The organism is Paludisphaera sp. (assembly GCF_037189885.1).
Classification (GTDB): Bacteria; Planctomycetota; Planctomycetia; order Isosphaerales; family Isosphaeraceae; genus Paludisphaera.
In genome coordinates this window covers 1-48,377 of record NZ_JBBCIR010000076.1, presented here as the reverse complement: position 1 = coordinate 48,377, position 48,377 = coordinate 1, and the positions used below count along the sequence as shown (strand labels likewise).

Annotated in this window: 37 protein-coding genes and 1 pseudogene; 26 read left to right on the top strand and 12 right to left on the bottom strand. The window is 70.3% G+C overall.

Features of this window, described 5'->3' with window-relative positions; genetic code table 11:
• The first annotated feature begins 94 nt into the window (after positions 1-94).
• The 18 genes from WG209_RS20525 (at position 95) to WG209_RS20440 (ending at position 19,969) form a co-directional block, all read left to right on the top strand.
• Positions 95-1,591, top strand: a complete 1,497-nt coding sequence (locus tag WG209_RS20525) for a hypothetical protein (RefSeq protein WP_337176961.1) — start codon at positions 95-97, stop codon at positions 1,589-1,591.
• Positions 1,592-1,601: 10 nt separating this feature from the next.
• A complete protein-coding gene (locus WG209_RS20520; protein WP_337176960.1) occupies positions 1,602-3,239 on the top strand; it encodes a fibronectin type III domain-containing protein in 1,638 nt (545 codons plus the stop codon).
• Between the two features lie 86 nt (positions 3,240-3,325).
• Positions 3,326-7,393 (top strand): hypothetical protein, encoded by a 4,068-nt coding sequence (locus WG209_RS20515; protein ID WP_337176959.1) that lies wholly within the window; start codon positions 3,326-3,328, stop codon positions 7,391-7,393.
• A 68-nt stretch (positions 7,394-7,461) separates the two neighbouring features.
• On the top strand, positions 7,462-7,917 hold the full coding sequence (locus WG209_RS20510) for a hypothetical protein (protein WP_337176958.1): 456 nt from the start codon (positions 7,462-7,464) through the stop codon (positions 7,915-7,917).
• Positions 7,918-7,963: 46 nt separating this feature from the next.
• Positions 7,964-8,380, top strand: coding sequence for a hypothetical protein (locus WG209_RS20505; protein WP_337176957.1), 417 nt, complete (start codon positions 7,964-7,966; stop codon positions 8,378-8,380).
• A gap of 45 nt (positions 8,381-8,425) precedes the next feature.
• A complete protein-coding gene (locus tag WG209_RS20500) occupies positions 8,426-8,734 on the top strand; it encodes a hypothetical protein (RefSeq protein ID WP_337176956.1) in 309 nt (102 codons plus the stop codon).
• Positions 8,724-9,137, top strand: coding sequence for a hypothetical protein (locus tag WG209_RS20495; RefSeq protein ID WP_337176955.1), 414 nt, complete (start codon positions 8,724-8,726; stop codon positions 9,135-9,137). Before WG209_RS20500 ends, WG209_RS20495 begins: the two co-directional genes overlap by 11 nt.
• Before the next feature lie 171 nt (positions 9,138-9,308).
• Positions 9,309-10,112 (top strand): hypothetical protein, encoded by an 804-nt coding sequence (locus WG209_RS20490; protein WP_337176954.1) that lies wholly within the window; start codon positions 9,309-9,311, stop codon positions 10,110-10,112.
• A gap of 18 nt (positions 10,113-10,130) precedes the next feature.
• Positions 10,131-10,502, top strand: a complete 372-nt coding sequence (locus WG209_RS20485; RefSeq protein ID WP_337176953.1) for a hypothetical protein — start codon at positions 10,131-10,133, stop codon at positions 10,500-10,502.
• Positions 10,503-10,533: 31 nt separating this feature from the next.
• On the top strand, positions 10,534-11,229 hold the full coding sequence (locus tag WG209_RS20480; RefSeq protein ID WP_337176952.1) for a hypothetical protein: 696 nt from the start codon (positions 10,534-10,536) through the stop codon (positions 11,227-11,229).
• 19 nt (positions 11,230-11,248) lie between these two features.
• A complete protein-coding gene (locus WG209_RS20475) occupies positions 11,249-12,040 on the top strand; it encodes a hypothetical protein (protein ID WP_337176951.1) in 792 nt (263 codons plus the stop codon).
• Between the two features lie 145 nt (positions 12,041-12,185).
• Positions 12,186-14,183 (top strand): hypothetical protein, encoded by a 1,998-nt coding sequence (locus WG209_RS20470; protein WP_337176950.1) that lies wholly within the window; start codon positions 12,186-12,188, stop codon positions 14,181-14,183.
• A 27-nt stretch (positions 14,184-14,210) separates the two neighbouring features.
• Positions 14,211-14,537, top strand: a complete 327-nt coding sequence (locus tag WG209_RS20465) for a hypothetical protein (protein ID WP_337176949.1) — start codon at positions 14,211-14,213, stop codon at positions 14,535-14,537.
• Between the two features lie 912 nt (positions 14,538-15,449).
• Positions 15,450-16,397, top strand: coding sequence for a glycosyltransferase family 2 protein (locus tag WG209_RS20460; protein WP_337176948.1), 948 nt, complete (start codon positions 15,450-15,452; stop codon positions 16,395-16,397).
• Between the two features lie 897 nt (positions 16,398-17,294).
• Entirely contained in the window at positions 17,295-17,576 is a 282-nt protein-coding gene (locus tag WG209_RS20455; RefSeq protein WP_337176947.1) for a hypothetical protein, read from the top strand.
• A 122-nt stretch (positions 17,577-17,698) separates the two neighbouring features.
• Positions 17,699-18,457 carry a pentapeptide repeat-containing protein gene (locus WG209_RS20450; protein ID WP_337176946.1) on the top strand — a complete coding sequence of 253 codons (759 nt, stop codon included), beginning with the start codon at positions 17,699-17,701 and terminating at the stop codon, positions 18,455-18,457.
• 53 nt (positions 18,458-18,510) lie between these two features.
• Complete coding sequence (locus WG209_RS20445) at positions 18,511-18,936, top strand: hypothetical protein (RefSeq protein ID WP_337176945.1); 426 nt, start codon at positions 18,511-18,513, stop codon at positions 18,934-18,936.
• Between the two features lie 40 nt (positions 18,937-18,976).
• Positions 18,977-19,969 carry a sigma-70 family RNA polymerase sigma factor gene (locus WG209_RS20440; RefSeq protein WP_337176944.1) on the top strand — a complete coding sequence of 331 codons (993 nt, stop codon included), beginning with the start codon at positions 18,977-18,979 and terminating at the stop codon, positions 19,967-19,969.
• 275 nt (positions 19,970-20,244) lie between these two features.
• Here the strand turns inward: WG209_RS20440 and WG209_RS20435 are convergent, their stop codons facing one another.
• Entirely contained in the window at positions 20,245-21,519 is a 1,275-nt protein-coding gene (locus WG209_RS20435; protein ID WP_337176943.1) for an MFS transporter, read from the bottom strand.
• Positions 21,520-21,536: 17 nt separating this feature from the next.
• Complete coding sequence (locus WG209_RS20430; RefSeq protein WP_337176942.1) at positions 21,537-22,082, bottom strand: hypothetical protein; 546 nt, start codon at positions 22,080-22,082, stop codon at positions 21,537-21,539.
• A 156-nt stretch (positions 22,083-22,238) separates the two neighbouring features.
• On the opposite strand from WG209_RS20430, the gene WG209_RS20425 reads away from it, so the two are divergent.
• The gene (locus WG209_RS20425; RefSeq protein WP_337176941.1) at positions 22,239-23,357 is read left to right on the top strand and encodes a hypothetical protein; all 1,119 of its coding nucleotides are present in this window, start codon (positions 22,239-22,241) and stop codon (positions 23,355-23,357) included.
• An 86-nt stretch (positions 23,358-23,443) separates the two neighbouring features.
• Here the strand turns inward: WG209_RS20425 and WG209_RS20420 are convergent, their stop codons facing one another.
• The 5 genes from WG209_RS20420 to WG209_RS20400 form a co-directional block, all read right to left on the bottom strand.
• Positions 23,444-26,326, bottom strand: a complete 2,883-nt coding sequence (locus WG209_RS20420; protein ID WP_337176940.1) for a POTRA domain-containing protein — start codon at positions 26,324-26,326, stop codon at positions 23,444-23,446.
• A 362-nt stretch (positions 26,327-26,688) separates the two neighbouring features.
• Entirely contained in the window at positions 26,689-29,646 is a 2,958-nt protein-coding gene (locus WG209_RS20415; RefSeq protein WP_337176939.1) for an FAD-linked oxidase C-terminal domain-containing protein, read from the bottom strand.
• 42 nt (positions 29,647-29,688) lie between these two features.
• Positions 29,689-30,207, bottom strand: coding sequence for a hypothetical protein (locus WG209_RS20410; RefSeq protein WP_337176938.1), 519 nt, complete (start codon positions 30,205-30,207; stop codon positions 29,689-29,691).
• A gap of 144 nt (positions 30,208-30,351) precedes the next feature.
• The gene (gene folE, locus WG209_RS20405) at positions 30,352-30,951 is read right to left on the bottom strand and encodes a GTP cyclohydrolase I FolE (RefSeq protein ID WP_337176937.1); all 600 of its coding nucleotides are present in this window, start codon (positions 30,949-30,951) and stop codon (positions 30,352-30,354) included.
• A gap of 136 nt (positions 30,952-31,087) precedes the next feature.
• Complete coding sequence (locus WG209_RS20400) at positions 31,088-31,753, bottom strand: LON peptidase substrate-binding domain-containing protein (RefSeq protein ID WP_337176936.1); 666 nt, start codon at positions 31,751-31,753, stop codon at positions 31,088-31,090.
• 75 nt (positions 31,754-31,828) lie between these two features.
• On the opposite strand from WG209_RS20400, the gene nth reads away from it, so the two are divergent.
• The 3 genes from nth to queG all read left to right on the top strand — a co-directional run bounded on the left by nth (position 31,829) and on the right by queG (position 34,611).
• Positions 31,829-32,497, top strand: coding sequence for an endonuclease III (gene nth / locus WG209_RS20395; RefSeq protein ID WP_337176935.1), 669 nt, complete (start codon positions 31,829-31,831; stop codon positions 32,495-32,497).
• Positions 32,498-32,596: 99 nt separating this feature from the next.
• Positions 32,597-33,511: a methylenetetrahydrofolate reductase [NAD(P)H] gene (gene metF / locus WG209_RS20390; RefSeq protein ID WP_337176934.1), complete on the top strand. Its 915-nt coding sequence runs from the start codon at positions 32,597-32,599 to the stop codon at positions 33,509-33,511.
• Between the two features lie 23 nt (positions 33,512-33,534).
• Positions 33,535-34,611: a tRNA epoxyqueuosine(34) reductase QueG gene (queG, locus tag WG209_RS20385; protein ID WP_337176933.1), complete on the top strand. Its 1,077-nt coding sequence runs from the start codon at positions 33,535-33,537 to the stop codon at positions 34,609-34,611.
• A gap of 31 nt (positions 34,612-34,642) precedes the next feature.
• Here the strand turns inward: queG and WG209_RS20380 are convergent, their stop codons facing one another.
• The 3 genes from WG209_RS20380 to WG209_RS20370 all read right to left on the bottom strand — a co-directional run bounded on the left by WG209_RS20380 (position 34,643) and on the right by WG209_RS20370 (position 39,449).
• The gene (locus WG209_RS20380) at positions 34,643-35,632 is read right to left on the bottom strand and encodes an Ig-like domain-containing protein (protein WP_337176932.1); all 990 of its coding nucleotides are present in this window, start codon (positions 35,630-35,632) and stop codon (positions 34,643-34,645) included.
• A 312-nt stretch (positions 35,633-35,944) separates the two neighbouring features.
• Positions 35,945-37,315 carry a glycosyltransferase family 87 protein gene (locus tag WG209_RS20375; RefSeq protein WP_337176931.1) on the bottom strand — a complete coding sequence of 457 codons (1,371 nt, stop codon included), beginning with the start codon at positions 37,313-37,315 and terminating at the stop codon, positions 35,945-35,947.
• A gap of 100 nt (positions 37,316-37,415) precedes the next feature.
• On the bottom strand, positions 37,416-39,449 hold the full coding sequence (locus WG209_RS20370) for a hypothetical protein (protein WP_337176930.1): 2,034 nt from the start codon (positions 39,447-39,449) through the stop codon (positions 37,416-37,418).
• A 1,005-nt stretch (positions 39,450-40,454) separates the two neighbouring features.
• Between WG209_RS20370 and WG209_RS20365 the strand changes: the two genes are divergently transcribed.
• From WG209_RS20365 to WG209_RS20350, 4 genes are all read left to right on the top strand, one after another.
• Positions 40,455-40,883, top strand: a complete 429-nt coding sequence (locus WG209_RS20365; protein WP_337176929.1) for a BlaI/MecI/CopY family transcriptional regulator — start codon at positions 40,455-40,457, stop codon at positions 40,881-40,883.
• Positions 40,880-44,785 carry a carboxypeptidase regulatory-like domain-containing protein gene (locus WG209_RS20360; protein WP_337176928.1) on the top strand — a complete coding sequence of 1,302 codons (3,906 nt, stop codon included), beginning with the start codon at positions 40,880-40,882 and terminating at the stop codon, positions 44,783-44,785. Before WG209_RS20365 ends, WG209_RS20360 begins: the two co-directional genes overlap by 4 nt.
• A gap of 193 nt (positions 44,786-44,978) precedes the next feature.
• The gene (locus WG209_RS20355; protein ID WP_337176927.1) at positions 44,979-46,313 is read left to right on the top strand and encodes a Gfo/Idh/MocA family oxidoreductase; all 1,335 of its coding nucleotides are present in this window, start codon (positions 44,979-44,981) and stop codon (positions 46,311-46,313) included.
• A 22-nt stretch (positions 46,314-46,335) separates the two neighbouring features.
• Complete coding sequence (locus tag WG209_RS20350) at positions 46,336-47,025, top strand: HEAT repeat domain-containing protein (RefSeq protein ID WP_337176926.1); 690 nt, start codon at positions 46,336-46,338, stop codon at positions 47,023-47,025.
• Positions 47,026-47,092: 67 nt separating this feature from the next.
• Here the strand turns inward: WG209_RS20350 and WG209_RS20345 are convergent, their stop codons facing one another.
• Positions 47,093-47,905, bottom strand: a complete 813-nt coding sequence (locus tag WG209_RS20345; protein ID WP_337176925.1) for a carbon-nitrogen hydrolase family protein — start codon at positions 47,903-47,905, stop codon at positions 47,093-47,095.
• Between the two features lie 26 nt (positions 47,906-47,931).
• A pseudogene (locus WG209_RS20340) lies at positions 47,932-48,377 on the bottom strand (lipoate--protein ligase); the annotation flags it as partial.

Below are 48,377 nucleotides of genomic sequence, written 5' to 3'. Positions count from 1 at the left end.
GGCCGGCCGCGCGGCCGGCCCCGCGAACGACGCGGCCATGGTCGAATATCGCCGACCGCCTCCGCGGTCTTCCCGAGGGAGCCAAGGGCATCTCATGAATCACTACTACATTTCCGCCGCGCGGGGCAGCGATTCGGCCGGGGACGGCTCCGCGACGAGCCCGTGGAAGACGATCGGCAAGGCGATCGGGCCGGGGCCGGCCGCCGCGCTGGGGGCCGACGGCGCCCGAGTCTTCATCGAGCCGGGGACCTACCGCGAGGCCGTCGCCCTCGCGCTGACGCCCACGGCCGGGGCCCCGCTTGAGATCGTCGGCGACTGCGACGGGGCGGGATTCCTCGCGGGGGGCCGCGCGGAGCCGATGACGGGGGTGGTCGACTGGTCCGCGTGGGCCGACGACTTCACCCCGTCGACGACGACGCCGTGCCTGAACGTCTCCGGCAAGGGTCACGTCACGCTGCGGGGGCTCAAGATGCACGGCGGGAACTACACCGCCTCGTGCCTGTACCTGAACGGGGCCTGCCCCTCCTGGATCCTCCGCGACGTGATCTTTGTCGCCTACCCGAACAAGTACGCCGTGCTGGCGACCCCGCCGGGGGGTGCCCCCGTGCCGCTACTCGTCGACGGCTGCGACTTCCATAGCCCCGGCTCGACCGGCGTCCAGGTCAACGTGGACCGGAGCGCCTCCGAGTATCCGCTGGGCCACGTCTACCGGAACTGCCGCTTCAACGGCGTCAACGGCGTCGTCTTCTCGCTCAGCGGGACCGGGTTGAACATCGCGACGGGCATCACGATCGAGCACTGCTCGTTCCTGGCGACCACGACGGCGATCACCGTCTACAACAACGCCGGCGGCATGGCGACCGTCGAGCCGCTCGTCGTCCGGGGGTGCCTGTTCGTCTCGACGTATGGGATCCTGGCCGGGAACGTCGCGAACGTAGCCGAGGACTGGAACGACTTCTGTTGCACGGTCCCCCGGACGAACACGGCGGCGGGGGCGAACTCGCGATCGCCGGTGCGCCCCGCGGTGGAGCGGGAGGACGGCCGGCTCGTCGGCGTCCCGCTTCGGCCGATGGGGACGCCGACGCCCGGTTCGCCCCTGGCCGGCCGCGTCGGCTCGGGTCCGTACCCGGCGCGGGACTTCACGGGCCGCGCCCGGCCCGAGGGCCTGGGCTCCGCGCTCCCGGCGACGGGGGCGCTGGAACGCCACGACACCGGCGAACCCGACGTGGCCCACGCCGATGCGGGATCGTCGGGATGCCTCGCGCTCAGGGGGCCGGCTTCCCTGGAGCGGCCGATCCTGGTCGACGCGACTACGACGACGATCTCGGTCAAGGTCCGGTGGGACGGCAATCACGGCGACACGAAGAAGCCCCGGGCGGTCCTCCTTGCCAACCCGGAGATCGGCGTGGCCGCCGACCAGATGCTGATCGCGACCTCGACGGGCGGCTCGGGCTCGACGCCCAACGCCTACGAGACCCTGACGTTCGCCCCCGTGACGCCGACGAGGGCCGGGGCGCTGATGCTGAGGCTGGCGTCGCGATCGACGACGGGCCACGGCGTGGCCTACTTCGATTCGATCGTCGTCTCATGAGGCCTCTCGCATGCCGCGACACTTCGACCACTGGTTCCGGGGCGCGTCGGTCGAGGCGGCCTCCCGGGCCTCCACCTCGACGCCGTGGGGGCCTCGAGGCGCGTTGACCATGCCCGTGATCCGGGGGAACCCGACCCCAGCCGCCGCGATGGGCGGCCGCCTCGAGACCGGGGGGTCCTATCCGTCCGGGGTCTCCGCCCTCGGCGAAGCCCGTGGGGGGACGGCCCTGGGCGGCGTGGCCTCCGACAGCATGGGGATCGCTCCCATCGCCACGGTCACCGTCGAACTGGTCGCGGCGGCCGACCTCTCGGCTTCGGTCGCGTTCAGCGCCCAGGGCGGATTCTCGGCCTCCGGCGACCACGAGCTCTCCGTGACGGTCGACGCCGCCGTCGAAGGTGGGATCGAACTCGCGGCGTCCGCCGACCTCCGGCGGACGCTGGAGCCGACGACGAGTATCGCCTGGTCGTCGGAGGGCAGTACCCTGGTTACGTCCGGCGTCGCCGAGAGATCCTCCGGCGGCGTCTCGGCCCTCCTTGGAGCGGCCACGGTCCAGGTCGTCGACCGCGTGGGTTCGGGAGGATTGTCGACGGGCGGCACCACCTCGATCCTCTCGGCCCCGCCCGGCGGCTCGTTCAAATACTGGAGACGCGGCGGGGTGATCGGTGAAATCGGCCCCCGCCGAGGCGACTTCGCGCACCGCTATCGCGGTTGGTCCGGAGTCGAGTCGTCGGGCCGGCCGGGAGGGCAGGATTCCGTGGTGCCCGCGGGGGCGGGCGCTCATCTCGGCGGCACGGCCGGAGCGAGTGTCGGCCACGACGCGGGCGCTGGGACGAATGCTCATCTCGGCGGCACGGCCGGAGTGGCGGTCGGCCACGACACGGGCATGGGGGCGGGCGCTCATCTCGGCGGCACGGCCGGAGCGGGTGTCGGCCACGACGCGGGCGCGGCCGTCGCCCGTGGTTGGGCAGCCGGCGGGATCGCCGCGGAAATCAAGTCGACCGCGGTGATCGCGAGCGGAGGGATCGCCCTCGGCGGAGCCGGCCGCTCCGCCAACACCGGGATCGTCTATCGCATCTACTCCAACGGAGGCCACGGGCCGATCGACTATGACTCGCCGCTCGCGGAGGCGCCCGGGCTGGAATGGACCAGCCAGGCCTTGCCGGCCGGGTCGTCCTTCCGATTCGCGGTGCGAGCGCACGACCCCGTCACCGGCCTCCAGGACGGGAACCTCGACGCGACGGCCTCCCTGGTCATCGACGCGCAAGGGCGGGACGCGACGCGAGTCCCCCGCCCGCCCATGGGGCTCCGCGTCGTGGACAGGGGCGGGGGCCGGGTCCGCCTGGAGTGGGCGGTCGCCGACGCGACGCCGTCCGGCCGCGCGACCCACTTCCACGTCTACCTCCGCGAGGGCGCCGTCACGGACTTCACGTCCCCGATCCTGGTCCCCGCGTCGTCCTGGCGCGGCGACGTGGCCTCGACCGAGGTCCACGGCCTCCTGGAAGGGAGGCGTTACGCCGCGATCGTCCGGGCGGCGAACGCCCACGGCGAGGACGGCAACGTCAACTCGATTTACTTCACCGCCGACCACACCCCGCCCGCTCGCGTGGACGGCCTCTCCGCATCGCTTCCCCCCACCACCACCGCCTGAACGGCCCTTCGCGGTCGGCTCGGCTCCATGGCTCCGCTCAAGCGAGCCGGGCCACCTCTTTCAACGCGGTTCCCCCAGGAGGTCGCATGGCCGTTACGCTCAAGAATTCGGGTCGACTCGTGGCGACGACCGCCAACACGCCGTTCAACAACGGCAAGTTCACGTTGTCGTTCTACTTCCGGGTGAACTCGTCCGTCACCGGCCTGCACTACCTGCTCCGGGTGGGCGAGACCTGGCTGGCGGGGCTCATGGCCGCCAACGGCGTGTTCGCCCTGCGGGTCTACACGGCCAACTCGCTCAACCTCAACGGGGCGGTCGGGGTCTCCGCCGTCATGCCCAACCTCCGGCGCGACGTCGTCTACCACGCCGTCCTGGTCTACGACCCGGACGACCCCTCGCGCCGCTTCCTCGCCGTCAACACCGACAAGACCCCGCTCTCGACGTCCGGTCCGCCGCTGGTGGTGTTCAACGGCGTCCGTTACGGCGACGGGTCGACCGACGACGTCACCATCCAGGACGCGTTCTTCCTCCAGGGCCACGCGGCGTCCGACTCGGAGATCGCGACGCTCGCCGGCGACCTCGCGGCGACGCCGGCGTTCGTGGCGTCGGCCCTGGTCCCCGGCTCGCTCTCGTTCTACCACACGCTCGCCGGGGACGTCGCCGCCGAGGTCTCGGCCGGCGCCCCCGGCATCTCGTGGGCCGGGCCGCCGGCCTTCAACGCCCTCCCGAGCCCGCGACTGGCCGGCGGAATCGTCGCCTACGCCGAGCCGATGGCGAGCGACGCGACGCTGACGGTCAAGCGGGCCTTCATCGGGCCGTCCGGCAAGACGCTGACGCTCGCCGTGGGCCCCCCGTCCGGGGACGTCCTCCTGGCTCCCCGCGTGGGCTCTCTGAATGCCTTCCCGTCGATCCGCGTCGACGGCGGCCCGCCTATCGCCCTGCCGACGGCTGGGGCGTACGTCGCCACGAACGCGGACGCCCTGTTCTTCCCGCTGCCGTCCGGCATGGTCGTGTCCGAGGGCCAGAGCGTCGTCCTCGACGCCCCCGCGAACTGGTTCCCCGCCGCCGCCAGCATGGTCCCGGCGATCTCCGGCCACCCCGTCGCCAACTACGTCGGGAAGTCGATCGCCGCCGGCCTCTGGCCGGACGCGAAGCCGATCCGGGTCGGCACCCAGAACGAGGGGATCGGCCGGACCATGGCCGTCCGCCCCCACGCGAACGTCGCCAAGTTGCTCACCCGCACGGGGATGGAGCGGTGGCCCGACGGCACGTTCCGAGGGCAGATCACCGGCGTCCTCGTGAACAACGGCAGCGGCAACAGCCTCGACATCCCGGGCTACGCCGGAAGGTCGGGGCTCTGGCTCGTCCGTTGGGACGACCACGACCCCGCGAAGCCTGTGGACGTGAGCCTTTCCGACCACGGCTCCGCGATGCGTGAACTGGTCGCGTACCGCAACGACGGCGACGCGCAGGGGCGGGGCAAGGTCCGGGTGTATGACCTGGACATGGCGAGGCGGTGGAATTACACGCTGTCCTCGCCCATCGACGCGGCGGCGACGTCGATCCCCTATTCGACCGTGGACGAGATCGCGTCCTTCCAGGTCAGCCGCGTGCCGATCATCACCATCGGCGACGAGACGATCCTGGTCGGGACCAGGGATTTCGCGACGAAGCGGTTCACGGGCTGCACCCGGGGCTGGAACGGGACGACCGCGAAGTCGCACGCCGCCGGCAGACCGTTCACCGTGCATTGGGGGGCCAAGTACGCGACGATCAACATCAGCATCACGAGCGCCGACCCCGCCAACACGCACTACGCCAACCTCGAAGTCTACGAGGTCGACCCGTCGGAACTCCCGGAACTCCAGCCCGGCGAGAAGTTCGAGTACCCCGCTCGCGACCCCCTGGAAATCTCCGGCCGCTTCAAGAAGTTCGTGAAGGACGGGGTCGGCGTGCTCCGGTACATGAGCGAGACGCCGGGCATGGCGGCCGACACCGAGCACCCCGAGCAGTACGTCCGGCCCGAGGATCCCCACTACTCGGGAGCGACGTTCATCCGGAAGTATCACTTCAGGGAGGTCAGGCCGTTCAACCCGGCGGAGACCCCTTACTTCTACACGCCCACGCCCTGGCCGGCGACCGAGCGATACACGACGACCCTGGGATCGCCGATCACGACCGCCCCGCCGCCGGGGACCGTCGAGACGATCTCCCTGCCGAACGGCCGGGCGGACGGCGTCATCAAGGGACAGTCGCTGTTCGTGGGCGACGAGGTCATGCGGGTGCTCGAGGTGCCCCTGTCGGGCGGCGCCTACAAGGTCAAGCGGGGGGAAGTCGGCACGGCGACCTCGACGCACCCGGCGGGCGAGATCGAGGTGGGTTACCGCATCCCCATCACGTCGGCGGCCCAGTACATCACGCCGGCCGCGAGGCACTACTACACGGCGATCATCGACGAGAATCTGTCGTCCCCGGTGGAATTCGGGAACATCAACTACAGCAAGTGGGCCGGGTCGGACGACGCGAACCTGACGGCTCGGCTCGCGCTCACGCTGACCGCCCCACTGAACGCGACGTCCCGCGACGTCTTCGCGGCCCCGGCCGACCCGAACGATTGGGATCTCGTCGCCCGCAACCTCCGGCTCGTGATCGGGGCGGAGACTCTGGTCGTGACGGCCGTGGACCGGCCCGCCGGCAAGATCACGGTCGCGTCCCGGCCGTCCGGGGCGGCCTCGTACCCGGCGGGGACGGGGCTGCGGACCAAGGCGGCCGGGCTCCTACTCCGGTCCCCGGACGGGACCAAGAAGTCGTACAACAATCTCTTCCACACCAGCACGATCATCCTGGCGACCGGGGTCGATCGGGCCGTGATGGTGACGAGCGACGAGTCCACGGGGCTCGGGGGCGCGTCCACGGCCGCCCTCCCGCAGTTCTTCGACGCCCCGAACACCTGCAACCAGCCCGAGGAGTTCCCCCACGCCAACCACCCCTACGAGTTCACGGCCCGGGAGACGGCCGAGAGCCCGGGGGCGTGGCACTGGCTGAACGTGCCGTGGCGAGGCCCCGACGCGGCGGTGTACGAGGCGGCGAAGGCCGTCCGCGACAACCTCCCCCCCGGCCGCCCGGTTGTCTTCGAACTCGGCAACGAGCTCTGGAACTCCCGCTTCCACGCCTACGCCGGCATGTACACGATCGGCGGAGCCTGCCGCATCCCCAACGTCAAGGACATGTACATACTCCGGACGCAGTCGGCGTTCGAGGTCGCGAGGCGGTGCTTCGCCGAGGTCGGCCGCGAGGACGAAATCCTCATGTCGATCTGCTGGCAGACCAGCAACGACGTCCTGGCCGACTGCCGACGGCTCGGCGTCGAGCCCGACGTCGTCGCTCACGCCCCGTACATCATGCCGAAGTTCGAGTGGGCGGCCTACACGGCGGCGTTCGACGCGGTCGACGACGACCAGGCGTGCGACCTCTTCACGTTTTACCTGTTCCACATCAACGAGCCGGGCACCCTCCGCGGCGTCGGCGCCATCACGAAGGCGTCGCGGGAGGCCCACGAGAAGGCGACCGGCAAGCGGCCGATCTACGCCACCTACGAGGGTGGGCTGGAGCAGGTCGTCGGTCTGCCCTCGGGCGCCACCAGCGCCGACCCTCGGGCCAGGCGGACGCGGGACATCATCCACCGGCCGGCGTTCTATTTCACCGAGCTGGACTCCTACGCGGCGATGCGGGAGGTCGTGGGCGTCGACGTCTACACGCAACTCGCCCTCGGCGGGGCGGTGGGCACCAAGTTCTGGACGATGCTGTGGGGCCCCGGCCAGGAGCCGGGCCGTGGCGACGGGCGGGGCGGGGGGGTCGACAACTCCGCGTACTCGTTCTCGAACCCGACCGACCTGCTCGCGGGGGGCGGGGACGGCGTCCGCGAAAGCCTCCGCCTGCAAGCCTGGCTCGACTATCAGGCGGCGTGGCGTACCACGACCCCTCCCGGCCCCGACCCTGTCGATCCGAACCCTGACGATACGGACCCCACACCGGACCCGGACCCGGATCCCGATCCGGGCTCGGATCCAGACCCGGGGCAGGAGCCGCCCTTGACTTTCGCGAGGAAGCCATTGCCGCTCGTGTACCGTCGATTCCGGCCTCGGTTCGGGTGAGCATCATCGCCCCATCGCGAGGATGTCCGCTGACACATTCGGGCCTGCTTAGAAGAGGACGAACGGCGATGTCGACCCACCGCGAGCGCGACGTCCGCGCCGTGATCCATGAGTTGCTGGACTCCACAGGCATGTTCGACCGGGTCTACTCGGGCGCGGTGCCCGACATCGGCGGCGAACCGTCCGGGGCGTCGCGCGCGGCCTCGATCGAGCCGAGCGAAACCATCTTGGCGGGGCAGGGAGATGGCGTCGATGGGGGGGTCAGGGCGACTACCCGCGTCAGCATCGTCCTGCTCGCCCGAGACGACGACCCGACGGCCCGCGACGACGCAGTGGAGATGCTCCTGAACACCACGGCCGCCATCCTGAGCGGCCGTTCCCTCGGGGGGATCACGCTTCCCGGATCGACCAGGCTCCGTTCCTGGACATGGCGCAAGGCGATCCCGCCCGAGCGCCGCATCGAAGCGACGCTAGAGTTCCAGTACCTACTGGAAGGCTGGAACGGCTTCGACCTCTCGGAATGACACCGCTCCCATCGCAACCCTGTATCTGGCAAAGGAGACCGTTCCCATGGCCGCGACCAAGCTCCAATCGAACTGGACGGCCGTCTCGTTCGACTCGGCCCCCATCTCCCGCGTGACCCAGTTGAGCTTCACGCAGGGGGGATCGCTCACCGCTTACGCCGCGGACGGCGACCACTTTCCCACGGTGATCGTGAATACCATGAGCCGGCCCAAGGCCAGCGTCACCAGCGGCGACGCGGCGGCCCTCATGGCCATCGCCCCCGGCACGACGGGGACCTTCAGCGCGACCCACAAGGACGCCAAGGGGGAGATCGGCGGGGACATCCTCTACGTCTTGTCGAACGCCGTCGCCGAGAACGCCGAGACGTCCGGCGCCCACGGCGAGTTCGGAACCGCCACGCTGAGCCTTATGGCGTATTCCTCCGACGGGGTCACCAACCCTCTCAGCTTCACCAGGGCCTGAGCCCCCGGACGCCGGCAACCTGGAAGCATCAAGGACCTTCGCCCCATGGAATCCATGCCGATCGACGCGTTGATTGTCCCCGAGTCGTGGAAGACGGGCGGCACCCAGTTGGACCGCATCGACTCGATCCTCCGCGTGGCGGAGCCCATCCTCGGCGTCGATCGCGCGCGCGGGGGCAGGGCCTACATCCGACGCCAGCCCGGAGGCCGTCTGTTCATCACAAACGACCCGCGCGACACGATCTCCTTCCCCATCGGGCACCCGCTCGAGGGCCGTGCCCGCTACGCCTGGGTCTCCGCCCCTGATGGGTCGGAACGCGGGACCATGGTCGAGGAGGCTCGCCATGCGAGATGAGCGGGCTCTCCGCCGGCCCGAGTTCTTGCAGGGGCCGAAGGTCACGCTCGGCGATGGCGGAGACTGGTACCTGCCGAGCCCGACGGTGCGATTGTTTCCTATTCGAGGCGAGGACGGCCGGATCGCGGTCGGCGGCGGTCCCAGCTTTGGGGCCGAGTACGAGGCCATGATGGATGAGTTGGCCGATTGCGACCCCGGGGACGCCACGGCCCGACTGACCGTCCAGTTCCGCATGGCGACACTCCTACTGACCCGGAACTACGACCTGACCGATCGCGATCTCCGCGAATTGCTCGTCATTGATGTCGACGATCCGGAGTGCCGCGAACGTTGGCAAGAGATCAACCGGGCCCTGACGGGGCGATCCCCAAAAGTTTCAGCCGATGGCTCCGCTGCACCCTGATCGCGAACGGGGTCGCCCAGGACTTGCCCTGGGAGGACGCCATCGGCGTCTCGGAAATGCTGGTGGCCTTGGGCCGTGCCATCCCCCCTTCGCGATGGGTGGACGGACATGAAGCCAAGGCGCGGGAAGCCGCCCTCGAAGCCCTCTTCTGACCGACAGCGAGATTCAACCATGGGCCTCGACGCGTTCCTCATGCCCCAAGACCCCTCGCCGCCCCAGGGCTCGCGGCCGATCGGCGACCTCGGCGAGGCGCTTGCTTCGCCGCCGGTCACCCTCGACGCGCCGGCGGGAGACCCAGAGCCGTCAGGCGTCACCCCGCTGGCGTTCCCCCCGCCAGAGCCTCCGCCCCGAGACCTCGCCCAGGCACCCGTGCGAGATGCAACGGCGTCGAATGTCGCGGTCGGATTGACGCCCGGACGACTCGTTGGGGTCGCCATAGCCCCACCCGAGATCGAGCCGAAACGGGGAACGGCCGATACGCCTACGCCAGAGCAGGCTCCCATCGACCGCCTAGGCCTCCGATACAGCCAACCGGCCCCCACGCCCCCTGAGGTCGCGGAGAAGCTCGGGGGGTTCCTCGCGATGGTCGGCGATCCCGCGGGGCTTCTCGGCGACGACATCGATCGGATCGAGGAAGACCTCATGTCGACAGCTCCCATCGTGGAACTCGACTGGGGTTCGGATGTTCCTACGATGCCGCGCACGGCCGATCACGACCGGGGACGGGGCCCCCTCCCCACCCATTCCCACGGCCCGCCGCATCGCTGGGAAGGTGCCTCCACCACGCCGTCGTTCGCGAGGCGGTCCCCCGACTGGGACGGATCCGGCCCCGATCTTGGGGGCGATGGCGAACGAATCGAGGAGCGCCTTTCCCAGGTTGCCGCCCGACTGGAACAGGCCGTCGAGCGTCTCGTCTCCCCGACGCTCTCCCTCGGGCGAGGCCCCAGGCCTTTCCGCGGCCGGCTCGACGGCTGATCCCGAACGAGGTACCCAATGGTCACATACAACGGCGAGAACATTTTCGGATCGGCGGTGCAGTTCCAGCACGTCGCGAAACCGAGGGCGCAACAGACTGTCGCCTTCTTCGGCGTCAGCGGGATTCAGGTACTGGACGGCGGCGGACGAGGGAGGATCTTCCTCATCCGCGGCGTCCTCACCGCGCCCTCCCTCGCGGCCCTGGGGGCGGCGGAGGGGAGGTTCCACGACTACGCCGATGGGGTCGCCCGCGTCCTCGTCGACAATCGGGGGAGGGCCTGGCCGAACGTCGTCTTCAAGGGAGAACTCGTCCCGGACGCCCGAGGCGCGATCTCCACGGGCTCCGGATGGGCCCTGCCTTACCGGGCCGCATTCCACGGACTCACATAATTCGACATGTCATCCCTATGAGTGCCCCGCCATGCCATTCGAGCAGACCTCGATCGTCGAGGTGAAGCCGCCGACGTGGGACGGCGCGACGCTGCATCTGTCATGGGTATCGACCGCCCCCGCCGGCACGACCTTCCAGGTCTACGTCGGACGGCGACTCGCCTGGTATGGAACGAGTCGGTGGGTCGCCTTGACGATGCCGGATTCCCGGGTGCGAATCGACGTCGGCACTGTAGGCGCCGGCGAGGCGACCGCCGACTTCTCCGCGTCACTCCCGCCCGCCCCCGGCGACCGTGTCGCCCTGTCGTGGCTCGGCGGCTCCTACCTCGACCCGTCCGGCCGCGACGATGTCGCCGGCTTCCTCGTCTTCGGTTCTCGACGGGCGGGGTGGGACGTCGACTATACCGAACCCCTGGCCGAGATCGCCGCCTATCCCGGCGGGGCGCCGATCGACGGATTCGGGATCGGAGGGTTCGGGCAGGGGGGGTACGGCCGAGCGGCGTCCACGTACCGTTGGACCAGCGCCGCCCTCGGATCCGGAACATGGACCTTCGCGGTTGTCTCGTTCGACCGGGCGGGGAATCAGGGGACCAAGGCGATCATGACGACGAATATCGTCGCCCCCCCCCGACCCCCGGCGGCGGATTCGGATGGTTATCGTCTACGCTGTATCTACGATCCCGCGACGCGCAAGGCGACCCTCTCCTGGAACCCCAGCCCCATCTAACGAAGGGATCAGCCCTCCAATGGCCACGACTTACACCACGAGAGCGAAGCTCGCGAAGCCAGGGCCGGCCGAGCGGGAGTGGAACGTCCCGCTGAATGCCAACGCCGACGCCCTCGACGCCCTGGCGCCGATCGGGGGGCTCTGCGTCACGACCGCCGAGTCTCCCAGCACCTCGACGAGGGTCCAGGCTGCCCCGGGTCGATTCCAGCGCGGCGACGGCACCGTGGTGGTTTTCGCCGGCGCGACATCGATCGTGCTCGTCGCCGAATCCACCTCATATATCCACCTGACCGACGACGGCGAGATAGCCGTATCGACCTCGGGGTTCCCCACGTCATCCCACGTTCCGCTCGCGATCGCCGTCACCGATTCATCGAGCGTCGCGAGCATCACGGACCTCCGGATCGTCTGCGCAACCGTCGGGAGTAATTCCAGGCCTTTCCTCACGCCCTCCGGCGGGACCATGAACGACGGTGCCTCCCTGGCGGCCGGGTCCGCTTCCGGGTTCAAGATCGGAACCTCTGCGACCCAAAAGCTCGGGTTCTGGGGGGCGCCCCCCGTCGCACGACCGGGGATGTACTCGCAAGAATACACGGCGGCCTCCAGAAACCTGATGGCCTACGCTCCGGCAGTCAGGACGGCCGCGTTCGCGGGAATTGGCTCGGGCCAGGGGGGCTCCCCCTACGCCCAGGCCAGCGACCTGAACAGCCTCAGAGTTTCATATGAAAATCTGAGGATATTCTCCGAAAACACGACTCAGTTGCTCAACGCGTTGATCAACGATTTGAAGGCGATGGGCCTGCTCGGCTGACCGCCGCGAGAGGACGCACGGCATGCCTGCAAGTTTCGATTTCGATCCATTCAGGGCACCGCTAACGAGGCCGGCCACGGCCATCCGCGTCTGCCGCCATGATCCACAGGCCGAGGGCGGGGCCGCCTTCGAAGTGCTCCCGAACGTGATCTGCGAACGGATCCGGCACGCCGAGGGGCCCGAGCCGCCCGCGGCCTGGTTCCGCTACGTCCTCGACGACGCCTCCCCCGCCGAGCCGACGCCGTTCGACTTCGGGCGCCTCTGGCCTCAAGACGCCACGGGCCCCTACGTCGTCAAAAACGACGACCGCCTCGTGGTCTTGGCCGCCGGCCCCCATGGCGAATCCAAGGTTCTCTTCGACGGATTTGCGCAGGCGCCTCAGATCGACCTGGAGCCGCACTCCCAGCGGGTTTCCTTCCTCGCGGTGGGAGTCGCGACCCGGTGTTGGGATGACCCGATCGGCGGGCGTCTCCAGCGCCACGCCGACGCCCCGTGGGACGGCGAGACGATCCTCGTGCACCTTCCCGCCCGCTTTAACCCGGACGGTAAGCCGAACTGTACCCCTGACGGCGCCGACGTCGAGCCATCCGAGGCATCGACTCGTTATCCCGTGTTCCTCGATCCGGACCTGGACCGCGATCCCGACCCGAGGACCTACTGGACGCTCGGGAAATTCGCCCGATACATCCTCTCGGTCCATAACGACCAGGCCTTCGTAAGGAATCCCGACTTTGATCGTCTGGACGCTCTGCTCCAGTCGAGGGGGCCGGCCCCGGGCGCGAATCCCATCGGACGAGGCACGGCCGCGGACGTCGTCATCCGCGACTACGACGCCACGAACAAGCCCTGGCCCGAAGCCCTGGCGGAGCAGCTCGAATTCGCGGGCTTCGGCATGCGATTCGTCACGACCGAGGAAGCGGACGGCTCGCCTCGCCACGAGGTCGAAGTGTATCGCAAGGACGCGGATGCGGGAGGTCCACTCCGAGACCTCTTGCTGTCGGGGGCGGGATCGGAACTCGATCCCGCGCGCTGCAACGTCTCCGCCTTGCACCTTCGCCGAGACTCTCGCTCGATCGTGAACGCCGTCACGGTCGAGACGGCCCAGCGGCGCGTCGAGGCCTCGCTCGTGCTGGCTCCCGGATTCATCCCCAAGGCGGGCGATGAATCGGCGGCTCAACGGGTGCGATTCCTCCGATCCAACCTCGCCGCGGCCGACGGAGTGGACCGCCGAAAGTATCGATACTACGTCGCAGACGAAGCCGGCGACGGCCACTGGGAGGCCTCCACCTCCTCCTGGTCGGACACGGCGCTGGATCTCGCCCCTCTGTTCCCTGACGACGAGGAGGGTAACCCCACCTACGTCAAACGACTGCGGCCCGGATCGACCACCCTGGCGACTCGCGACGCGGAGGGTCGCCCTCTTCGGGCCCAGCTCGCCTTGTCCCGCGACTACACTGGACCGGTGCCGGGCGTGTGGGACGGGTCCGGCCACTGGCAGCCAATCGAGGGGGGATGGCAACTCCTGGAGGACCGGCTGGGGATCCAAGTCGTGGCCGAGGACCCGGAAGCTTGGGGCATCGGCGAGTACACCGGAAGCGTCCCGCAAGAGCCCAGCAAGACCCTACGCGGCGTGACCAGTCAGGCCAACCCATCAGGATCTAATACTCGATTCGTGCTCCGCCTGACCACGGTGATCGAGGACGACCTGATGCTCCCCGCCGCGGTTGACTCGCGACCGGCGTCGCCGACCTCCTACACGCGCAGGCGAAGGGTCGACGCCCGCGACCACTTCGCCCTCGAGACGATCGCCGCCGGCTCTCTCCACAACCCCGGCACCGAGCCGAAGACGGCGCGGGACGATACGGAACGGGCCGTCGCCTGGGCGAGACAACTCCGCGCGGCCCATGAGCTGCCGCCCACGGTGGGTTGGGCGACCCTCCCAGGACTCGTCACCGCCTATCGGGTCGGAGACCGCGTGGCCCGGATCGACGGGCGTGACGTCGCCCTCCAGACCAACATCGGAGAAGCTCAGGGGGAAGCCCCGGCATACCCCACGATCTCGGCCGTCTCATGGGAATTTCACGACGATCGCCAGGCGACCACCGTCGAGCTTTCCAACGCCGACGTCGAGCGGAACGCCTGACTCGCATGCTCAGGGAGCATTGATCCGATGACCGATGCACGCGTCATGCGCGACCGGCAGGCGAGTGTCGCCTCCGCCGCCCGACGTCTGGACGACGCGAGCGGCCAGCACTCGGGAGCGGCGCTGGTCCAGACCAAGGCCGTGGGGGCGTACCCCGCGGCCGCCTCCGCCTACTATGCCTGCACTCCCCTGCGGATCGATGGGCCCGAGACCGAGGGGGCCGCCGTAACATTCACCGGCGACCCCTCGCGCATCATCATGGCCCTCAACCTCGGGTCTAGGATCCCGCCGGTCGGAACGAGACTCATCATCCATTCCAGCGGCGGGCGATGGGCCTTCCGCTACGATGGTTGATCCGGCGGGCGCGCCACATCCCCCACGTGGTCTCAGCGGGTGAACCATGCCGTATGACCCTATTCGCACCCTGCGGCTTCGATGGGACGAACGCCAGGAGAGCGGATCCTGGAATGGTCCCGGTCGCTCCCCCGGACTCGACCCCGCCCCGGATACCGGCCCCCCTCGATTCATCGGACGCGTTCGAAATTCCGGTTCAATGCCGACCGTGACCGACAAGGTCTTCCTCGTCAGTCCCGTGAGCCTCGACGGCCCCGAGACCGAGGGGTCTAAGGCGGGAGTCTGGGCGGATCCGTCGCGCTCCATCCCTGTCGTCGTCGTGGGGTCGGTCACCCCCAGGGCCGGAGAACTCCTCACCGTCCACGCATCGGGCGGGCGATGGATATCGGAGTTCGGTGGTCGGCCGGCAAGCCTACCTTGCGGCGACTGTGGCATACCCCGCGGGGATTTGACCCTGACTCTGACAAACACATTGTTAGGGACGCATTCGGTCTCGCTGCACTTCAATGGTGTCGACGAATGGACGACGGGGTGCGTCAACCAGGTCACCTTCCGCCTGAGCTGCGGCTCCGGCGTCGGGATCTTCTCCGCGAGCCATTTCGCGGGAGCGCCGTGCCCGACCGGCCGACCTGTCACCTGTGCCAGTTCCGGGGCGTCGCCTGTGAGCCTTCCCCTAACGATCCAGTCGTGCGACCCTTTCCTCCTGCAATACACGACATCCTCCTGTCCGGCGTTGTCGAGCCAGGGCTACACGAAGTTCACCATCACGCGGTAGCTCACGATTGGGGTTGCTCGCGCCCGGTCAGGGCCTATAGTCTCGGCTTCGCCCTCGGGAAGCTTGCGTCTCGCGGGCTCGTCCGCAGCCACCTCTCGCGAGGTCCATGATCGATCAGCCACCGCGGGCCCGCAGCCATGATCAGCGTAGTCGTCCCGCTGTACAACGAAGAGGAGAACCTCCACGAGTTGTACCGCCGCCTCAAGTCGTCCCTCTCCGGGACCGGGCTGGATTACGAGATCATCCTCGTCGACGACGGCGCGCGCGACGGGACCCCATCGCGGATCGACGAGTTGGCGGATCGAGACCGACGGGTCGTCGCGCTGCACCTCAGCCGCAATTTCGGGCATCAGGCCGCGGTTTCCGCCGGCTTGGACCATGCCCGGGGAGGAGGGGTCGTCGTCATCGACGGCGACCTGCAGGATCCGCCCGAACTAATCCCGGCGATGATCGACAAATGGCGCCAGGGCCACGAGGTCGTCTACGCCGTGCGACGTCGCCGCGAAGAGGCCTGGCCGAAGCGGCTCGGCTACTTCGCGTTTTATCGGATCCTGAGCGCGATCAGCGACATGGACATCCCGCTCGATAGCGGCGACTTCTGCCTGATGGACCGCAAGGTCGTGGACGTCCTCGTCCATCTGCCGGAGAGGATGCGTTTCATCCGCGGGTTGAGATCGTTCGTGGGCTTCGATCAGGTTGGCCTCGAATACGACCGCCCCGCGCGCGGGGCGGGGACGCCGAAATACACCCTCGGCCGCCTGATCGCGCTGGCCATCGACGGTCTCATCAGCTTCAGCGGCCGACCCCTCCGCCTCGCCACTTACCTGGGATTGGCCGCCGTCGGAGTGGCGACCGGGCTCTCGATTTGGATCTTCCACGACGCGCTCGCCCACGGCAAATCCCCGGCGGGCTGGGCCAGCGGCGCGGTCATCGTCCTCTTCATGGGCTCGGTCCAATTATTGAGCCTTGGGATCATCGGCGAGTACATCCGACTGATCTTCCTCGAAGTCAAGCGGCGGCCCACCTACATCCTCCGCGACCGACCTTCTCGCGCCGAGGCCGACCGCGAAGCCGATCGGCCCTGACACGCCGATTGCCATAGCCACACTTCAATATGCACACCCATGAAATTAGCGGTAGCCGATGCCCCGGCTGCCCGCTCGCCATCGGTTCGCGCTGCGCGGGGGTCGACCTCCCCAGGCTCTGCCAGCTTGTCGACCCCGGCCATCCGTCGTTCGACCCGTCCTACCTGCCGGCCCTCTCGATCGACGCCGACGCGACTCCGTTAACACCCCGACGCCCTCTATCGGATTCCCTTAGGTTGCTCCGAGCGGCGCGCGCCTGCTCCCACCGGTCGGGGCGTCCGGCATGCGGATGCACTGGAGGGGCCGAATGCGGTCTAGGCCGGGGTATCAATAGCTTCGTCAGCCTGTCGGACTGCTTCGAATGCCTATCCGACGAACCAGGTGCCACGTCCGATTGAGGCGGATCCTCTCCTGATGTCGCCGGATGACCCGCTCCCGACTCGACCTGGCGGCGAGCCTCGCTCGTGACCGCGTAAGACGCCCCGTCAGGTCGAACCGAACGACCGGTCTCGATTTCAAGCGCGTCATGACCCTCCGGCGCGTATCTCTCCCCGATCCTTCGGCCAATCCGTGTGCCCTACCTGCCCTCGAGCGGACTAGGTCGCGCGTTGGTGAATACTTCGCAATCTGCCTTCCGCCACCGGGACGTAGTCAGCGAAACGCTCTCCGTAAGACGGGACGCCCCCGCGCCGTCGCGGTCCGCCCAGACGGGGTCGGGGACCGATCCATGCGCATTTGCAGAAGCCAACGGAAATCCTGAAATCAGGGATTGGGTGCCGTGGATCATCCCATCGTACATGCGGGGAGGCACAGGAGGCAGACGACTCACACGGGTCACCCACGCATCCCCAAGCCATTCCCAAGCGACGCCAGCAGCCATCGCAACAGGACACCAAGATGAGCCGATTCTTCGAATTTTCGCTCTCCTCCGGCCTCGAAGGGCTCGAACAGCGGTTGAGCCTCAGCGGCCTCGTCGGGGCCATGAAGGCGGGCACCGTGCTCAGGCCGGTCGTCGTGATCGAGGACGACGATGAGCCGCCGTTCGTCCCCGATCCGGAGCCCGTGATCCCGGTCTACCCGACCCCCGATGTCGAGCCCGATCCGGGCGACTTCCCGGGCTTCCCGCCCCCGCCGGTCTTCCCGACCCCTCCGCTCGGCGGCCCGATCGGTCCCGCCTGATGCATGGCCCGGCCACGTCGCGTCCCATGGCCGCTTCGCCTCGCCGCGGGGCACCCACTCGGCGTTCTCCGGACCTCATGCGAAGGAAGCAGCATCACCCCCATCCCGCGAGACCGAGCACCATGGCCAACTTCACGTTATTCCGGCGATGGCGGACCGGGATCCTCGCCCGAGTCCAGGCCGAGACTCCTGCCCGGGCGATCGAGCTGATCGTCGAAGCTCGCGGATCGCTCGCTTACGCCGACCTCAACGGCCTCGACGCTCCCCGATGCTTCCTGCCCAGCGCCGACCTTCGCGGGGCGGCCCTCGAAGGGGCGAGCCTGTCCGGCTCCTACTTCGGTCGAGCCGACCTCCGCTCGGCCTCGCTGGTGGGGGCCGACCTCCGATCGTCGACGCTGATCGAGGCCGATCTGCGAGGGGCGGACCTCCGCCGGGCCGACCTCCGCCGGGCCGACCTCCGTGGGGCCGACTTCACGGGCGCCGATCTACGCGATGCCTGCGCCACCGGTGCCCAACTCGACGGTGCCCGGCTCGATTGGCGTGGCTCCGCGTTCGCCCTCGAGTTGCTCAGGCGGCAGGCCTGGAATCAGCCCGGTGCCCATGGCCTAATCGCCGAGATCGCGCTGACTCCCGACGTGCGACCTTACGCCTGGCTCGCCGCGGCAGCCCGCCGCCCTGATCTGATCGGCTGGGTGATCTCCGTCGTCCGCCCCGCCATCCAACCGGGAGACGGCGCTTCGGAACTTCTTGGTCGACTGGCGGCGGACGCGGTCGAGGTGGAGAGCCCGCCGTGCGACCCGACCTCCGGGACAACCTCCGACAACTTCTACTGGACGCGATCCGTACACGCTCGCGGCGCCTTGCGTCGGAAATCCATCTAGCCGCGCCCCGAAACGAGTAGACCCGACCACGTCCCATGCATCTGGAGTCGACGATGACCCCCGCTCGCACGCACGCCGTCCGACGACGCCCGACGATCGCCTCCTCCTCGCGCGACATGGCGATGCTGCGTGTCGCTCCGGTCGATTCCATCTCCCTGCCGAGGGCCCACGCCGCCCATCGGCAGGCGAGCGGGGCCTTCCGCCTCCACGACCGCCCCAGCGGCGAGGACGTGCTCGTCTACACCCCGATGTTCCGGTCGCAGTTCGAGTCGGGCCATCGCGCCGGACGCTGGTACGTCCGGCCGGTGACGAGCGTCGGCGGCTCGCCCCACAGCATCCCTTTCGCCTCCGCGAAGGAAGCCATCGACGCCGTCGGCCGCGACGCATGGCGGCTCCGGGTCTTCAGGGACGATAGGGTCGCCCGTCGCCAGCGGCCTCGCCTCCGGGTCATCTGGGCCTCCCTCGACTCCCAGGACTGAAGTCGAAACGTTTCCCCGCAGATTCGGAGCGCCGGCCACCATGATCGACCGCATCGCCGAGACTGACACCCGCGGCACTTCCCGCCCGAGCCACAAGAAGGACCAGGCCTCCCCGCTCACCGCGGAGCGCGAGCGTTACCTCGCGGCCAGGATCAAGGAGGGCGACGGCGAGGCGCGCGAGGAACTAATTCTCGCGAACCTACCGCTGGTCCGACGCATCGCCTCGGCCTTTCGCGGGCACAATCGCGTGGTCGACCTCAACGACCTGATCCAGGAAGGGACCATGGGGCTCCTCAGGGCCGCGAGCGATTTCGATCCCGAGACCCACGGGAATCGTTTCGTCAACTACGCGGCCTGTTGGATTCGGTATACCATCCGGCGAGTCCTGGCCGAACAGACGACCACCATTCGATACCCCTACTATCTCACCCTGCTTCGACGACGATTCGAGAAGGCCCGGGAGCAGCTCATCGCTGCCGGCGACGCGAGCATCGGCGCGGACGGGTCCACGGACGAGGACTTTGAAGCGGTGGCCGAGCGCACGGGCCTCGAAGGACGGGGGCTCAAGCTCCTTCGAGACATGCGCGGAGAGCTTCAACCCCGCGCAATCGCTTCGATCAGCGAGCCGGCCTGCGACGCCGCCCTGGCTCAACTGTCTCCCCCCCAGGAGCCCCTGGAGATCGCCGAATCGATGGAGCGACTGTACGCGGCGATGCGACGATTGACGTTGATCGAGGCCTGGCTCGTGAGGCGTCGCTACCGGCTCGACGAGTCCTTCGCGAAGTCGGCGACCAGCCCCGCCCGGTCTCGCCGCGGGGCGGATGTCCCTGCCAGGGTCTCCACGAGGGGCGAGGGCTGGAGGACCTTCCGGGAACTGTCCGCCGAGATCGGCATGCCGATCCATCAACTGAGGTCGATCGAACGCGCCGCTCTCGCGAAGCTTCAGGCGATCCTCGAGCCCGGATCAGGCGACGAATCCAATCGCGCGAGGCCGAGCGATCGCCCCACCATCGGCTTGCGGAAGTCGGCCTGATCCCCGAGCCAACAGAGACGGCCCCAGGGGCGGCCGGCGTGCTCGGCCTGATCGCCAGTGAATCCCGTCTGCTCGTCGCGGCCCTTCCCGATCGATTCATCACACCGGCCCCGCCGGCGCGTCTCATCCGAGACGCGCCGGCGGGGCCGCTTGCCGTTTCGAACGTGGAAACTTGCGACGCATGGCCGGTGGCCGGGGAGTTCTGGGCTGGGGGAGAATATCGACGAATCCTTGTCGGTGCACCGTCCAAAGGACACCCGAGATCGTTCGCTCGGTCAGGCGTTCATCGGGTCGCGAGCTCCTCGAAGGGCAGCGGAAAGGCGTCCCATAGCGGTGGCCGAGACGGCCAGCATCAGCGCATACACGGCGGCGGCGAACCAGTAGGGGGCCGAAGGGGAGACCCGATCCAGCAGTACGTTCGCCAGCATATAGCTGACGATCCTGGCCAAGGTTTGGATCGAAGCCAACGTGCCGAACACCGCCCCTTGTTCCCCACTGGGCGTGATGCGCGAGACCAGCCCGGTGATCGCTGGCGTGAGCAGCCCCGACCCGGCAGAGGCCAGGATGATCGCCACGGCGAGCGGGACGACGCTCGCCCCGGAGAGTGACGCCGCGATCACGAATCCGATACCCGCCAGGATGCCGCCGGCCAAGATCAGCCGCGCTTCCCCGAACCGGGGGACCAGCGAACGGATGAGCCCCCCCTGGACGACCGCGGAAACCAGCCCCGCCGCGGCGAACGCGTACGCCGCGTTTCGCTCCGGCCAGCCCATCCTACGCTGGAGATACACCGCGAACGTCCCTTCGAAAGCCGCCCACGCCAGGATCGACAGGAACGCGAGCAACGCTAGCACGCCCACCCCCTTCAACCGGAAGAGGTCCAGGAGCCCGCGCCACGACACGACCCTCGCCCTGGACTTCGGCTCGCTCCCTGCGGAGAGGCTCTCCGGGAGCCGGGCGATCACGAGGGCAAGGGCCACCGTCGAGAACCCCGCGGCGGCCAGGAACGGGATGCGTAGCGACCAGTCCGGCGAGACCGGCAGGTCGACGAGCAGACCCCCGACCAACGGCCCGAGGACGAACCCCAGACCGAACGCCATGCCGATCATGCCCATCCCCCGGGCACGGTCCTCCGGCTTCGTCACGTCGGCGACGTAAGCCTGGGCCACCATGATGTTCCCGCCGGAGAACCCGTCGAGCATCCTGCCCAGCAGCAGGGTGGGAAAGTCGTTGGCCAGCCCCATGATCACGAACGAGAGCGCGGTGCCCGCCTGGCTGAAGACCAGCACCGGCCGACGCCCATAGCGATCGCTCAGCCTTCCGAGTATTGGCCCGGCCACGAGCTGACAGATCGGGAAAGCCGCGAAAAGCAACCCAAGCTGCCAGCCGTCGAGCTTGAACCGGTCGCCCAGGAACCCCAGCAGGGGCATCACCAGCGAGAAGCCCATCAGGTCGATCAGGACGATCAGGACCACCAGCCCCAGCGCGGACCGCGGGGGCCTCGCGGCCGGCCCTCGCGGGGCGACATTCCCGATCACATCTCCGTTCATCTTCATGCGAATCCTGCTCACGACGATGTTGCTTCATCCGCCGACGACTCGTCGCCTCTCGACGCCCGGGCGCGGCCGGCCTGGGCGTTCAACTCGGCGAGCAGCCGCTGGTGCGCCACGACGACGGCATACTCGACGACGAACGCCACCGCGTTGAACCCCAGCGCGAACGACGCCCCGGCCAGGTGCAGCGGCGCGTAGGCCGCCCCCCGAGTGTCCGCGGCCGCGCCCGCCCAGGCCGCGATCGCGACCGTCGCCGCGCCGCCCATGATGAACCGGCTAACGCGTCCCTTGTTCCGCCTCGCCTGCCCGACCAGCCAATCCGGCAGGTCGTAGGCCAGCGACGCCTCCTTCACCCACCGCGTCGTGGCGATGAAGTAGGTATAGACCATCGAGTGGATCACCAGCAACGCCAACACCGTGAACAGCGACGCCACGAGGTGTACGCCGCCCCACGCCCCGACCCTGCCGCCGGGCAGGGTTGACGCCGCTATCCCCGTCGCGAAAGCCGCCGAAAGCAGCGAGACCCCCGTGACCGCCAGCACCAGATAGAGACGAATCATCCGAGCCCAATCAATCCTACCTTCGATTCACCGCCGGGGTATCCGCCCGCGAGAGTACCACACTATCGGGTCGCCCGCCCACCATGCAACCGATCCGGCCCTCTCGCCCGGCGACTGGCCCCGTGGCCGGCGCCGAGATTGCTAGAGACGCCTTCCATGAGCATGACTCCCACCGCCCGCCCTTCGCGCCTGTGCCCCGAAGCCCCGCCGCTCGAAGCGAAGGGAGCCGGGCTGCGTTACACGAGCGACGAGAGCCCGGGGATCGGACGTAGGCGGTCGGGCAAGTTGTTCCGCTACTTCGACGAGAACGGGAAGCCGATCCGGGACGAGGCGATATTATCCCGGATCAAGGCATTGGCGATCCCGCCGGCCTGGACCGAAGTCTGGATCTGCCCGTCCGAGCGCGGGCACATCCAGGCGACCGGGAGGGACGCGAAGGGACGGAAGCAGTATCGCTACCATCCTCGATGGAGGAGGCTACGCGACGACGCCAAGTACGGCCGGATGATCGCCTTCGGGCAGGCCCTACCGCGTATCCGCGAGGCGACCGACGCCGATCTACGGCTCCCGGGCATGCCGCGGCGCAAGTTGCTCGCGACCGTCGTCCAACTCCTGGAGTTGTCCCTCATCCGCGTCGGGAACGAGGAGTACGCGAGGACGAATCGGTCGTTCGGCCTGACCACGATGAGGAACCGTCACGCCACGGTCGACGGCGCGTGCATCCAGTTCCGCTTCAAGGGCAAGAGCGGCGTCAAGCATCAAATCTCAATCAAGGACCGGCGGCTAGCCCGCGTCGTCTCACGATGCCAGGAGCTGCCCGGCCAGGAGTTGTTCACTTACATCGACGACGATGGTGCCCCCCAACACCTGGACTCGGAGGACGTCAACGACTACCTCCGCGAGATCTCGGGGCGGGACTTCACCGCGAAGGACTTCCGCACCTGGGCCGGGACAGTCCTGGCCTCGATCGCCTTGCGGGAGTTCGAGAAGTTCGACAGCGAGGCGCAGGCGAAGCAAAACGTCGTGAGGGCAATCGAGCGGGTGGCCCAACGCCTGGGCAACACGCCTAGCGTCTGCCGCAAGTGCTACATCCATCCCGCCGTCGTCGACGCCTACCTCGAAGGCTCCATTCTCGAAGCCCTCCGCGCCCGCGCGGCCCGCGTGGCGTCCCGGTCGCTCGGGTCGCTCAAGCCGGAGGAGGCGGCGGTGCTGGCCCTCCTCCAGAATCGGCTCGCCCGCGAGGCGTCGGAGCCGAGGAAGGCGGGTCGAGGCTGAGCGGGACGCGAGCCGCCGGGCACGCCGGACTCCCTCGCGGAGCGCGGGCCTCCCCGGCGCCTTGCATCCCTCTGGCTCGCCGGCCTTTAATAGCTCGCGGACATGCTGAAGTTGAAGTACCGCAGGGCGTCCCCCTCGGCGTACATGACGGGGAAGGCGATGTCGAAGCCCAGGGGGACCGGCCCCAGGGCGGGGATCATCAGCCGCAGGCCGGTGCCGACGGAGACGCGCGCCTTGCTGAAGGTGTAGTCGTTCTCGACCGTGCCGAAGTCGGTGAAGACGACCTGATGGACGGTGTCGGCGGCCGTCCAGGGGAACTGGTATTCCAGCGATCCCAGGGCCATCATCACGCCGCCGACCGGGACGCCCAGGGCCTTCGGGCTGACCGTGCGATACTGGAATCCGCGAAGGCTGCCGAAGTTACCGGCATAGAAGCGCTCATAGACCGGCAGCGAGTGCGTCGCGATGCCGAAGTGGCCGCGGAGGGTGAAGAACCTCTTGCCGGAGCCGTCGGGGCGGCTGCCGGTCGTGTAGTGCATGCGCCCCTCGGCGTCGAACTTGGACCAGGTGTAGTCGCCCCAGCCCTGCTCGAACGAGAACTCGGCGTACTGGCCCTTGGTCGCCATGAACGGGCTGTTGCGATTGTCGAACCGGAGGCTCGGGCGGAGCGAGGCGAGGAACGAATGCCCGCTGGCCGCGAGGTACTGCGCCGGCGCCGGGTTGCGATAGCCGTAGAAGTTGACGTCCTCGACCCGCATGGCGACGTCGGCGTAGGTGCTGGTGCCGAACTGCCGGCCGAGCGAGAATCGGCCGCCGCCGCGGGCCTCGCTCCAGTTGGGATAGAGGCGGTTGAACATGTAGCCGGCCGCGGCGCCGCCGATCGGCATGCCGAAGAGGTAAGGCTCCCGGATGCTCATCTGGAAGCGGTTGATCAACGTGCCGGGCTGGAGGTCCATGCGGAACTCCTGCCCGCCGCCGCGGAACGCCGTGCCGTTGAAGATGTCGTTGAACGAGCGCGGGACGTTGAAGAGGTCGAAGTTCTTCTCGTAGACCGTGACGTTGCCGAAGAGGCCCTGGAAGCTGCTCGCCGCCACGCCCACCATCAGCCGGCCCGTGGGGGCTTCCTCAAGGGTGGTCACGATGTCGGCATAGGAGCGGTTCGGGAACGGGTCGTTTCGGTCGGGGCCGACGTCGGTCATGTTCAGGCCCGGGATGCTCGGGAACGACCCGGGGGGCTCGCCCGACCCGACCGGCGGCTGATCGCGGCCGGGGACGGCGGCCCCGGGCGCCCCGATGACGGGGGGACCCGCCGGCGCGGGGACGGCGATCGGGGGCACCGTGTTGGCCGGCGGGCTGAAGAAGCTCCCCCCCGATCCGAACGGACGCAGCGGCGACAGCCCCTCGTCGACGCCCAGCCTCGATCCCTCCGGCGCGGGGACCAGATCCGGCACGTCGTCCTGCATCCGGACGGTCGGTGTCGGCGCCGACGTCTTGGTCGGGGTCGCCGCCGGGGCGGCCGGCGTCGGCGCGGGAGTCGCCGGAGCCTCGTCGGCTCGGGCCATCCCTTCGAACAGTAAGTCGTCGGCGTTCTGCATGCGGGCCCCGGTCAGCTCGCTGAGGAGGCTGGGGAGCGGATCGTTGTACGGCTTGTCGTGAGGGCGCTCGTTGACGATCTTCGCCTCGATCAACCGGCCCATCTCGGGGTTGGTGTTGAAATAGCCGAGGTTCGCCAACCGCTTCTGCGCCAGCGCGAGGCGGTTCTGGTCCAGGACCTCGCCGGGGAGGAGCCCGGCCTGCCAGAACTCGCGGAGGATCACATCGCTCCGCGTCCGGCTGTTGCCCCGGATCTTGATCTCGCCAAGCGTGAAGGGCTGGCTCTCGTCGATCTTGTAGACCAAGTCGACGATGCCAGGTTCGTTGGTGAATCGCGGCTCGGCGACGACCTGTGTCTTGATGCAGCCAAGCTCGTAGTATCGGTTGAGCAAGGTCTGGCGGTCGGCGTCGCGGACGACGTCCAGGAACGGCTTGCCGGAGTGGAGCTGGAGCCCTTCGCGGAGTTGCTCTTCCTTGAGGCGTTGGTGCCCCTCGAACACCAGGTCGCGGACGTGATAGCGGACGCCCTCGGAGACGACGAAGGTCAGGTGGACGTCGCCCAGGTTCGCCCCCGGGCGGGTGACCGGCGTGACCTTCACCTCGAAGTAACCCTGCGACTGGTAGTAGTCGATCAGCCTGCGGGCGTCCTCGTCGAGCATCTCGCGGTGATATCGCCCGCCGAGCGAGCCGATGATGGGCCGACGGCTGGTGATCTTCGTCCAGAGCTGGGCGTCGGTCGCGAAGACGTTCCCCTTGAAGTCGATGGAGGCCAGGTGGAACCGGTCCCCCTCGAAGATCTGGATGACGACCTCGGTGTCGCCCGGGTCGCCCCCCTTCAGGAGCGTAACCTGGGCCAGCTCGTACCCCTTCTCGACGTAGAGCCGCTCGATCTGCTGGACGGCCAGCCGGGTGCGGGTGGGATCGGCCCGGTTGCCGACCTTCAGCCCCGTGTTCTCCTCGATCTCCTTCTGCGAGACCTTCCGCCGGCCGCGTAGCTCGACTTTCTTGAGGATGGGCATCTCCCGGACGCGGAAGATCAGGACGATGTCCCCGGATCCGGGCGGCTTCTCCTCGTAGAACGGCTCGACGTCGGAGAACCACTTGGTCCCGATCAGCGTGCGGAGGTCCGCGTCGACCTTCTGCTGGTCGTAGGGGGAGTTCGCCTTGCTGAGCAGCTTGCCGCGGATCTTCTCGGCGGAGATGCTCGCGTTCCCCTCGATCCGGACCTCCACGACGGTCCCCTTGGGGGGGGCCTGGGCGCGGACGACCGCCGGCGCGAGGAGCGTCGCGAGGAGCGTCGCGAGCGCGACGAGGGCGCGGGCGCCGCCGGGCCGCATCGGGTGTATGACGTGGGCTTCGATGAGATTTCGCTCCACCGGATCCGTCCCTGGCGCCGGAAGGCGTCTGGCCACTTGATACGTCATGAGCGATCGCCCGGCGGCCTCGCGCCACGCCCGAGGGCGCGGGAGCTTTGGCGGCGCTTCGGTCGATCATCCCAGCAGAAGTTGAGGGCGGCGACGATCGCCCCCCCATCCAATCCGGACATGCGCTCAAAGGATGTGTCGCGGCCCGGCCCCTCCTCGGGGCCCATCGGATCGGGCCTCGCGCCCTTCCTGGTCGCGACCGCCCCGACATCCGCGCGAGCCTGCTTGACGAAGACGTGACAGGCGGGGGCTTTTTACTCAAGTCCCGCCGGGCCCGCAAGGCCGAATGGCGAGGAGCCCGCCGACGGCGGCGCTCACGACATCTCGTGCCGGGGCTTGGGATCCTTGAAGCGGAGCCGCAGCGGCGGGTTCAGGCCGTAGGAGAGGGCCAGCAGCTTGATCGGGTGGAGGGTGCGCTTGGCGACCCCTTGTTCCATCTGGATCCGACACGCCCCGCATTCGGTCGACCCGATCTCGATGTCGTCGTCCATCATCCGGCGGTGCAGGCCCCGGCCAGCGCGAAGGCTGGCCCGGAACTGGTGCCGGCGGAGGCCGAAGGTCCCCCCCATCCCCGAGCATCCCCGGTCGATGAACTCCACGTCCATCTCCGGGATCTTGCGCAGGAGGTCGAACCCCGGCAGGCCGACGTCGAGCGCGCGCAGGTGGCAGGGCTGATGGTAGCCCACCCGCGCCCGCACCGGCTCGATCGGCGCGGGGAGCTGCCCGCGCGCGTCCAGGCCCTGGAGGTACTGGCCGAGATCCATCGTGGCGCGGGCGACCAGCTCGGCGTCGAGGTCGTCAGTGAGCTTGACGTACTCCTGGCGCAGCATCAGCGCCGCGGTCGGCTCGGAGCAGACCACGGTGTAGCCGTCCCGGACCGCGTCTCCGAGCACGCGCAGGTTCCGCAGGGCCAGCTCGCGGGCGTGGTCCACGTCGCCGACGACCAGCGGGGCCATCCCCGCGCTTCGCTGGGCGGTCGGGACGTAGACGTTGACGCCCGCCTGTTGGAGCACCCCGACGACCGACTCGGCCAGTTCCTGGTCGTAGTAATTGGCGTACAGATCCACGAAGTAGACGACGCGCGGGCCCGGTCGCGACGGCCTGGGCCGGCTCAGCCCCAGTCGCGACGCCCGCCTCGTGAACGGCGTGCGGCGGACCGGCGGCAGGACGCGACGCCGCGAGACGCCCAGGGCCCGCTCCAGCAGCCAGCGGGCCCCACGCCTCGACATCAGGAAGTTGGAGGCGATCGGGAACCGGCTGGCGAGCCGGGCCCACATCTCCAGCCGGGAGAAGATCCAGTCCCCGGGGGCCAGGCCGTGGTCCTCGACGAACGCGGCCTTGGCCTCCATCACCAGGCTCGACACGTCCACGCCCGCCGGGCACTCCGGCTGGCACATCTTGCAGTGGATGCAGGAGCCGACGATCGCGCGGAAGTCCGCCGATCCCCACGCCTTCGGGTCGTGCAGGCCGGCGGCGAGCCGGCGGACGAGGTTCGCGTGGGCCCGAGGGGAGGCCGATTCCTCGCCGTACGCGCGGAAGCTCGGGCACATCCGGGTGGTCGGCTCGCGGCTCCGGCAGGCCCCGCAGCCGTTGCAGGCCGACGCGACCGTCAGCATGTCATCCCCGGGCCAGCGTAGGACCGGCAGGATCGGCGACGCCGGCGGTGCCGGCGGCGGGAGGGGAAGGGGGGGGAAGGCCTTCGGCGCGGGGGGGGTGGCGCGGAGGTCGTCGACGATGATCCCGGGGTTGAGCAGGTGGGTGGGGTCGAACGCGTCCTTCACATCCCGGAACACGCGCGCGGCCTCGCCGAGCTGGCGAGGCAGGAGCGACGTCCGCGACCGGCCCAGGCCGCGAGAGGCGGCCACCGTCCCACCCGCCTCCAGCACGACGGAGAAGAACTCCGACGCCATGTCGTCGAGCCGGGCCAGGGCGTCGGGATCGGCCTCGCCCGGGTCCAGGAACGGCCGCATCCGGATCCGCCCCTCGGCCGCGAGGACGTCCAGGGTCCACGTCAGGTCGCGACGGCGCAGCACGTCCTGGAGGGCGCGGATGGTCGGGGCCAGGCGCTCGACGGGGACCGCCACGTCGTCCACGATCGTCGAGGGCGCCGACCGGCCCCGGCCCCGCAGGAACAGGGGCTCGATCCGCCGCCGCAGGCCCGCCAGCCGCTCGCAGTCGGCCCGGCGCTGGAACACGACGGGGTCGGCCGACAGCAGGCCGGTGCGGCGAGCCTTCTCGATCAGCAGCCGCGCCCGATCGGCCACGTCGACGGCGGAGTCCCCCTCGAACTCGACCACCATCAGCGACTCGACCGATTCGCCGACGTGCTCGGCGATCAGCGGCTCGGCGTCCCTCGCCAGGCTGACCGAGCGCCAGTCGAACAGGTCGCAGGCCGACGGCGCCGTGTCGCCGCCGGTGAGGAATGGCACGCAGCCAGCGGCCTCCACGAGCCGCGCGAAGGGGAGGACGACCGTCACGGTGGCGGCCGGGAGCGGGACCGTCCGCAGGGTCGCCCGGACGATCATCGCCAGCGTCCCTTCCGAGCCGCAGAGGAGGCGGGCCATGTCGACCCCCTCGTCGGTCGCCGCCGCCGTCGCGTAGCCGGCCCTGGCGCTGAAGTCCTCGCCGGCCCGCCTCGCGTCGCGCGCCGGGAGCCGGTGCTTGTAGACGCGCTGGAGCTTGCGGACGACCAGGCGCTTGTAGTCGGCCGGCTCGTCCTCGAAGTCCGGCCAGGGCTCGAAGCCGACCTCGGCCGACTCCCCCTGGGCGAAGACCACGCCGAGGCGGTCGACCCATCGGCCGGTCGGGCCGAACCGGCAAGATCGCGCCCCACGCGCGTCGACGCCGATCGCGCCGCCGATCGTCGCGGCCTCGGAGGTCGCCGGCGTCGGCTCCAGGCGACGGCCCCGGAGGGCGAGTCGGGCGTTCAGCGCGTCCACCACCACGCCGGCCTCGGCCTCCACGCGGTCCTCGTCGATGGCGACGATCCGCCGGAGATGGCGGCTGAAGTCCACGATCAGGCCGTCGCCGATCGCCCCGCCGCCATGATCGGTCGCGGCCCCGCGGGGGTGGAGCGTCAGGCTGTTCTCCGAGGCGTACCGGGCGAGGGCCGCCACGTCCTCGGCCGTCCGCGGGGCCACCGCCCCGAGCGGATCGACTTCATGCGGCCCGGCTCCAAGCGCGTACGGGGCCCGGAGCAGGGGCTCGAAGTAGAGGTCCCCGGCGACGATCCCGCGGAGGTCGTCATGGATGCGGGCTCGGCGTTCGTCCACGTCGGGGATCGGACCTCGATGGGGGGCGGCGGGGCAAGGGGCTTACGTCGATCCCGCGCCGGGCTCGACCGCCACGGCCGAGACTTCGAGGCCATCGGACGCGGCGGGGCCGGGGTGCCCAGGACGATGGCGCTCTCCCGCCCAGTGGTCGAACATGCGATACCGCCCCCCGGGGTTGTTCCCCGGGCCCCTCACCTGGGCGAGGCAGCGGTAGCAGGCCACGAGGTCCGGCACCCGGCGATAAAGAGCCATGTCCAGCAGCACCGACGCGCCCAGCGCCAGGTAGGCCGGCGACGGCCTTTCATAGTACCAGAAGACCAGGGCCACGGCGATTCCCGTGATCACGACGGCCAGCCCGACCGCCGTCGAGAAATCCTTGCGGGCGTAAAGGTCCGTTCCCCCGCACATCGGGCAGGCGAGCAGCCCCCCCGCCGCGTCGAACGCCTCCGCCGGGAGTTCCCGAGAGGAGCCGCAATGGCGGCAGGCGGCGTGGCCGGCCGACTCGACGTCGGCGGTATGGTCGATCATCCGGCACTCGGGGCACTCGAAAGTCAATTCCATCGGGCGACTTCACCTCCGCGAGCCGGACGACGGGCGGCCCATCGGGCCGGGCCCGTCGCCATCCACGCCTGCAGATCTCGAGACGACTTACAGTGGACCCTACACCGACGGCGGCCGGGCGTGACGCCGACGCGCCGGGGAGGGTCAGCCTCGCGACCCGGAGATCAGCGACATGACCTCGGCGCGGGTGGCGGGGTTGTCCTTGAACCCCCCGCGCACCGCGCTGGTGACGAACAGGGCGTCCGGCTTCTGGACGCCCCGGATGGTCATGCAGCTGTGGCTGGCCTCGATCACGACGGCCACCCCGCGGGCGTCCAGCTCCTTCATCAGCAGGTCGGCGACCTCCTGGGTCAGCCGCTCCTGGAGCTGGGGACGCTTCGCCAGGACGTCGACGACCCTGGGGATCTTCGAAAGCCCCACCACCTTCCCGTCGGGGATGTACGCGACGTGGGCCTTGCCGATCACCGGCAGCAGGTGATGCTCGCAGAAGCTGACGAACCGGATGTCGCGGATCAGGACCATCTCGTCGCACTGCTGGGTGAATAGCTTCCGCAGGTGGACGCGCGGATCCTGGCCGAGCCCCTGGAAGACCTCGGCGTACATCCGGGCCACGCGGTCGGGGGTCTCCAGCAGCCCCTCGCGCTCGGGGTCCTCGCCGACCGCGAGGAGGATCTCGCGGACGGCCCGACGGATGCGATCCATGTCGAAGGGTCGGGTGGGCGTGTTGTCGTCGCGCTCGGGCATGGACGGCGGGCTTTCTCGGAAGATGGACGGGAGGGGTTGCAACCGGACGCAAGCCGCGACAATTCCACGACTTGCACCCGGAGCAAGGACAGATTGTAGGAGCGGGCGGGCATGAAATCAAGGCCGGTGGATCGGTTCAGTTGGCGCTGAAGGGGGGAGGGAACGAGCGTGCCTGTGGTAGCGACGGCGTCAACTCGGCGAGCCACCCGTCGAGCAGGAAGATCCGGGCCTGGACGTCGGGCTCGGCCAGGAGTCGCTGCTTCCGGTCGGCGTCCAGGGGGAGCGAGTGGGCCATGACGTCGGCCAGGGCGCCGAGCGACTCGGCCGCCTCCAGCAGCCGGAAGAACTCGTCGTCGAGGCCGGCCGCCGCGGCGATCGCCTCGCGGAACCGGCCGATCAGGGCCTTTCGGGCCGCGGCCTCGTCGAGGGGCCCGCGGATCTCGTCCTCCATCGCGACGGCCTCGGCGACGCGGTAGGGGAGTTCGGGCTCGTCGACCTCCCCCAGCAGCCGGACGCGCCGACGCCCCAGCAGCAGGAGGTTGAAGCGGCCGTCCGGCAGGCGCTCGTGCCGGATGATCCGCCCCAGGCAGCCCACGACCTCGATCGAGGGCCTAGGCGACTCGTCCCCCAGCAGGCGGACCATGGCGATCAGGCGGTCGCCCGCCAGCGCGTCCTCGGTCATCCGGCGGTATCGCGGCTCGAAGATGTGCAGCGGGGCGACCACGTGGGGGAACATCACCACCCCCGGCAGCGGGAACAGCCGGACCCGGCCCGAGGCCCCCTTGAGATCCATGTCGTCCATCGCCCCATCTTGACAGCCTCCGCCGCCCGACGCCACATTCAATCCTCGGGACCCAGGGCCGCTCGGGGGAGTCGCATGGCGAGGAAGAAGCTGAAGGATGCCGGCCCCGAGGCCCGGGCGGGCCGCGTCGTCTCGCTCCTCAAGGAAGCCTACCCCGAGGCGACCTGCGCCCTGGTCCACGACGGCCCCTTCCAGCTCCTCGTCGCCACGATCCTCTCGGCCCAGTGCACCGACGCCCGGGTGAACATGGTCACGCCCGAGCTGTTCCGCCGCTTCCCAGACGCCGCGGCGCTCGCCGCGGCCGACCGCGCCGACGTGGAGGAAGTCGTCCGCTCCACGGGTTTCTTCCGGGCCAAGGCGAAAAACCTCCAGGAGATGGCCGCCGCGCTCCTGGCGGACCACGGCGGCGAGGTCCCGCGCGACCTGGACGCGCTGACGGCGCTCCCCGGCGTGGGCCGCAAGACGGCCAACGTGGTGCTGGGGACCGCCTTCGGGCTGGCGACCGGCGTGGTCGTCGACACCCACGTCAAGCGCCTGGCCTTCCGGCTGGGCCTGACGACCCGCCTGGCCCCGGAGCAGGTCGAGCGCGACCTGATGGCGATCGTCCCCCGCGAGGAGTGGGTCGACCTGAGCCATCGCCTGATCCAGCTCGGCCGCCGCTCCTGCCTGGCGCGCAAGCCTCGCTGCTCGACCTGCCCCATGATCGCCCACTGCCCCCGGGCCGGCGTGACCTCGTCCGCGTGAGCCCGCCGACCTCCCTACCGGAACGCGGCCCCGGCCGCTATCATGGGGGCCAGAACAGAGGGACCAGGAGCCGAGAACGGCCGAGGATCGGACCACGCCATGCACATACTCGACATCTTCGACGCGAACCCGACCACCTTCAGCTTCGAGTTCTTCCCGCCGAAGTCCGACAAGGCGTCGGCCGACCTGTTCGAGAACATCGCCCAACTCCAGGAGTTGCAGCCCTCGTTCGTCTCCGTGACCTATGGCGCGGGGGGCTCCACCCGCGAGCGCACCCACGACCTGATCGTCCGCATCCAGCAGCAGACCAACCTCACGGCCGTCTCGCACCTGACCTGCGTCTGCCACCAGGAGGAGGAGCTGGCGGCCATCCTCGACCGCTACGCCACCTCGGGCATCGAGAACATCCTGGCCCTCCGCGGCGACCCGCCCAGGAACATCGAGGGCTACGACCGCGCCAGCGACGCCTTCCAGTACGCCGACCAGCTCGTCCGCTTCGTGCGGTCGCGGCCGGCGGGGGATCCTCGCGGCTTCGGCGTGGGGGTCGCCGGCTTCCCCGAGGGGCACCCCGGCACGCCCAACCGCCGCGAGGAGATGGACAACCTCAAGCGGAAGGTCGACGCCGGCGCCGACTACATCTGCACCCAGCTCTTCTTCCGCAACGACGACTTCTACGACTTCCGCGAGCGCTGCGACCTCGCCGGCGTCAGGGTCCCCATCCTCGCCGGGATCATGCCCATCACCTCGCGCGAGACCATGTTCCGGATGTTCGAGCTGGCCCTGGGCGCCCGCGTCCCGGCCAAGCTGCTCCGCGCCGTCGACCGCTGCGCCGACAACGAGGCCGTCGCCAAGGTGGGCGTCCACTGGGCCACCGAACAGTGCCGCGACCTGCTGGACAACCAGGTCCGGGGCCTGCACTTCTACACCCTGAACCGATCCGACGCGACCCGTCGGATCTACGAGAACCTGGGCGTGAAGGACTCCGTGGCCCTGGGCGGCCGACGCCTGGGCTGACCCAGTCGGGACGGGGCGACCGCATGGACGACCTCGCGCGAAGGCTCAAGGAGCAGGCCCTGGCCCTGGGCTTCGACCGCGCGGGGATCGCCCCCGCGCGAACCCCGCCGGACTACCCCCGGTTCCTCGCCTGGCTCGAGGCCGGCCGCTCCGCGAGCATGGACTACCTCCCCAGGCACGCCGAGGCCCGCGGCCACCCGGACGCGATCCTCGAAGGGGTCCGGTCGGTGGTCATGGTCAGCATGGTCTACGGCGGGAGATCCGACCGGCCGGGCGTCGGCAAGGTCGCGAGCTACGCGATGGGGGAGGACTACCACACGGTCCTGCGCGGCCGGCTGGAACTGCTGGCGGAGTGGCTCCGCGAGCGGGCCCCGGGCGTCTCCGCCCGCGCGGTCGTCGACACCGCGCCGCTGCTGGAGCGTGACTTCGCCCGCCTGGCCGGGCTGGGGTGGATCGGCAAGAACACCCTGCTGATCGACCGGAAGCTCGGGAGCTTCACGTTCCTCGGCGCGCTGCTGACCGACGCCGAGCTGGAGCCCGACGCCCCCCACGCCGCGTCCCACTGCGGGAGCTGCACCCGATGCCTGGACGCCTGCCCGACGGGGGCCTTCGTGGGCCCTCATGAGCTGGACGCCCGTCGCTGCATCAGCTACTGGACCATCGAGCACCGGGGGCCGATCCCCGACGAGGCGGCCGGGTCGCTCCACGGCTGGACGTTCGGCTGCGACGTCTGCCAGGACGTCTGCCCCTGGAACCGCAAGGCCCCGCCGGCGTCCCTCCCCGAGTTCGCCCCCCGCGCGGAGTGGGAGGAGCCCGACCTGGTGGAGTGGCTGACGCGGACCAACTCGCAGTGGAAACGGCGGCTCCGCGACTCGTCCATGCGCCGGGCTGGCCGAGTGGGGCTGGTCCGCAACGCCGCGATCGCCCTGGGTGCCGCCGGCAGGGCCGACGCCGTCCCCGCGCTGGCGGATCTCCTGGACGATCCCGGAGAAGACCCGACGATCCGCGACGCCGCCGCGTGGGCGCTGCGTCGGATCGGCACTGCCGAGGCGCGGGCGGCGCTTGAGGGCCACGCCCGTCGCGACGCCGCCGACGACTGACGTCGCCGGGCGTCGCGTCGCGGCGAGGTCGTCAACCGTGCCTGGTCGGGATCGTGTTGACGACCTTCGGCGGGTTGGTGCTGAAGTAGACCGGCGCGATGCCCCCGCTGATCGTCTGGCCGAAGGAGTCGGAGGTGGTCACCTTGAAGGTGTTCGACCCGTCGCCGATCGGCACGTCGACGCCGTACTTGCCGTCGGCCCCGACGGTCGCGACCGCGCCCGGGGAGTTGCCGTTGATCTCCTCGAACACGACCGTCGCGTCGGGCGAGGCACTCCCCGTGAACTTCACGACCCGCTGGTCGGTGATGCGGTCGGAGATGCCGGTGTCGCTGGCCGGGTCGAGGTTGACGCTCGCCACCGGGCTGATGGTCGTCCTGGCCCCGATGTTCTGGCCCGCCAGCCGGAGGTCCCGCGCGTCGATCTTGCCGTCGCGGTTGGCGTCGGCGTCGAAGGAGTAGCCGTCGTCGGTCGAGGTCCGGCCGAACTTCGAGGCGATGGCCGCCACGTCGTCCTTCGAGACCACGCCGTCGCCGTCGACGTCGCCCGGCAGGTAGAAGCCCAGCAGGTACGACCCGGCGTCCCCGGTCGCCCCCTTCACCTGCACCTGATAGCCGGCCGGCGCCTGGCCCGCCCTGGGGACCGCGACCGTCAGCGTCACGGCCGTGCTGATCGGCGTGCCGATGTTCTGGGCCTGCACCAGGGTCTTCGAGTAGCGGGCGTGCTGGTACGGGATGTTCCGGCCGTTGGCCGCCTTGATCGCCGCGACCATCGGCTTCGCCTGGGAGTTCGGGTCGGCCGCCACGTCGATCCCCAGCGTGATCCGGCCGCGATTGCCGGCGCTGAAGTGGGTGGGGTCCAGTTTCACGTCGACCGTCGAGACCTTGTTCGCCTCGGCCATCGTGCCCGGGATGATGGCGAACGTGCTGCCCATCCCCGCGCTGAGGACGCGGCGGTCCTCCAGGGCGTCGACGGCCAGGCCGGGCTTGCGAGTCTTCCGCGGCCGCGCCTTGAAAACGAACATTCGGAGGCCCTCCTGGACCGGTGGTCGGCGGACGATCGTACGCATCGCGATCCGTCCGCGTCCCGCCGTCGTTCGGTCGATCGAGATCGCATCGGACTGGGACGAACGACCCGCCCCTCGTCCCAACGAGGCCACGGGCACGGTCGTCATGGTCCTTCTAGATCGGCCGACAGACTCCGCCTCTTCAGGCTAATCGCGAAAACCGTGAAACCCCGCAAGGCCGCCCCAGCCCGCAAGCCCGGGAGCAAACGCGAACGGCCGGCCCCCTCGCGAGGAAGGGGTCGGCGCGACGGGATCCGAAGGGAATCCGGCTCACTTCGCGGCGAGGCCCCGGTGCGAGAGGCCGAGCTTCGCGGCCGTGACGGAGGGGGAGGGGACGGGGTCCGTATCGACTCCGACGCCGACCGTCGGGGCCGACGTCGCCCGCAGCCGCCAGGCGACGGCCGCGAACAGCACCACGCCCGCCCAGAGGAACATGCCGTAGCCCTGGGCGATGGCGTGCCCCTCGCCCTGCGCGAACAGCCCGCCGAACTCGCTGGACGTGCTGGCCATCATCAGGAACGAGGCCATGAGAGCCGCCACGATCCCGCGTCGGTCCCTCGGCGAGGTCCGGGGCGAGAACGCCTCGGCCATCAGGTAGGTGAAGGGGAAGACCAGCGTGACGAAGTGGTGCTTCCAGCTCCGCTCGGAGAGGAAGAGCATCGTCAGGACCACCAGCGACACCTCGGCCAGGTAGCGGACGCTGGTCCGGTCGGGATCGCGGGTCCGGCAGAAGAACGCCAGCAGGCCGATGAACCCCAGGCTGACCCCCTTGACCATCAGCGAGACCAGGTCCGGCGGCAGGGACGCCACGTTCAGGTCGAACTGGACGTCGTAGCGGTCGGTCCCCGGCTCGATCTCCGTCAGGAGCCGGGTCATGACGCCCACCATCGACTGGTTCGCCTCCTGCGGGCTGGAACTCCCCTCGACGAGGAACGGGGTCACGATGCGCTGACACCAGGTGGAGAAGCACAGGGCGTTGAACCGGGGCCCGATCACCGCGCTGGGGATGACCAGCAGGCTGAGGACCAGCCCGACGAACGTCCAGCCGACCGTCCGCCACGACCGCTTGTAGATGTAGTACGGCAAGAACAGGGCGGGGGTCACCTTGAACGCGATCGCCAGCCCCAGCGACAGCCCGGCCACGTCGTCGCGCCCATTCCGCCAGGCGTGGTACATCACGGCGAGGAAGAAGAGGATCAGCAGGTTGATGTTGCCGTGGTGCAGGTCGCCCAGGATAGGCCGGAGGGCCAGCAGCAGCACGGCCGACTGGAAGAACGGCGGCAGCGGCCTGCCCCGGACGCGGACCGCGTTGAAGCAGATCATCAGGACGATGGTCGTCAGGGCGGCCTTGATCAGGAACCAGCTCATCGCCGCCGGCACGGGGGGCAGGGTCATCAGCGGGTAGAGGGTGATCGGCATGATCGGCGGGTTGGGGAAGTACATCCGGTCATAGATGTTCGTCCCTTCCCAGAACTGGAGCACCTGCGGCTGCCACCGCACGAAGGCGCTCCGCGAGTCGGCCGCCTTGGGGTAGTAGAACGCCGCGGCGATCAGGATGATGCTCGCCCACAGGCCCCAGAAGAAAACGCTCGTGGAACGCCCGCCGGCGCGGCCCTCGGCACGGGTGTCGATCTCGGGCACAGCGTACTCCCTCCCTGGAGAAGGCCGCGCGCGACGATCGCCACGGATGGGGCGCCTCGTCGCGGACTGTTGTGTTGCTCTCGTAGGGCCGGCGCGGCGTTCAGGGGGTCCACGGGGGGGGCGCCATCTCCAGCGTCACCTCCGGGATGCCCGCCTCGGGCCTGATCCGGATGAATGGGACCGGATCCCCCTCCGCGAACTCCTCGTCGACCGCCGCGGCCGGCCTGGCCCGCATGCTCGGGACGGAGTGATACCTCAGGACGACGTAACCGTCAAGGTCGGGCGACATATCGCGCGCGATCAGCCGCCCCGGCGCGATCTCCACGTCCGCCGATCCCCGGATGGCGTCCCCCTCGAATCCGAGGACCCGGGCGAAGACGAACGGCCCCTCCCGCGCCAGGACCGTGAACAGGTCCGGGTGGGACGAGACGATCCGGACGGCGCGCGGGCTCCAACAGAGGATGAAGCTCGGCCGGTAGAGTCGGGCGTAAATCCTGAAGAAGTCCGCGTCCCAGTCCTCCCGGCCGAACAGCCGGCCGCCGCCGAACTGGGTGAAGTTGGTGGCGAGGGCGGCCCTCAGGTACGGCCCGCCGATCATCTCCACCCCCGTCTTCCGCGAGATCAGGCCGCTGAACCGGCCGCCTCCGAAGGGGTCGGGGACGCCGGGGACGTCGATCCCCCCTTCCTCGTAGAGGACGCGGTCCCCCTCCTTCGCGTTCTCCCGGATCCACCCGAGGATGCGGAAGAAGGCCGGGGGGGGCTGGGTGGACAGGAACGTCGAGTCTCCTAGCGCCCGGGCGCGGACCGAGGCGACCGTCGGCGTCCCCAGGATCCGGGCCCCGATCAGGATCGCCGCGACCAGCGCCCAGCGATCCAGCCGGATCCCCTCGACCCCGGCGGCGCCGTCGCGCGCCCGCAGCCGCGCGACGCCCGCCGACACCGCCCCCCCCGCCGCGACCGCCAGGGCCGAGTACAGGGCGAAGGTGTGCCGCCCCGGCTGGAGGAAGTCCAGGCCGCGGAAATCGGCCGCGGTGTAGGCCCAGAACCAGCCGGCCGCCGCCATCCCCGCCAGGGCCAGCCCGCGCCCCAGGCCCTTCGTCGCCAGCACGACCAGCCCCGGCAGGCCGAGGCCGATCAGGATGATCTCCGCGGGGGCCTCGCTGGTGAAGAGTTGAAGGATACGGGCGAGCGAGCCCTCGGGGTGGACGAAGGCGAAGTCGCTGTCCCCCTTGGTCGCGGCCAGCCAGACGACCGGTGCCCACCAGAAGGCGTTGAGCGCCATCACGACCACCGGCACGGCCCACACGCCCAGGTGCCGCGAAGCCGGCAGCGACTCCCCCCGGCGTCGCCGCGACCACCAGACGCCCAGGTACGCCAGCGCCCCCGCCGGCGCCAGGAGCATCGCGGCGGTCAGGTGCATGACGAACGCGGCCGAGCAGAGCAACGCGGCGGCCAGCCACCGGCCGAACCCCCCGAGGTCAACGAACCTCCCGAACATCCCGGCCGCGACGAGGCACGTCGGGGCCGACACGAAGTAGGGCATCATGCCGATGCCCACATAGTTGATGGGCCAGTCGGTCCAGAGGTAGCCCAGGAACAGGAGCACGGCCGCCGCGACCCCCGCGCGCCCCATCCCCTGCGTCAGGCACGCCGCCGCGACCAGCCAGGGCGCGACGGCCGCCGTGATCAGGACGTACCACTTGAACGCCAACTCCGGCCGCTCGCCCCCGCCGAAAGCCCACATCCAGACGTCGGGCAGCGTGGAAGACGGCGGGAACATGACGCTCTGCGGGTAGCCGGCCATGAAGTACGGGTCGTACCCCGCCGTGGTCCCCGTTTGCGACAGGAAGGCCCGGCCCATCATCGCGCAGTGGAAGTAGACGGGATGGTCGTCCCGCCAGGGCACCCATTCGTTCGCCATCCCCTCCCGCCCGCCGAGCCCCCTCCAGATCGCCCAGCCGTGGCCGACCGACGCGGCGACGACCAGCACGATCGGGAGGAACCGCCACCACGAGCGGCCGGCCCCCTTCGGCCTCCCCGGCGCGGCGGACGCGGGGCCCTCGGACGCGGGAGGCACCGGGACGGGCGGGGCCTTGGGCTCGTCGGCGAACGGGATGGGGGCGTCGTCGGTCATCCTCGGGCCTCGCGATCGGGGCGGTTGCTGGGGACTTCCTTAATAGAATGCGCCCGGAACTCGCGGCCGATACCCCCTCGCCGGGAAATGGGTTCGTTTGGCTTCGTTCGCGCCGACCGCCGCCAGGCCGCCATTACCGCAACATCCAAATCAACAGAGATTTACGACGAATTCAGGCCGCCGAAAGTTGGCTTCGTTCGTCGAAAACGACTTGCTTTCTCGCGAGTCGCCGGGCTTCGCGGCCGGGCCCTGGCGGGCGAACCCGGGGGCCTGCCCCGCCCCAGTCGTCCCGGGCGACGGCTAATGCTCGGCGGAGATCACGACGGCCCATGGCCGGGCATGCCAACCGGTCCCCGCGAAGCGTGCAGATCCACTCCGGCCGCCCAGGACTTGGCTTCGTTCGTCAACGCGAGCGCAAACGTCGATCGACACAACCCTAATAATACACTGGCATTGCACCTGATTTCCGTTGGCTTCGTTCGTCATTTTCGAAGTGCTTTCCCCGCCCTCCACCACGCCCGAGATCATGCGGAGCGACTCCACCCATCCGTCGGGGGTGGACCTTCATCCACGGGAGGCGGCCGGGTGGCCGTGGCCCTCCCGCCTTGTGGAGGCGAGATACCCGGCGTCGCCCGGTCGCGCCGACGCATTCCATGAAGCGTCCCGGCGGTCACCAGCCGGGAGGCAAAGGCCCCACGGATCAGGCCGAGACCCTCCGCCGGGTCGGGTCTCGCTCGCCCCATCAACCAAGGGGCACCGGGCCAGGCGCGGCCGGTGCCATCGACCGAGGGCGGATCTTCCCCCTGGCGTCCTTTCCGATCCAGTCAACTTGTCAAGGAGCGCGCAAGGCCACGATCCCCCACATGATCCGCGCGCGTTGTCGCGCGATTTCAGGATTCCTTCGAAGAAACGGGAAAAATTCCTTTGACGCGGACGCATGGCCTACGCAAAGATCCGTACCCATTGAGGGGTAGGTATCGCGGCTCGGGGGGAAGGGGGTCGACGATGGCGGGGCGGAAGGTGCTGGCGATGACGGAGCGGCAGTTCGCCGTGCTCCGGGTGCTGTGGGAAAGAGGCCCGCTGACGGTGCGGGGGCTGATGGAGCACCTGCCGGGGGGGGACCGGCAGCCGTACACGACCGTCCTTGGGCTGCTCCAGCAGATGGAGAAGGCCGAGTTGGTCGGGCACGAGAAGGAGGGGCAGGCGCACGTCTACCGGGCGTTGGCGTCGCGGCGGGAGGCGACGGGGAGCCTGCTGTCGGACTTCCTCGCGCGGTTCTTCCACGGCTCGGCCGAGAACCTCATCCTCGGCCTGGTCGACGCCGAGCAGATCGCGCCCGACGACCTCCGCGCGATCGAGGCCAAGTTGGCCGAGGCCGGGCAGGGGGGCGACCCCGACACGAAGCCGGCCCCGGAAGAGGAGAAGGCGCCATGAGCGACAACCTCGCGGAGATCCTGCTCTGGCCGCTCGTCGACGTCTCCCTCCGGTGGGGCCTGCTGATCGTCGGCCTCGCGGCGTGGTTCGCGATCCGGCCGCCGCGCCGGGCGGCGACCCGGCACATGCTCTGCGTCGTCGCGATGCTCGCCGGCCCGGCGTTGGCCCTGGCGCCGCGGTGGGACGCTTACGTCCGCGGCCTCCCGCCGGTCCCGGCACCGATACCCGCCCCCGACTTCTCCGCGACGCGGCCCGTCGTCCCCGCCGAGGTCCGGGCGACCGACGCCCCGATCGCCGCGACGGCTCCCCCCTCGTCGGCCCACGCCCCGACGGCCGCGCCGGCGACGGCCACGCCCCTCGATTGGGGGAAGCTCGCCGCGAAGGCCCTCGTCGCCGCGTGGCTGGCGGGGACGCTGGCGATGCTCGCGCGGCTGGGCCTGGGGATACGGGCGCTGCGACGGTGGGCCCGGGAGGCGACGCCCGCGACGGCCGACGACCGGGCGCTGCTGGACGCCTGCCGCGCCTCCCTGCCGACCTCGCGGCCGGTCCGGCTCATGCGGCATCCCGGGGCCGCCTCGCCCGTCGTCGTGGGGGGGATCCGGCCGGCGATCATGCTGCCGGCCGATTGGGACGCCTGGCCCGTCGACCGCCGCCGAGCGGCCATGCACCACGAGCTGGCGCACGTCCGCTGGTACGACGACGCGAGCAAGCTCCTGGAGGAACTCCTCCGCGCCCCGACGTGGTTCCACCCGGCCGTCGCCTGGCTGCTGGCCCGGCTCGACCGCGAGCGTGAACTCCTCCGAGACGAGGCCGCCGTGGCGACCGGCGACGACCCGAAGGGCCTCGCCCGGCTCCTCCTGGACCTCTCCCGACACCCGTCGCCCCGACGCCTCCCGTCCGCCTCGCTCCCCTTTTTAGACCGCCGCGCCACGGCGATCCGCATCCAGCGACTCTTGGAGGAAGACATGCCGCGCACGCTCTCGCGCCCGTCCCTCGCCCGCTCGCTGATCCTGGGATCGACGGCCCTGGCCCTCGCGGTCGGCCTGGGCGCGCTCCGCGTCCGGACCGCCACGGCCCAGGACGCGCCGACGCCGAAGCCGGCCGAAGCCGCGCCGGCGCCATCTCCCGAAGCTCCCGCGCCGATCGAGGGCGTCGTGGTCGACCCTGACGGCAAGGCCATCGCGGGCGCGACGGTGGTGGTCGATGGGAAGGACTTCGGCCGTCGCGTGCTGACGACCGACGCGGAGGGGAAGTTCTCGGCGCCGGGGGCGGCCGGCGTGCGATGGATCCGCGTCGGTGCCGCCACCCCCGGCTGGGTCCCGGGGTGGCATCAGAGCGAAGTGGGCGCCCCGGCCGACGCGGCCGTCCAGGGGCCGCTGGTCCTGAAGTTGTCTCGCCCCGCCCCGATTTCCGCGACCCTCGTGGACGAGGAGGATCGCCCGCTCGCCGGGGCCACGGCGCGAGTCGACTGGATGGCCTATATCGAGCCCACCCCCGGCGAGGATGGCAGGACGACCACCCACTTCAGAGCCCCTCGGGACATCGAGGGGTCGCCGATCGATCGACACTTCACCGCGACGACCGCCGAGGACGGCGCGTTCAGGCTCCCCGACGCGGTCCCGGCCGGGGTCGCCGTGAAGCTCCAGGTCACGACGCGCGACGGCCGGCCGCGGATCACATCCCGTCCCGCCGGGGGTCCCCACGCCTTGACGCTCGAAGCGGAGGGATACCTCGTCCCGAGGCCCGGGGAACCGATTCGGGTGAGGACGGAGGCCCCCGCTCGCGTCATGGGCAAGGTCGTCTCCAACGTCCCGGGCGTCGACCTCTCCGGGCTCCGCGCCTGGTATCAGGCGAGCCGCGGCGCGGCGGGCGCCTCGCCGCCCGGCGCGAATTCCTGGGGCGAGGCCCCCGTCGACGCCGACGGCCGCTTCATGCTCGACGGCCTTGAGGCCGGCTCCGTCAACGTCTTCGTCGGCGGCGAGGGCGAGGCCGCGTCGTGGACCTATCGCGCCGTCGAGAACTTGCCGCTGGAACTCGGCCGCGACGCGGACGCGACGATCGAGCTGATCGAGGGGGTGGAGGTTTCCGGGCTCGTCACGACCGAGGACGACCGGCCGATCCCCGGCGCGAAGGTGGCGGTGTATGGCCCCCTTCGGCCGAGGTCCGGCGCGGCGACGATCTCCCGCCCCACCGACGCGGACGGGCGTTATCGATTCCGCCTGCCCGCCGGCGAGACGTACTTCTACATCTTCAGCCTGCCCGAAGGCGACGCCCGCGGCGCGGAGCGGGGCCATCGCACGGTGACGATCCCCGATGGCGTCGCCCGGTTCGAAGTCCCGCCCCTCCTCGCGCCGGCCGGGCCGCCCCGGGAGCCGGCGGCGGTCAAGAGGTCGACCGTGGGTCGCGCCGTCGACGAGCCCGACGCGCCGGCGCCCCCCGACGTAAAAGGCCCGGCCGATGTCGCCCCCGACGAGTTGGCCGGCGTGGTCGTGGACGAGGCCGGCAACCCCATCGCGGGGGCCGAGGTCGACGCCTGGACCTGGTACAAGGGGAATGAGACGACGACCGACGCCCGGGGGTTCTTCCGCCTCGGGGGGCTCGGCGAGGGCCGCAAGATCCAGGTCCGGATCTCCAAGGAAGGTCGCACGCCCAGCCTGTCCCTCCAGCAGCCCACGGGCCAGCCCGGGTGGGTCGTCGTCCTGACGGACAAGACGTACTTCGAGGGCCGCGTGACCGCCCCCGACGGCAAGCCGGTCGCGGGCGCCCTGGTCCGGGCGAACTGCGGGCCCAAGCAGGGGGAAGGGGTCCGGATCACCGAAATATGGTCGGAGGCAAGGTCCGACGCCGACGGCCGCTATCGGCTCCATACCCAGCCCGACGTCTACGACCTGCAGGTCCGCGAGCCCGGCGTCGGCGTGTTCCGCCGGCTCAACGTCGTGCTCCCCTCGGGCCACGCCCAGGCGTTGGACCTGCCGCTGGAGCGCGGGGTGGCCTTCCGAGCCCGGGTCGTCGACGCCACGACCGGCGAGCCGGTCCCGGGCGCGCGGCTCTGGCACTGGCAGCATCCGGGGGTGGAAGGGAGGTCCGACGAGGCCGGGGACGTCGAGATCCCCGACATGCTCCCGGGCCCGTTCCAGTTCATGGTCGACGCCCCCGGCCACGCGCGATGGTGGTCGGAGCGGGCGTCGACCGAGTGGGGCCGCCCCGAGCCGAGCCGGCCGGGCGCGTTCCGACGAAACTTCGACCCCCTGGACTTCGAGCTGTCGCCCGGCATGGCCCCGGTGACGATCATGGTCGAGCGGGCCGCGACGGTGATCGGCCGCGTCCTCGACCCGGACGGCAAGCCCGTCGCCGGGGCGACCGCCGCGCCGGCCTTGACGGGGACGGGGAACTCGCTGACGGGCGACACGCGCTTCAGCGTGGAGACCGCCGCCGACGGCTCGTTCACGATGATGCTCCCGGCGAGCGGCGATCGCGAGTACAACCTCGTCGCGCACGACGGCAAGTACCAGGAATGGCGGACGTGGGCCAACGGAGTCCTGCCGCCGATCAGGACGAAGCCCGGCGAGGTGCTCCGCGACGTGGAGATCCGCCTGACGCGGCCGGCGACGGTCAAGGGCCGCGTCACCACGGCCGACGGCGAGCCGGCCGCGGGCGTCTCCGTGCGCGCCAGCGCGACCGACCGCATGGAGAACCGCTACTACGACCCGACCGCCCAGACGGCCGAGGACGGGACCTACGAGTTGAGGTTCGTCCGCCCCGGCGGGCAATTCATCCAGGTCGGCCCGTTCTGGCTCGACGCCCGCCAGGCCCCGGCGAAGAACTCGCAAACCGTGACGCTCGCCGACGGGGAGGTGAAGGAAGGCCTCGACTTCGTGGCGCCGGGCGGGGGAGGGCGCTAAACGCCCCCGCCCCCCCCGGCTTCTTCCTTGCCTCGGAGCGCCGGTGCGGGCAAGATGGCGGGTGGGCCGCCGCAACGGCGGGCCCCGCCCACCCTCCCCGCGCGCAGCGGAACCAGCCCACCGACGGCGGACGCGTGCGACGCCCGCCCGAAGCTCGCGCGAGGACGTCACCCAGACCGAGGGAGCCTCCCCGATGACCGATCCCGTTAACAACGCCGAAGGCCGGGCCGAGACCGGCCAGACCCGGCGCGACTGCCTCAAGACGGCGGCCATCGCCGGCGCGGCCTTCGCCGTCCCGACGATCGTGCCGGCCCGCGTTTTGGGCCGCGACGGCGCCGTCGCCCCCAGCGAGAAGATCGTCATGGCGGGGATCGGCCTCGGCCCCCGCGGCCAGTACGTCCTCGACTGGATGGGCCCGGAGAAGGACATCCGGTTCGTCGCCATCGCCGACGTCCAGAAGTCGCGCCGCGACGAGGTCAAGGCGAAGATCGACAAGCTCAACGGCGACCAGGACTGCAAGACCTACGCCGACTTCGAGGAGATGCTGGCCACCCGGCCCGACATCGACGGCGTGCTGCTGGCGACCGGCGACCGCTGGCACGCCCAGGCCGCCATCCGCGCCATGCGGCTGGGCAAGGACGTCTACTCCGAGAAGCCCTCCAGCATGACCGTCGCCGAGGGCCGGGCCGTCGTCGACGCCGCCGCTCGCTACGGCCGCGTCTACCAGACGGGCACCCAGCGCCTCAGCGAGGGGCCGTTCCGGCAGATCATCGAGCTGGCCCGCAAGGGGAAGCTGGGCAAGATCCACACCGTCCGCGCCCACATCGCCCCGTGGGACTCGGCCGACCTCAGCCACGCGTGGCTCCCCGAGGAGCCGCTGCCGCCGGCCGACGAGCTGAACTGGGACGCCTGGCTGGGCGGCTGCCCCTGGCGGCCGTACAACAGCGGCTACACCAAGGGGGGCTGGCGCGGCCACTACGACTTCCACACGAGCTGCATCGGCGAGTGGGGCGCCCACACCTTCGCCCAGGGCCAGGCCGGCATCGACGCGCTGGACACCTCGCCCGTCGAGTACGGCTACGTCAACAACGTCTCCGGCGACGGCATGGTCACCACCTTCGCCAACGGCGTGAAGATGGTCCTCCAGCGCGAGGGCTGGCGCGGCTCCTGCGGCATGACGTTCGAGGGGGACGAGGGCTCCGCCTCGTGCGCCGACGGCTACGAGAAGCCGGACGTCTCCTCGCCCGCGCTGGCGGCCGAGGGGGAGAAGCTGCTGGCCCAGTACATGGAGGAGACCGGCCGGCCGATGAACCACGTCCGCGACTTCTTCGACTGCGTCAAGTCGCGCAGGCAGCCGGTCGCCAACCCCGAGGTCATGCACCGCTCGATGTCGACGGTCCACGCGGCCAACGTCTGCATGTGGCTGCGCCGCGACGTCCAGTTCGACCCAGTCCGCGAGGAGTTCGTCGGCGACGCCGAGGCGAACCGCTTCCTGACCCGGGCCCAGCGCGCCCCCTGGATCATCTGAGAACCCGACGAGGAGCCCGAACATGAAGCCGAAAACCGCCGTTCTCGCCGGGGCCGCGCTCCTGGCCGCCTCGTCGTCGGCGTTCGCCCAGAAGGCCTCGCAGTCGGCCGGCAACCGCCGCCGCCGGGGCCAGGACGAGCTGATCGAGACCCTCCAGAAGCCCGACGCCACCCGCAAGGACCGGGCCGACGCGCTGCGCGTGCTGGCGCAGGTCGGCGACCGCGAGTGCGTGGAGGCCGTCGCGCCGCTGCTGAGGGACGAGGAGCAGGCCGACATGGCCCGCTACGCGATCGAGCCGATCCCGCACCCGGCCGTCGACGAGGCCCTCCGCGCCGTCGTCGCCGAGGCGAAGGGCCGGCCGCTCGTCGGCGCCATCGCCAGCCTGGGCGTCCGCCGCGACGCCAAGGCCGTCCCGGCGCTGGTCGAGAAGCTGTGCGATTCCGACGCCCAGGTCGCCATCGCCGCCGCGAAGTCGCTGGGCTGCATCGGCGGCGCCGCCGCCTCCCAGGCGCTCCGCGAGGCCCTGCCGAAGTCGAAGGACTTCGTCCAGGCCGCCGTCGTCGAGGGCCTGTTCCGCGCCGCGGAATCCCTCGCCTGCCAGAAGCAGTGCCAGGCCGCCGCCGACCTCTACGACGCGCTGGCCAAGGAAGCCCCGCTGGAGGCCGCCAAGAAGGTCGCCGCCGAACGCGCCGGGGCGCTCCGCAAGGCGTGAGCGTCCGGATGCATCGGGCCGCCTCCCCATCGACGGGGAGGCGGCTTGATGTCGGCCCGCCCGGATCTTAGCGCGGGTCATACCTCGACACCGGGATCGCGCGCCGGACCTCGGCGACGCGGTCCGGGTCGATCTCGGCCAACGCCAGCCCGGCGGGGCCGTCGGGGGCGGTGGCGAGGACGACGCCCCAGGGGTCGACGATCATGGCGCGGCCGTAGCTCTCGCGCAGCTCGGATTCCGCGCCGTGGCGGCCGTATTGCGCCGGGGCGATCACGAACGCCTGGCACTCGATCGCGCGGGCGCGGAGGAGTTCGGCCCAGTGGTCGCGGCCCGTCCGCATGGTGAACGCGGCGGGGACGCAGAGGATTTCGGCCCCCTGGCGCGCGAGCGCCCGGTACTGGTCGCCGAACCGCAGGTCGTAGCAGACGCTCAGGCCGAACCGGGCGAGCGGGGTCTCGGCAACGACGTACTCGTCCCCCGGCTCGATCGTGCGCGACTCCATCGCCCGGACGGCGTCGGAATGGTCGACGTCGAACAGGTGGATCTTCCGGTACACCGCCAGCCGCGAGCCGTCGGGCCCGAACAGGACGCTGGTGTTGCGGCAACGCTCCGGCGTCGTCCCGCGCTCGTTGAACGAACCGAGCAATAGGTGGACGCCGTGCCGCCGGGCCATAATGGCGAAGGCGGCGCAGGTCGGGCCGTCCAGCGGCTCGGCGAGGCGGACCTTGTCGTCGGCCGGGCCGAGGAAGTTGGCGTTCTCGGGCGCGGCGACGAATTTCGCCCCGTAGCCCGCCGCGCGGGCGACCAGGGCCTCGATGTCGGCGAGGTTGCGGCCGACGTCCGTGCCCGACGAAACCTGGATCGCTGCGGCCAGGAACATGGGATCGCGCCTTTCGGATTCGGGCGTCAGCGTTTGTGGTTCCACGCGGGGTTGCCGTAGACCTCGCGCTCGATGCCCGCGGCGTCGTCGAGCAGGTCGTCGGGCCATTCGGTCGCTACGGCTTGCAGGCCGAGCGCGGCGACGAGGGCCGCGACGACGCGGCCGGACCAGGCGAGGGGGTCGGCGTCGACCCCGGCCAGGTCGGCGGCGCCGGGGAGTTCGGGGACGGCGTCGGCGCGGCGGAGGAGCAGCGACGAATGCTGGAGCACCGCGCCGGCGCGGCGCCGCTGGGCGCTGCCGAGCAGCTTGGCTCCGCCGTGGACCAGGTCCTCGTCGTCGCGGCCGGCGAAGCAGAGGAAGGGGCGGTCGGGGTGCTCGCCCGCCTCGGCCGGGTCGAGGTCGCCGTGGCGACGCGCCGGCGCGCCCGCCGTCGCCCGGAGTTGGGCCGTCGCGCGGTGGACGGCGCGATAGA

What these genes read in the sequence shown, in the direction of transcription:
- WG209_RS20525 (WP_337176961.1), top strand. Translation starts at nt 95, where the DNA reads ATGAATCACTACTACATTTCCGCCGCGCGGGGCAGCGATTCGGCCGGG.
- WG209_RS20520 (WP_337176960.1), top strand. Translation starts at nt 1,602, where the DNA reads ATGCCGCGACACTTCGACCACTGGTTCCGGGGCGCGTCGGTCGAGGCG.
- WG209_RS20515 (WP_337176959.1), top strand. Translation starts at nt 3,326, where the DNA reads ATGGCCGTTACGCTCAAGAATTCGGGTCGACTCGTGGCGACGACCGCC.
- WG209_RS20510 (WP_337176958.1), top strand. Translation starts at nt 7,462, where the DNA reads ATGTCGACCCACCGCGAGCGCGACGTCCGCGCCGTGATCCATGAGTTG.
- WG209_RS20505 (WP_337176957.1), top strand. Translation starts at nt 7,964, where the DNA reads ATGGCCGCGACCAAGCTCCAATCGAACTGGACGGCCGTCTCGTTCGAC.
- WG209_RS20500 (WP_337176956.1), top strand. Translation starts at nt 8,426, where the DNA reads ATGGAATCCATGCCGATCGACGCGTTGATTGTCCCCGAGTCGTGGAAG.
- WG209_RS20495 (WP_337176955.1), top strand. Translation starts at nt 8,724, where the DNA reads ATGCGAGATGAGCGGGCTCTCCGCCGGCCCGAGTTCTTGCAGGGGCCG.
- WG209_RS20490 (WP_337176954.1), top strand. Translation starts at nt 9,309, where the DNA reads ATGGGCCTCGACGCGTTCCTCATGCCCCAAGACCCCTCGCCGCCCCAG.
- WG209_RS20485 (WP_337176953.1), top strand. Translation starts at nt 10,131, where the DNA reads ATGGTCACATACAACGGCGAGAACATTTTCGGATCGGCGGTGCAGTTC.
- WG209_RS20480 (WP_337176952.1), top strand. Translation starts at nt 10,534, where the DNA reads ATGCCATTCGAGCAGACCTCGATCGTCGAGGTGAAGCCGCCGACGTGG.
- WG209_RS20475 (WP_337176951.1), top strand. Translation starts at nt 11,249, where the DNA reads ATGGCCACGACTTACACCACGAGAGCGAAGCTCGCGAAGCCAGGGCCG.
- WG209_RS20465 (WP_337176949.1), top strand. Translation starts at nt 14,211, where the DNA reads ATGACCGATGCACGCGTCATGCGCGACCGGCAGGCGAGTGTCGCCTCC.
- WG209_RS20460 (WP_337176948.1), top strand. Translation starts at nt 15,450, where the DNA reads ATGATCAGCGTAGTCGTCCCGCTGTACAACGAAGAGGAGAACCTCCAC.
- WG209_RS20455 (WP_337176947.1), top strand. Translation starts at nt 17,295, where the DNA reads ATGAGCCGATTCTTCGAATTTTCGCTCTCCTCCGGCCTCGAAGGGCTC.
- WG209_RS20450 (WP_337176946.1), top strand. Translation starts at nt 17,699, where the DNA reads ATGGCCAACTTCACGTTATTCCGGCGATGGCGGACCGGGATCCTCGCC.
- WG209_RS20445 (WP_337176945.1), top strand. Translation starts at nt 18,511, where the DNA reads ATGACCCCCGCTCGCACGCACGCCGTCCGACGACGCCCGACGATCGCC.
- WG209_RS20440 (WP_337176944.1), top strand. Translation starts at nt 18,977, where the DNA reads ATGATCGACCGCATCGCCGAGACTGACACCCGCGGCACTTCCCGCCCG.
- WG209_RS20435 (WP_337176943.1), bottom strand. Translation starts at nt 21,519, where the DNA reads ATGAACGGAGATGTGATCGGGAATGTCGCCCCGCGAGGGCCGGCCGCG.
- WG209_RS20430 (WP_337176942.1), bottom strand. Translation starts at nt 22,082, where the DNA reads ATGATTCGTCTCTATCTGGTGCTGGCGGTCACGGGGGTCTCGCTGCTT.
- WG209_RS20425 (WP_337176941.1), top strand. Translation starts at nt 22,239, where the DNA reads ATGAGCATGACTCCCACCGCCCGCCCTTCGCGCCTGTGCCCCGAAGCC.
- WG209_RS20410 (WP_337176938.1), bottom strand. Translation starts at nt 30,207, where the DNA reads ATGGAATTGACTTTCGAGTGCCCCGAGTGCCGGATGATCGACCATACC.
- folE (WP_337176937.1), bottom strand. Translation starts at nt 30,951, where the DNA reads ATGCCCGAGCGCGACGACAACACGCCCACCCGACCCTTCGACATGGAT.
- WG209_RS20400 (WP_337176936.1), bottom strand. Translation starts at nt 31,753, where the DNA reads ATGGACGACATGGATCTCAAGGGGGCCTCGGGCCGGGTCCGGCTGTTC.
- nth (WP_337176935.1), top strand. Translation starts at nt 31,829, where the DNA reads ATGGCGAGGAAGAAGCTGAAGGATGCCGGCCCCGAGGCCCGGGCGGGC.
- metF (WP_337176934.1), top strand. Translation starts at nt 32,597, where the DNA reads ATGCACATACTCGACATCTTCGACGCGAACCCGACCACCTTCAGCTTC.
- queG (WP_337176933.1), top strand. Translation starts at nt 33,535, where the DNA reads ATGGACGACCTCGCGCGAAGGCTCAAGGAGCAGGCCCTGGCCCTGGGC.
- WG209_RS20380 (WP_337176932.1), bottom strand. Translation starts at nt 35,632, where the DNA reads ATGTTCGTTTTCAAGGCGCGGCCGCGGAAGACTCGCAAGCCCGGCCTG.
- WG209_RS20370 (WP_337176930.1), bottom strand. Translation starts at nt 39,449, where the DNA reads ATGACCGACGACGCCCCCATCCCGTTCGCCGACGAGCCCAAGGCCCCG.
- WG209_RS20365 (WP_337176929.1), top strand. Translation starts at nt 40,455, where the DNA reads ATGGCGGGGCGGAAGGTGCTGGCGATGACGGAGCGGCAGTTCGCCGTG.
- WG209_RS20360 (WP_337176928.1), top strand. Translation starts at nt 40,880, where the DNA reads ATGAGCGACAACCTCGCGGAGATCCTGCTCTGGCCGCTCGTCGACGTC.
- WG209_RS20355 (WP_337176927.1), top strand. Translation starts at nt 44,979, where the DNA reads ATGACCGATCCCGTTAACAACGCCGAAGGCCGGGCCGAGACCGGCCAG.
- WG209_RS20350 (WP_337176926.1), top strand. Translation starts at nt 46,336, where the DNA reads ATGAAGCCGAAAACCGCCGTTCTCGCCGGGGCCGCGCTCCTGGCCGCC.
- WG209_RS20345 (WP_337176925.1), bottom strand. Translation starts at nt 47,905, where the DNA reads ATGTTCCTGGCCGCAGCGATCCAGGTTTCGTCGGGCACGGACGTCGGC.